The following is a 57,671-nucleotide window of genomic DNA, read 5'->3' on the forward strand; positions in this document are numbered from 1 at the left end:
CGGTCCGATGACACATCCGGTATTAGCCCCGATTTCTCGTGGTTATCCCAGACCTATGGGCAGGTTCTTTACGTGTTACTCACCCGTCCGCCGCTCATTCCGCCGTCGTCCCCCCGAAGGGTTCAGACGGTTTCCTGCGCTCGACTTGCATGTATTAGGCACGCCGCCAGCGTTCGTCCTGAGCCAGGATCAAACTCTCCAAAGAATTTGATATAGCTCTTAAATTGACGAAGCTTGCGCTTCATTCAAAAATTGTAAAACTTATTTTTGCCTCATCGTTCAGTTTTCAAAGTTCGTCTGCCGCTCTTAGCGACTTCATTAATCTATCACGTTTCAATTGTTTTCGTCAACAACTTTTTTCACAAATTGTTTTTCTGAAATAATCTTTTGCCGTGACAACGTTTATAACTATAATCTCTATTTACCACTTCGTCAATACAAAAAACAATAAAATTAAAAAAAAGATTTACTCTTCGCTGATAAGACGAAAAGTAAACCTTAATTGCCTGTTTCATTTAAGACGAACGTAACCCGTCTTTTCGACCAACGCCTGGCCATCCTCGCTACCTAACCACGCTAGAAAAGCATCATATTGTTCTGCTTTTTCTTCCGTAGTGACTGCGTAAAATTCAGAGGTCAGCGGATAAGATCCGTCTTGAATCGTTTTAACGGTCGGTTCGATTCCTTCTATACGAAGTAACTTAATTTTATGATCATTCACCATTTCTGTCGCATAGTATCGGAATGAGAACCCAATCGCATTTTTATGATTTCGATACGATGAGGCTTGTTGAATGATTCCACCCATTCCTTCAGGGACATCTTCGACGGGTGCCTCCATCAACTTTCGTTCGCCCATCATCTTTTGCAACGCTGTTTGACTACCGCTATCCTCTGGTCGTTGGAAAGCACGAATGGTTTCGGAGCTGCCACCGACCTCTTTCCAATTGCGAATGTCACCCGCATAAATTTCACGGACTTGTTCCATCGTCAAAGATTCGACCGGATTATCTTCATGAACGAAGAAAACAAATGCTTCTCTACCAACAGGTGTCATATGTAGAGATACGTCCTTTTGCTTCGCAACTTGCAACTGACGATCGGACGGACCCGCAACAAAAATCAAGTCCGTTTGATCGTTCATTAATCGACTGTACGCTTCTGGCGTTGTCGTCGAAACGACTTTACTCACTTGATCATTATACGGGTCATACGTTCCGGAGTTTGGATACACAGCTTCTACGAATGAAGCATACATCGGGTAAAGGGCTGTCGCACCATCCAACCGTGGTACACCATTCACGAATGAAACGGATGTCGGATGCTTCAATTTCGCCAATCGATCTGAGTTCGTAAACGGCTGATAGTCAATCAACTCTACACCACGCTCTTCAATTTTTAAATGATCTTGATACATGTAGTACCCTTTGACAGAAGCGAATACAATCACCCCTGACAAAGCTCCCCAACCGAGGACCCGTTTCACTTTATGGTTCGTTAAAGGAGAAAAATCGTAAAGCCCCATACATACAATCAACAAAGCCGCCATATACCAAATCGTCCAAAGAATGGGGCGTCCTTGCGTGATTGGCTCTCCCATCGTAAAGAGAGCGACAACGACGGAAATCACAAACGTGATAAATAGAATGAAAATCGTTCCGATGCTAAACTTCAAAAATTTCATGCGACGTATCGTCTCCTCATCATGCTTACATACTGGGAATTAGGCAATCTCATAAAGTACCGCCTCTACTCCAACTCCCTTTGTCGGTCTCGTGACCGTACGAACATATCCTTTTTTCACTAAAAATCCGATGATACTTCCGAGGTCGACACGAAGCTCATTTAAGTTTGGATGATCCATCAATTCAGAGAACGTCCAAGCCCCATCTTTCTCTTGCATCGTCTGAAGTAACAATAGTGTGCCGGGCAACACTTTTGATTGAATCAAATGTTCCATCCCAATCACGACGAGATGGATTCGTTGTTCAAGTGTCTCTTGTCCCCCGACAAGTTCTTCGTGCAGCTTATAAATTTCAAAATCGATTGCTCGGACTTGTTCCCACAAAACAATTTCAGGATGAATTCCAGCCTCTAGAATCGAAAGTCTCGCCAAGTGTGTGAGCGCATGGTGAATCTGGGTAAAGGCATCTTGGAATTCGCCTTCTAAAAATAAGTAGCGACCATCTTCAAAACGACGCAATAGTTTCGCAAACGAAAGCGACAGTTGAAGACGTTGTTCTCTATTCGTCAAATTACGATTTCGTTGTCGCAATTCTAAGATGTATTCATTCCGTTCAAATAGAACAATTCCGTCTTCAATCCAATGAATCGCGCGTCGGTTTTCATTTAAGACGATCCATCTGTCCATCATCGAGTCGCTAACGACGTGCAAAACGATTCTTTCTTGACCGACCTGATAATGTTTTACCGTCCAAAATGGATCCGGTCTCGCTTCAATGACAATGAGCAGACGATCCGATTGATCCGTCAACGGATCACGTGCTCGTTTTTTCTTCACTTCAATAATTCCGAGCGTTGTTTTTAATGCAGCATATTCTGAATAAATGGTGCGAGTCGCATATTCCATCGTCATCTGGACCCCTTCTCTCCCAATCGTAAGTTGACTATATATGACGATTGTCATTTTCGATACGAACAAGATTCGCCCTCTTTTCAAAAAACTCCTGCCGAAAAAGTGCAGGAACTTCTCACCCGTTTGAAGATGAGCTATGATAGAGACAGACTATTGGAGGGATTCACTTATGAAAAAACGGGGGAACAAAATCAACCGTGCACGTAATATAGCATTACTCCTGATTTTTGGCGGAATCGGTGTCATGTATCTCGGACTTCTCGCCAAATCCATTACTTGGCTCATGATTATTTTTATGCTCCTTGGATTTATCATGGTGCTCGCAAGCTCTGCCCTTTACTTCATCGTCGGGATGGCCTCGACAAAAGCAATCATCGTCACGTGTCCGAACTGTGAGAAAGAGACGAAAATGCTCGGGCGCGTCGACTTATGTATGCATTGTGATGAACCGCTCACAATTGACCGCTCACTTGAAGGTAAAGAGTTTGATGAAAAATATAACAAGCGTCAGTCGCAACAAACGGACTGATACAAAAAACCACATCCGAATATTCGGATGTGGTTTTTAATGTGTTTGTGATTGCTCAGATTGGCAAGACGGGCACGTTCCATACACTTCAAGGCGGTGACGATCGACTTTGAACCCAGTCAATTGAGATGCGACCGATTCGATTTCATCTAACACTGGATAGTTGAAGTCGACGACTTTTCCACATGTGTCACAAATGATGTGATAGTGTTTCGACGTCACAAAATCAAAGCGACTTGAGGCGTCCCCATAGTTCATCTCTTGAACGAGACCCACTTCTTTAAAGACGCGCAAGTTGTTATATACAGTGGCCACACTCATGTTTGGAAAACGTGCGGCAAGTGCCTTATAAATGTCATCCGCTGTCGGGTGACTGTGCTCCGTGACGAGGTACTCCAAAATGGCCTGGCGCTGAGGCGTCATTCTGACTCCATGTTCCCGGAGCGACTGAACAGCATGGTCAAGCATTTCGCTTCCCACGTCAATCCCTCATTTCTTCTATAAAATTCATGCGAAATAGTTTTGAACATTAACTTATTTCTTACATAGTAATCTTTATAAATAGTGTACTGATTTCTCAACTACTCGTCAAACACTGAGCTTATGCGGTTGACGGCTATGATACAATAAGTGCGAATTTGAATAAGGAGGCAATACATATGACTACTTCATCAAATCGTCAGTCATCCGATGCATTATACCAAGATGCACTCACTCACATCGTCGGAGGTGTCAACAGTCCATCCCGCTCATTTAAAGCGGTCGGTGGCGGCGCCCCTGTTTATATGGAACGCGGGGAAGGTGCCTATTTTTATGATGTAGACGGCAATCGTTACATCGATTATTTGGCAGCATACGGTCCGATCATTACCGGCCATGCCCACCCACACATTCACGAAGCGCTAATGAACGCTTCTTCAAAAGGTTTATTATACGGCACACCTCACCGTCTTGAGGTTGAGTTTGCGAAGAAACTAAAACAAGCCATCCCTTCTATGGATAAAGTACGATTCACCAACTCCGGAACAGAAGCCGTGATGACGACAGTTCGAGTCGCCCGTGCTTATACCGGTCGTGAACTCGTCGTAAAATTCAGCGGTTGTTACCACGGACATTCGGATCTCATGCTGATTGCAGCAGGTAGTGGTCCGGCAACACTCGGTTCTCCAGACTCAGCAGGTGTGACAAAAGCCACAGCTAAAGAAGTCATCACCGTCCCATTCAACGACATCGAAGCGTATCGCGAGATGATGAAGGAATGGGGAGACCAGGTCGCATGTGTTCTCGTCGAACCGATTGTCGGGAACTTCGGAATCGTAGAACCGAAGCCAGGTTTCCTCCAGGCTGTTAATGATATCACGCACGAACATGGCGCTCTCGTCATCTATGATGAAGTCATCACAGCATTCCGCTTCACATATGGAAGTGCCCAACAAGTATACGGAATCGAACCGGATATGACGGCACTTGGGAAGATTATTGGTGGTGGTCTACCAATTGGCGCTTATGGCGGAAAAGCCGAAATCATGGAGACGGTCGCACCACTCGGACCTGCGTATCAAGCCGGCACAATGGCAGGAAACCCGGCCTCGATGGCGACAGGAATCGCGTGTCTCGAAGTACTTGAACAACCTGGCGTTTATGAAAAGTTAGACACACTCGGTGCACGACTTGAGGCAGGGATCCGTGAAGCGGCAGAGAAACATGGCGTGACCATCACTCTCAACCGTTTGAAGGGAGCGCTCACGGTATACTTCACGGATGAAATCGTTACTGATTACGAAGGTGCAGAGAAATCAGACGGTGAGAAGTTCGGACGTTTCTTCAAGTTGATGCTTGAAAACGGTGTGAACTTGGCTCCATCGAAATATGAGGCTTGGTTCCTCACAACAGAACATACGAAGCAAGATATCGACGAGACAATCGAAGCGGTCAACCGCTCGTTTGCACAGTTGTGAGAAAGAGATGCGCGAGCATCTCTTTTTTATTGCCTAAAAGGGGACACCTTCACCAAAAGTGTCTCTTTTTATTGAGTACCGTCCCCCATTACAGTAGAACCAAGGAGGTGCTCATAATATGAAATTTAAGGATTTTCCATTAAATGTCCGCTTGCGACTCGTTTGCGGATTTTGCATTCGAATCGTCGGCTCTGCCATTTTCCCATTCATGGCGCTCTACTTTTCAGAAGAACTTGGCAAAGTGCCCGCTGGAATCATCATGACGTCATTCGTGATCGTCGGCTACTTGACCGGCCTATTTGGTGGGTACTTCTCCGATCGTTTCAATCGAAAGGTGATCTTACAAATTGGTCAAGTGATTCAAATCATCTGTTTTCTTGGTATGACCGTCGCCATTCACCCATCGAACAACTGGGCACTCGTCGTCGCCATCCTTTACTTCGGGCATGCCGTGTCGAACGGATTAAACTATCCGGCACTCGAGGCGATCGTCATCGATTCGATGGAAGAATCGAATCGAAAAGCCATCTATGTATATGACTATTGGCTCGTCAATTTGGCCATCGCAGGAGGTGTCATGCTTGGAGGTGCTTTTTATCGAGACCATCGCTTCGCTCTCTTCATCGGCATGACAATCGTTCTTACCATCACGACGATGGTGCTTCAACGTTATTTGGTCGATACGTATACTGGGAACCGTTCAACTCCATCAAATCCGATTCATGGAGTTATTGAGAACTATAAAATTGCGTTGCGCGATCGTCGTTGGATCACCTTCGTCCTTGGAAGCATGCTCGTCTTTTCGACCGAGTTTCATATGGCGAATTACATCGGTGTTCATTTAGCAGAGTCCTTCGAAAGTCGACAAATTCTCGGAATACCGTTTGACGGGGTACGCATGATGGCTTTTATGCAACTTGAAAACACGTTACTTGTCGTCGCCATCACGTTCGCCGTCACCGCATTCGTCAAGCGGTTTAAAGAGAAAGCCGTCTTCTTCGTCGGATTATCGTTGTACGTGACGGCCTATGCTGCCATCACATCGATGAATTCCTTCATCGTTCTCGCTGCACTTGCAATCATCTTTACGATTGGTGAACTTCTCTACTCTCCGATTCGACAAGTGAAACAAGTCGATTTGCTCGACCCCAAGCGACGCGCTTCTTATCTTGCATTCGGTGGCCTGACGTTCCATGGTGCCAAACTCGTCGCGGCAGCAGGTATCGTCGTCGGTGCATTCATCGGTCCTATCTTCATGAGCGGGTATATCTTTATCTTCGGTGCGCTCGGCGCTTACTTGTATTATGTTTCGCTCTACAAGATGCAAGCAGCTCGCCAACTCGCGGCTTGACGTTTAACATGAAGACAAAACGGTAAAACAGTACGATGAAGGAGGCGAAGCACTTGCCTGCGATTGTGTTATTCGATGGAGACTGCAACTTTTGCGATGCCAGTGTCCAGTTCATTATTCGTCACGACCGACATGCCTCGATTCACTTTGCATCGCTCCAAAGCGAGGTCGGTCATTCGTATCGAGCACGACACCGAATCCCAGAATCAGTCGACAGTATCGTCTACATTGAAGAAGGTGTTCCTTACTTGAAATCAGACGCAGCGATTCGGATTGCCGAGCACCTTGATGGCCGTTGGCGCCTGCTCCGGTTCATCCGATTCGTACCTAAATGGATTCGTGATCGCGGATATGATCTCTTCGCCAAACATCGGACACGTTTATTCGGGAAGAAGGAAGTGTGCACGCTCCCTTCCCCCGATGTGCGTAAACGATTTTTAGACCACTAAAAAAGTCGAGCCCTATAAGGACTCGACTTTTTCGTTATTCAACTACGGCTAAATCTTGAATCATATATAGGTCATAATAGGCACCACGACGACGCATCAGTTCTTCGTGCGTCCCCGTCTCCATGATTCGACCGTTCTCAACAACGACGATTTGATCGGCGTCGGTGATCGTCGACAAGCGATGGGCAACGATTAACGTCGTACGCCCTTTCGTCAGACGAGCAAGCGAGTCTTGAATCATCGCTTCACTCTCTAAGTCGAGTGCGCTCGTCGCCTCATCTAGAATCAAAATCGGAGGGTTCTTCAAGAACACACGCGCGATTGCGAGTCGTTGCTTTTGTCCTCCGGAAAGCTTGACACCTTTCTCCCCGACCGGTGTTGCATATCCATCTTGCAGTTTCGAAATGAATTCATGAGCGTTAGCCGCCTTCGCCGCTGCGATGACTTCTTCATCCGTCGCATCCGGATTCCCCATGCGGATGTTCATCGAGACCGATTCACTGAAGAGGACCGAGTCTTGCATGACCATTCCAATCTGGTCACGGAGCGCACGCAATTTGAAATCACGTACATCGACCCCGTCGATTTTGATACTTCCATCCGTCACGTCATAGAAGCGTGGAATCAGACTGACCAGTGTGGACTTTCCGCCACCGGACATCCCGACGAATGCTACGCGTTCCCCAGAACGAATTTGAAGGTTCACATCGTTCAATGCTCGTGTTCCGTCTTGCTCATATGAAAAGCTCACATGCTCAAGATCGATTTTACCCGCTGTCGACAGTGGGACGAATCCGTTCGGTTTCTCCTCGATATCATATGTCTCATCCAAGAATTCAAAGACACGGTCCATCGAAGCGACCGACTGCGTGAGTGTCGTCGCCGAGTTGACGAGACGCCCGAGCGGCGCATACAGACGGTCAATATAAGCAATGAATGCAACGAGCGTACCGAGCGTTACCTGTTCTTGAATAACGAGCCACGACGCCGTTGTGAAGATGAGGATTGGCGCGATATCAGTGATGGTGGACACGACGACATACGTTTTGGCGTTCCAACTCGTATGTTTAAGCGCCGCATTCAAGAACCCGCCGTTCTGTTGTTCGAACGCCTTGTTTTCATATGGCTCTAGCGCAAAACTCCGAATAACCGCCATCCCATTCACACGTTCTGTCAAATGTCCCTGAAGATCAGCGAGCGCTGCCGAGCGTTCACGCGTCAAACGACGCAACCGTCCATAGAAATAACGGACCGCAAATGCATAGAACGGAAGTGGTAAGATGGCGATCAGTGTGAGTTGTGGATCAATCGTGTACATGATTCCAATAGCGATGAAAATCGTAATCATATCGAGCCAAATATTCATCAAGCCGGTGATGACGAAGTCTTTCGTCTGTTCGACGTCGTTGATGATCCGCGAAATGATTTGCCCCGTCTTATTGTTTGAATAAAAGCGAAGCGACAACTTCTGGACGTGATCGAACAGTCTGTTCCGTACATCGAACAAGACACGGGTCGCGGCCCACTGCGCCAAATATTGACGCAAGTATTCAATCGGCGGCTTGAGAACGAGAAAGACGAAGAAGACGATACTGAATAACCAGACAAGCGTCGTATAGTCCTGTCTCGGCGCATCATCACCTAAATAATTATCAATGACATATTTATAAAGTAACGGTAATCCGAGCGGGATGGAAAACTTTAAAATCCCGACGAAAATCGTTAGGGCAATTTGTTTTTTATAAGGCTTAACAAATTGCAGATAACGTTTAATACTACCCATAGTTCCTCCTTCATTAAGAAAAAAAGCGGAGATGAGGAATCATCTCCGGTAACGTGCTTCGTATTCGCGATACCATTCATCGACGAATGTTGGGTTGAACGGCCCTTTCCGTCCTCGAATCCAGTTGATCAGTTCTTGCACGTTCTGCTTCAAGATTCGATCAATCGCTTTCGGATAATTCATCTCGCGACGATGCCGCTCATATTCATCTTCATCTAAAATCGTATACGACATATCTGGGAACACCTTGATGTCCAAATCGTAATCGATATATTTGATGGCACGTTCATCCCCATCAAATGTAGTCGGCGAACCTAGATTACAGTAGTAGTAAATCCCGTCTTCGCGAATCATACAGATGACATTGAACCAATACTCAGATGAAAAGTAGCAAATTGCCGGCTCACGCGTTCTCCATTGCCGACCGTCTGACTCACTGACCATGATGCGGTCGTTGAATCCGATCATATCCGTTTTTGACGACTGAAGGACGAGCGTTTCTTCCCAAACGCGATGCAAAGTTCCGTTGTGCTTGTAGCTCTGTATCTCGATTTTGCTACCTGCTTTGGGAAATAAGCTCATAAGCTCCTCCTTTCCGCTGTGATGCTATACAATTCTCATATTTAATTATAGCGACTTTCAGAACCAATGAAAAAGGAAATCTCTTATTTTCATGAATTTAGTGTTTTTTGGAAGGCCCGTGCCCGTTCCTGAAACATCGGACGAAGCACGAAATATTCGACGAGTATGTTCGGAACATAGCTATCGAACGTCACTTCGTCAATCATGACCGCCTTTCCGTCACGCGACTCGACTCGATGCACATGTGTGAACCGCTTGAACGGAAACGGCAGTGCCTTCCCTTGATCACAGAACGCCCGGTTTCCTGAAATCGTGATGGCACTATTCCAAGGCAATTCTATTGGACCGACCCCTATTAACAACTTCACTTCATTGCCTTCGACCGAGGCACCATCCCCCACCAGACGTACTTTAGGAAACTTTGTCAGCTTCGTCAAAAGCGAAGCATCCTGTAATAGATCCCATAGCGTATCAATCGTCGTATCGTATGTCGACTCTACATCAAACCGTCTCACTTTCACCACCTGCCAATCGTTCTAGTTTTTGTTGAGCCACAGAAACTGTCTTCACCTCGCGCTCTGAGGCGTCTAACCAGACGACATCATCGGTCGGGAGCGTATCGACTCGATATAAATCGATATACCAGACGATATGGGAGAAGACGTGTTTCACTTGCCCGAGATAAGTTCCGTTTACCTGTTCCCCCGTTCCTCGTTCTGTAAGCGGATATTGCCACATCCCAGCGAGTAGTCCTTTGTCCGGTCGTTGTTCATAGGCGACTTTCCCGTCTTTTTCGATGCATAGCGCGTCATACATTTCGACACGTGCCGCTCCTTTTTTCGTTTTGACCGGCAGCTCATCTTGTACGTGATGGGCATACGCATAACAGGTATCTTGGACCGGACAGAGCGAGCACATTGGATTTTTCGGTGTACAGACCGTTGCCCCTAACTCCATGACGCCTTCATTAAATTCGGACGCATGAGTCGGGTCCATCAAACGACGAACGACTTGTTCAAAGAGTTTACGCGTCTTCGGTACGGCGATATCGTCATAGATCCCGAATTGTCGGGACATGACGCGCATGACGTTTCCATCGACTGCTGGTTCCGGTTGGTTGTAAGCAATCGACAACACCGCTCCTGTTGTATAGGGTCCGACTCCCTTCAACTTTTCAAAACGTTCCTTCTCTTCGGGTACGATGCCATCATAAACAGAAGCGACTTCTTTGACCGCCTCGTGTAAGTTTCGGATGCGGGAGTAATAACCGAGCCCTTCCCAATATTTGACGACCTCCTCTGTCTTGGCGGAAGCGAGCGCCTCAAGTGTCGGGAATCGTTCCATGAAACGGTTGTAATATGGGATGACCGTGTCGACCCGAGTCTGTTGCAACATCACTTCGCTCACCCAGACACGATATGGATTTTTCGCATGACGCCAAGGTAAATCACGCTTTTCACGATTGAACCACGTGACCAACTCCTCATTGAATTGATGAATATTATAATTTGTGAACAATTTATCAAGATTAAGCATTGTGTTTCCCCTCGTTTTAAAAATATTGTATGATTATTAAGAATAGATGACGTGATTTTGTATTTATTGATGGAGGTGCTGAAGCACATTGGATACTGCGACACACATTGGTATGGGACTTGGTTTAAGTGCCATCGCGACGCTCAGCCCGGAAGTGTCAGGTGATGCACAGATGTTTCTGGCCATGACAGCGACGGCTCTCGTCGGCTCGCATGCCCCAGACTTCGACACCGTCTTTAAGTTAAAAGGAAATAGTACGTATTTACGCCAACATCGCGGTCGTTCACACGGAATCACCGCACTGCTTGCTTGGCCGATCATCGTCAGTGCCGTCATCGGTACGGTGCTTGGCGTTAATCCCGCATCCCTATGGGTGATGGCACAAATCGCCGTGTTGTTACATGTTACGGTCGATTTGTTCAACGCTTACGGGACGCAAGCGCTACAGCCATTTTCGAAAAAGTGGATTGGCTGGGGTGTCATCGGAACGTTTGATCCGTACTTGTTCTCTGCCTATTACGGTGCATATGCATTATGGATGATTACCGGTGCGACTGTCCCTATTTTTGCATTGCTCATTGCGCTTGTCATTAGTTACTATGCAATTCAGTTTAAATTACGTAACCGCGCGCTCGCTACCGTGGCACGACACTTTGCAGGTGCGCATGAACTATTTATCTCACCAGGAATCGGTTGGGATGACTGGCACGTTGCCGTCCGTTTCCGTAATGGTCTCGGAGCCGTGAAAGTGAAGAAAGGGAAAGTCATCGAGTGTGGTCGCTTCCGCGACAAACCGATGCCTGGAGAAGAAGATTTACATTTCGTTGAAGCTCGAAAAAATGCAGATTTACAAGCGTTCCTCGAGTTTTCAAAAATTCATACGTATACCGTGACACGCCATAACGGAATGATTGAATATCGTTTCACGAACTTACGTTATTTCTCAAAAAATATGTATCCGTTCGTCGCTGTCGTCATCGTAGACGAACAGTCAAACGAAGTATTATCTTCCTTTACTGGTTGGGTATTCAGCGAAGACAGCCTTCAGAAAAAACTAGTATACGAACAATAAAAAGTCGCTCAGATGAGCGACTTTTCTTATACCTCGGCTTCAGTGAACTGCAGCTCGAACTCAAATTTGACTTTTTTATCGACGAGGACACCTCCCGCTTCGAGCGCTTGGTTCCATGTCAATCCATAATCTTCTCGGTTGAGAGAACCTTCCCCTGAGAAAGCGTGTTTCATGTTACCCCATGGATCTTTTGCACTTCCCTCATACTCGACTTCGAACGTTTCTTCCCGTGTCGTTCCTCGAATCGTCAAATCTCCTGTCAATTCAAACTCACCGCCGCCTTTCGAGCGGAATGATGTCGATTGAAACACGATATGTGGATATTCTTCTGCATTGAAAAAGTCTCCTGAACGGAGGTGATTGTCTCGATCCGAATTGTTCGTATCCACGGATGCTGCCTGAATCGTCACTTTCACGCTTGCATTTGCCAAGTCGTTCGGGTCTCCGTTCGCTTCGATATCAAACTCTTTAAATTCGCCTTTTACCTTTGAAATCATCATATGTTTAACAGTGAAGGTGATGGAACTGTGCGCCGGATCAACTTGATATGTCTTCGCCATGTTAGTTCACTCCTTATAGGTAATTGAATGATGTACACAATGTACTGATTACCAAAAACCTTGACTTCAAAACGTTTTTACAAAAGATTGACAAATTATTGTCGAAAAATTTTGACTTTTATCACAACATACCGTTACGATGAAAAAAGGGAGTCGTTCGCTTACCTAAAAATGTAAGCGCATACATAACTCCTCTATCTCGTATGAAAAGGGAGGAATGAACATGATTTATGAAGTACCGAACTCAGCAGGAACGAAAGTACAGTTTAAGGACCGTTACGAGAACTTTATTAACGGAAAGTGGACCGCACCGGCTGGTGGAGAATACTTTGAAAACACATCTCCTGTAAATGGGAAAGTATTATGTGAAGTCGCCCGCTCAACGAAAGAGGATATTGAACTCGCATTGGACGCTGCACATGCAGCAAAAGATGATTGGGGCAAAACATCCGTCGCGGAACGTTCTGTCATCTTGAATAAAATTGCTGATCTCATGGAAGAGAATCTCGAGATGCTCGCATATGCAGAAACATGGGAGAATGGTAAAGCAGTTCGGGAAACGCTCAATGCCGACCTTCCGCTCGCGATTGATCACTTCCGTTACTTCGCCGGTGTGATTCGTTCACAGGAAGGCGGAATCAGTGAACTCGACAACGATACAGTCGCCTATCACTTCCATGAGCCGCTCGGCGTCGTCGCTCAAATCATTCCGTGGAACTTCCCAATCTTGATGGCGGTATGGAAACTCGCTCCGGCACTCGCAGCTGGAAACTGTGTCGTCTTAAAACCAGCCGAACAAACACCTTCTTCGATCATGGTCCTTATGGAACTGATTGAAGATTTATTGCCACCAGGTGTCGTGAACATCGTAAACGGTTTCGGTCTTGAGGCAGGTAAACCGCTCGCATCGAGTGATCGTGTCGATAAAGTCGCCTTCACAGGCGAGACAACAACGGGTCGCTTGATCATGCAGTACGCTTCACAAAACATCATCCCGGTCACACTCGAGCTTGGTGGGAAATCTCCAAACATCTTCTTCGCAGATATCATGGAAGCCGATGATGATTTCTTCGATAAAGCGATTGAAGGCCTCGTCATGTTCGCCTTAAACCAAGGTGAAGTGTGTACGTGTCCGTCTCGTGCATTGATCCAAGAATCCATCTATGACAAATTCATGGAGCGTGTGCTCGAGCGCGTCAAAGCGATTAAACTCGGCAATCCGCTCGATTCGGACGTCATGATGGGTGCACAAGCATCGAACGAACAAATGGAGAAAATCCTCTCTTACCTTGAAATCGGGAAAGAAGAAGGCGCGGAGTGTCTCATCGGTGGAGAACGTAACATGATGGATGGAGACCTTGCGGATGGGTATTACATTCAACCGACCATCTTTAAAGGTCATAACAAGATGCGCATCTTCCAAGAAGAGATTTTCGGACCGGTCTTATCGGTGACGACGTTCAAAGATGATGCGGAAGCACTCGCCATCGCGAACGATACGCTCTATGGACTTGGAGCAGGTGTTTGGACACGTGACATGAACCGTGCCTATCGGTTCGGTCGTGAAATCCAAGCAGGCCGCGTCTGGATCAACTGCTACCATTCATACCCGGCACACGCTGCGTTCGGCGGCTATAAAATGTCTGGGATTGGACGCGAGAACCATAAGATGATGCTTGGTCATTATCAACGGACGAAAAACATGCTCGTCAGCTACAGCGAACAGAAGCTCGGGTTCTTCTAAGATGGTGAAACGAGTCGAGGCCACCCCCGCCGCGCTCGAACTGATTGAACGTCTAAAATCGAAACACGGTCCACTTCTGTTTCATCAATCGGGAGGATGCTGTGATGGAAGTTCACCCATGTGCTTTCCACGCGACGAGTTCATGGTGGGCGATCATGATGTGCTCCTTGGTGAAATCGGCGACACCCCATTCTATATCCACGAGAAACAATATGATTATTGGAAACATACACAACTCATTATCGATGTGGTCGATGGTCGAGGCGGTATGTTTTCCCTCGAAGGTGTCGAAGGAAAACGATTTTTAGGACGTTCTCGAGTCTTTACAGAAGAAGAGCGTGACACGTTAAAACATGAAGCATGACAGAAAGGACCCATTTCGATGGGTCCTTTCTGATTAAAAAACGATTATCCTAAATCACGAAAAATAAATAAATGACTTGTCACGTTACTTCGTAATTGAAAACATTGAATCAACCTATATTTTTTAGAAGGATCAACCCTTATCTCGAAAGAAGAGAATATTTAAAATTTATTTCTTTAATCAAATAATCGATGAGATACTAATAGTTGAAGTCATTCATATCAAACATCAAAAAGCTTTTTTAAACGAACAGATCATAGATGATTTTGCATACAAGAAAATAGGAGGAATAAACGATGACAGAAAAAAATATTGAGTTCGTGAAAGCGATTTATGAGACGGTTATTAAAGAAAGTTTGGCTGAATCCAAAGAAATATACACAACATCAGAAATCACTTCGGACATGGATGGATATTGGAAACAAGCACTCGGTCTATATCAGGGATCCGATAGCGAAGGTCAAGAGACTTTGTTAAAAATAATAGAACAGACTATGATTGAAACGGTTTCTCATATGCTAGGTATTATCGATGGCAGCTCTACTTTAAACGATAGTGAACTCGAACTGAGTCTGTCGCTAGACTCTCAGGACACAGAAAATGAGTTGCAAGATACGTTTTTAGATTTTATAGAAGAGAATGAACTTTATCCATGATGTGAACACCTATTTCGTTCTAGTTGAAAAAAGCGATTGATTTGGAACGAGCACCGAATCAATCGCTTTTATATTTCTAACTCTCAAACAATAATAATATGTTTTATTATTTGCTCTGCATTTTAAAGCGTAAATACAATTCGTTATAGTAAGCGTTCATCCGCTTCCCTAAGTTTTCATACACTTCAAGTTCTTGCGTCACTTCGCGAGATGGGTAGAACCGCTCATCTGACGTTACTTCTTCATCTAAAAACTCGAGTGCTGCTTCGTTCGGAGTCGAATAGCCGACATAGTCCGTATTTCGCGCTGCAATCTCTGCATCTAGCATGAAGTCGATGAATTGATGCGCACCGTCCACATTTTGTGCCGTACTTGGAATGACGAGGTTATCGAACCAAAGATTCGTTCCTTCTTCCGGAATGACATACGTTAGTTCTTCATTTTCGTACATGATTTCCGACGCATCTCCAGACCAAACGACAGCCGCTGCCGCTTCACGGTTTGCCATCAACATTTTGATTTCATCCCCGACGATTGCTTTGATGTTTGGCCAAAGCGTCTCTAGCTTTTGTTCCGCTTCAATCAACTCATCTTTGTTCGTTGTATTGAGCGAATAGCCGAGCGAGTTCAAGCCGAAGCCCATCACTTCTCGTGTTCCGTCTGCAAGAAGGATGTCATTTTCAAGCGGCATCTCCCACAAGTCGTTCCACGATGTGATTTCACCATCGACCATTTCGGGATTATAGACAATCCCGACCGTTCCCCAGAAGTAAGGGACCGAGTACTTGTTACCTGGGTCGAACGATTTATCGAGAAAGCGTGGATCGATGTTATCGAAATTCTCAAGCTTCTCGTAGTCGATTGGAAGCAACAAATCCTCTTCAATCATCTTACTAATCGCATAGTCTGAAGGAACGGCTACATCGAACGCCGTACCCCCTTGCTCAATTTTCGTGAGCATCGCCTCGTTCGAATCGAACGTCTGATAGACAACTTTTAGTCCACTCTGTTCTTCGAACTCACCAATCAAATCCTCATCGATATAGTCTCCCCAGTTATAGACGACAAGCGTATTGTCGCCACCAAATCCTTGCGCAGCGTTCAATTGCTGAATCCAAAGAAGGAGACCGAAGCTGACAATCAACGGAACAGCCAGCATGATGATTAATTTTTTCATCGTCTAACCTCCTTTGCTCCTCGTTGCGCCAACACATAATATCCAATGACAAGGATGAGGGTGAAGACGAACAAAATCGCAGATAACGCATTGATTTCAAGCGAGATTCCTTGACGAGCCCGCGAGTAGACTTCTACTGCAAGTGTCGTGAACCCGTTCCCTGTCACGAAGAACGTGACTGCAAAGTCATCTAATGAATACGTGAGTGCTGTGAAGAATCCGGCGAACACACCTGGTGTGATATAAGGGAGAATGACTTTCGTCAACACATCCCATGTACTTGCCCCTAAATCACGCGACGCATCGATCAGCGTCGGGCTCATCTCTTGAAGTTTCGGCAACACCAAGATGACGACAATCGGAACCGAGAACGCGATGTGCGACAAGAGAACCGAATAGAAGCCTAACTGAATCCCGAGCATCGTGAAGAGAATCAAGAACGATGCCCCGATGATAACGTCCGGACTGACAATCAAGACGTTGTTCAAAGACAACAGGGATGTCTTCGTATACTTTTGTTTCGCCGTATAGATGGCGAGCGCCCCGATGACACCGAGCACGGTCGAAATTGTCGCCGATAATAGGGCGATGACGATCGTGTTCAAGACGATGACAAGAAGTCGCGTGTCCGTGAAGAGTGACTTATACCACTCAAGGGTGAATCCTTCGAAGTTACTCATTGTCCCGCCACTGTTGAACGAGTAGAAGACGAGATATAAGATTGGCGCGTATAAAATGAAGAACACGGCCGCCAAGTATAGGTTTGATAGTTTGAATCGTTTACGTTTCATCGACGGACCGCTCCTTTCGCACCCCAGTCACGCGTGATGACCATGACGAGAACCATCGCCAAAATCAAGAAGACGGCAATCGTAGATCCCATCCCCCAGTTTTGCGTAACGAGGAATTGTTGTTCAATCGCTGTACCGAGCGTGATGACACGGTTTCCTGCGATCAGGCGTGTGATCATGAAGAGTGACAACGCCGGAATAAAGACAATTTGAATCCCTGACTTGACGCCGTCAAGCGTCAACGGGAAGATGACACGTCGGAACGTCGTCCAGTTCGATGCACCTAAGTCGCGTGATGCATAGACGAGAGATGGTGGTAATTTTTCAATCGCGTTGTAAATCGGCAAAATCATGAACGGAATGAAAATGTATACCGAGACGAAGACGAAACTGAAGTCCGTGAAGAGAATCTGTTTCGTTCCAATCCCGATCGCCTCTAAAAACTGATTCGTGATGCCGTACGTTCCAAAAATCCCAAGGAATGCGTACGCTTTTAATAACAAGTTAATCCATGACGGAAGCAAGATGAGCAAAAGCCAAAGTTGCTTATGCCTCGTCTTCGTCAACAAATACGCCGTCGGGTACCCGACGAGTAGTGAGAAAAACGTAATCAGGAACGCGTACCAAAATGATGATAACGTCATCGACAAGTACGTCGAAGAGAAGAACGTCTGATAGTTTTCTAAACTCAAGTTCCCGTCGATATCAAAAAACGAATAATAGACGACGAGGACGAGTGGCGCGACGACGAATAAGGCAATCCAAATCCAATATGTCGTCAAATATACCGTCTTTGCGGTCTGGTTAGTTTGATTCATGAGGGACCTCCTCATAGGATTCGAGACGACGGTCGAACTCTTCTTCTGTCTCTCCTAATCGCATGACGTGAATCGCTTCCTCGTCAAACGTCAATCCGATTTTTGATCCGACGGTCGACTTCTTCGTCGAGTGAACGAGCCACTCGTTCCCTTCTTGGTCGTAACAGCAAATCTCATAGTGAACGCCGCGGAACAGTTGTGAATCAACATCGACAATCAGTTTCGCAGAATCGATGGATGTCATCTCCAAGTCTTCCGGACGAATGATAACCTCGACTTTTTCGTTACGGTCAAACCCTTGGTCGACGCAATCGAACGTTTTGCCAGCGAACGTGACGACATTGTCTTCTGGCATGACACCCGGTACGATATTCGATTCTCCGATGAAGTCTGCGACGAATCGGTTAATCGGTTCGTCGTAAATATCAGTCGGTGTCCCGCTCTGAACAATTTTCCCGTTGTTCATGACGAAAATCTCATCGGACATCGCGAGCGCCTCTTCTTGGTCGTGTGTGACGAAGATGAAGGTGATGCCGAGACGTTGTTGCAACTCACGTAATTCATATTGCATTTCTGTACGAAGTTTCAAATCTAAGGCAGACAACGGTTCATCGAGGAGGATGACCTCTGGCTCGTTCACGATTGCACGGGCGATGGCGACACGTTGACGTTGCCCACCTGACATCTCATCGATTTCGCGCGAGCCGTATCCTTCTAAGTTAACAAACTTGAGAGCTTGCTCCACTTTCGCTTTAATGTCTGCTTCTTTCAACTTTTTAATGCGGAGACCGAACGCGACGTTTTCAAATACGTTCAAATGAGGAAACAGCGCATAATCTTGAAATACGGTGTTCACTTGTCGTTTGTTGGCGGGTACATCGTTGATTCGCTTCCCACTGAAGTGAATATCACCTTCAGTCGCGTCGGTAAATCCGGCGATGAGACGTAGGATTGTCGTCTTCCCACATCCCGATGGACCGAGAAGCGTATAAAACTTCCCACGCTCAATCTCAAAACTGATATCTTCTAGGACGACAGTGTCGTCGTAACGCTTTGACACGTGGTCAAAACGAATAATTGTCTCTGCATTCATGCTGTTTCCTCCTCTATTGACTTATAAATAAGAATGGGTCGCTACGATGAGACATTCACTTTCGCCATCGTGATCGTTGACGAGTTGGTGTGAATCCGAGGCGACATAATACATTGTTTCCCCTGCTTTAGCGAAATAAGTGTGATGACCTAACTTCAGCGCCACTTTGCCGGACAAGACGTATACCAATGTCTCTGAACGGGAAGGTTCATATTGCTTAAATTCTCCGTTTTTGAAAAAGGTGACGAGAATCGGCTCCATCTCTTTTTCATTTGATTCTGGAATGAGCCACTCCGTCCGATATTTTCGTTCCTCATCCGTATATGTGGTGCGGTCATCGACGGTGTATACGACTTTTTGATTCAAGTCTTCATCGAAGAACTCTTTTGGTGAACTTCCAAGGACGCTCAACAAATCAAATAACGTCTCTAATGAAGGAGAGCTTAAATCACGTTCGATTTGAGAGATGTATCCTTTACTCAAATCCGTACGCTCCGCTAACTCCTCTTGGGTCAATCCTTTTTTTATCCGGAGTCGCTTAATGTTTTGACCTACTTCCAACGACTGAACGCCTCCTTCTAGTTTAGTGAAACATGAGTTCAACTAAAGAAAGTTTATCTATACTATACTTACAAGCAAACTATTAGCGACCTTCATTATAACGAACTGAATGAGAATTGCAAATAAAAAATCACGCCGCAACGGACGTGATTCAATGTAAATTTCGTTTTGACATCAAGTGCTTAAACTTCTCGTTCTTCGTTTGGAACAAATGGAGCTGTGCGCCGTATGCATCAATCTGTTGAATGACGTATTGAAACGCTTTCGCTTCTCCTGGATACGGTTCGCCTGCCTTGGCGAGCGACGTCTCAAAGTCTTCCCATAGCACTTCGACCCATGTGATGGCTTCCGAATCGTTTAGCACGTCGTTCTTCTCTTTTAGAATGGCCGCGAGCCGCTCGTATTGTTCGTTTCGGTTCATCGTTTCACCTCCGACAGTTCAGAGAGTGGGATGGCGCGTTCTGTCATGTCCCCTTCAAACGTACCCCAACCCATGACACCGTTGACGAATTTTAAGCGGAACGGTTGGTCGTTGTAGTTGACGACATATGTTTCACCGGGACGAAACGATGTCGGGTCGACCAAATAGCTTTCGGCAATCGCAATCCGTCGAAGGACAACTTCGATTTCGCTGACCATGCCCATTTGTTCAGCCTTCCGCTTTCTCTCATGCAAGGCTTGAATCTCTTGCTCTAACTCATATTTCGATAAATCACTTAACCGCTTTTCCATTTCGTTCACCTCGATGTAAGCGTATCAGATTTTGCGAAAAAAAGAAAAAGGCGAGACTGAGTGAAATTCACTCAGTTCGCCTTGAAGTTGTACAACGGTTTGATGACTTGATCGATGCTGACCGCCGGTTCGATGTAACGGATAATCTCTTTCATCGATTTGTAGACGAATGGTGACTCATCCACGGTCGACGGTCGAACCGATGTCGACCATACGCCTTCCATCGTACGTTTGAATTCTTTGAAGTCGACTCGTTTGCGCGCGGCTGAACGGGACATGATCCGACCTGCTCCGTGAGGACCAGAGAAGTTCCAGTCCGGGTTCCCTTTCCCCGTACAGATGAGCGAACCGTCTCGCATGTTCATCGGAATGATGACACGCTCTCCTTCTTGCGCGGAGATGGCTCCTTTACGCAGAATCATTGCGTCATGGTCGATATAGTTGTGAACGGTGTCGAATTGATTGACGACGTTCCACTTCATCGCTTCCACAATCACATCCGTCATCGCTCGACGGTTCGCTGCTGCGTATTGTTGGGCGATTCGCACGTCATGCATGTAATCGTCCATATCCTCCCCTTCGACATAAGCCAGGTCACGGAATGGTTTCCGCGCTTCACGTTCCGCTTCCAGATACGTCGAGATGTCTTGTTGCCGTCCAGTATCCTTCAATCGTTCGATTGCTTCTTTTACATCGTTCGTTTCCATCATGTGTTGAATCGCGCGCTCTTGATAATGGTCGGCAATCTGTACCCCGAGATGGCGCGAACCCGAATGAATGACGAGAAACGTACGTCCCTGGTCATCCCGGTTCACTTCAATGAAATGGTTCCCCGAGCCGAGTGACCCGACCGAGCGCAAGGCACGGTCGAGTTTATACGGCGCTCGAACCGCTTCAAGCGGAAGTTCAGACGCGTACGGATGAACCGTCTCGCGAATGTTCATCCCGCTCGGTACGAGTTCGCGGATCACGTCATCGAGTCGCTGAAAGTCGATTCGTTTGACTTTGATTTCAGTACAAAGCATCCCACATCCTAAATCGACACCGACCAAGTTCGGTACGACTTTATCGTGAATCGTCATCGTCGTGCCAACGACTGACCCTTTCCCGGCGTGCATATCTGGCATGATACGAATCGATGCTCCTTCTGTGAACGGTTGGTCGAGAAGGGTTTGAATCTGATTCCGCGTCATGTCATCGATACGTTCATTGAATACTTTGGCGCGGTTATATTTCCCCGTGATTTCCATGTGACCTCCTTAACTGATCGCTTGTTGCTTACTTTGTAATTCGTGCATTCGGGCATAGACGCCACCGAATTCGATGAGCGACTGATGATTCCCACGTTCGATGATTCGACCATGGTCGAGAACGAGAATTTGATCCGCTTCCCGAATCGTCGAGAGTCGGTGGGCGATGACAAACGTCGTTCGACCGAACGTGAGTGTTTTGAGTGCTTCTTGAATCAGTGCCTCGGTCTCCGAGTCGACACTCGCTGTCGCCTCATCGAGGACGAGGATGGCCGGGTCAAAGACGAGAGCGCGAGCGAAGCTGATCAATTGTCGTTCCCCACTCGAAAGGGAAGCACCGCGTTCAATTACTGGTTCATCGATTCCTTTTGGCAACTGCTTCACGAAACGGTCCGCCCCTACGGCTGTCAGTGCTTTCCATACTTGGTCATCTGTAATGGATTCATCTCCAAGTGTGATGTTTGTTCGAATCGTTCCAGTGAACAGGAACGGGTCTTGTAAGACGATTCCGAGGTGGTCTCGTACTGCCTGAGTCGGCAGTTTCGTCACGTCCATTCCATCGATGCGGAGAACGCCTTTCGATGGGTCATAAAAACGCATGAGCAAGTTCATGATCGAACTCTTCCCACTGCCCGTATGTCCAACAAGGGCAATCGTCTCGCCTGGAGCCGCGTGTAGTTCAATCTGTTGCAATACCGGTTTCCCTGCTTCATAACTGAATGTCACATCATCAAAGACAACTTCCCCTTTAAATCGTGGAATACGCTCCGATGAGACCGGCTCTCCTTTTTCATCGAGCAACTGGAACATCCGGTCGGCCGATACGAGCGCTTGTTGAAGCGGTGATAACTGGTTCATGATTTGTGTCACTGGCTCAAAAATACGCGAGACGTAATCGATATAGGCATACAAGATCCCGAGTGTCAGGATGCTTCCCCCACCGAGTGTTTGTGCCCCGACAAACCAGATGAGTAAGGCGAGCGCCATGTTTCGGAAGAAGTTGACCAAGTTATGACTCATCAATGCATCCAATTTCAATAGTTTTCGTCTCGTTTGGAAGTTGTCACTGTTCTTCTCATTAAACTCGTCGTAAACGAGATCTTCGCGAACATACGATTGAATGATCGGCATCGTCTGAATGCTTTCATTCAACTGTGCATTCATATCCGCGACGAGCGCACGGACGCGGAAGTTATTTTTCGTCGAGAAGCGCTGGAACAATTTGATCCAGACGATGACGACCGGGATGATGATGAGTGAGACGAAGCCTAGACGTACGTCTAGGAAGAACATCGCAATCAGTACCCCAATCATCATGACGACGCTTTGGAAGACGCGGGCAAGCACCCCTAAATACAGGTCTCGAATCGTCTCCGTGTCGTTCGTGACACGACTGACAATTTTCCCGATTGGCGTCTGGTCAAAATAGCGTACCGGGATCGTTTGTAGATGCTTCATCACGTCAAGGCGCATCGTTTTCACGATACTGTGCGCCGAGCGTTGCAAGAGCATTTGTTGTCCCCAGTTCAATCCGGCTGCGAGTAGCAATAGGACGACATAGAGACCAGACAGCATGAGCACTGCTCGTAAATCTGTTTGATAAAACTGGAACACGTCGGTCGACGAGAGCGAGACGATATTTTCATATGTCGCCGTCTCATCACCTCTTGTGATCGTCAACACGTCTCCTTCGACGTCTCGGATTCCACCGCTCATCACAGCATCAGGGACGAGATAGTATCCGTCCGTCGTCTGCACGATGGAGACAGGCTGAACCACGTCTTGCCCATCAAACCTCGTTTCTTTCTCGTACGAGTTTCCATTAAAGGAAACGCTACCGCCAGACTCGACTTGAACCCAATCACGTTCGATGGCGACGATATGCTCATCGATAATGATTTTGGCGATATACGGTCCGGCAAGTTCTGCACCGACCGCTAAAAAGAGTAATGTCAATCCGAGGAAGATCGAGCGTTTCACTTGTTTGGCGTACCCAACGAGTGAACGGATCGTTTTCTTCCGACGGACTGGATCTAATTCATATTGATCGATCATGAGAGATTCCCCCTTTCCCGGATTACTCCGACTCTCCTTGTCGAATAAATTGTTCATAGTACCAACCGTGGCGTTCCATCAGTTGGTCATGTGTGCCACGTTCTGTGACACGCCCGTCTTGAAGGACGAGGATTTGATCAGCGTGCGCCACCGCAGAAAGACGGTGTGCGACGATGAATGTCGTTTTCGCTTCGCGGCTCGTACGAACGGAATCGATGATGCGTGATTCTGTCTTCGCATCGACCGCTGAGAGCGAATCGTCAAGGAGTAGAATCTCAGGATTCTTCAACAACGCTCGTGCAATCGACAGACGTTGTTTCTGTCCGCCTGACAGCATGACACCCTGTTCTCCGACTACCGTATCTAAACCATTCTCTAAATGTTCAATATCTGTATCAAACGCCGCGAGACGAATCGCCGTCTCTAGCGCCTCATTCGAGACATCATCCACTCCGAAACGAATGTTATCGCGAACCGTTTTCGAGAAGAGAAGATGTTCTTGTGACACATAACCACTCCAGCCACGAACCGTTTCGAGTTTGATGTCCGAAATCGGCACGCCGTTCACGAGAAGTGAATCATCAATCGGATACTCCCGAAGTAACTGACGCAATAACGTCGTCTTCCCGGCCCCGGTCGGTCCGACGACCCCAATCGTCTCGCCACGCGAAACGTGCAGGACGATGTCCTCTAACGAATCACGATTCGCATTCGGATAACGGAATGAGAGCGATTTAAATGTGATTTTCTCCGGAACGTCGATCTGGACCGTCCCCGTAGAGGCAACGTCCGGAGCTTCGTTCATCGTCGATTCAATTCGTTCGAGACTCGCCGTTCCCCGTTGTACGACGTTGATCAGTTCACCGAATGCATACATCGGCCAAATGAGCATTCCTAAATAGATGTTGAACGAGACGAGCTGACCGAGCGTGATGTCGTTCGTAAAGACGAGATACGTCCCGAACGATAGCCCAATCAAATAACTGAGTCCGACAAGGAGTTTGATGACCGGTTCAAACAATACATCGATTTTTGCGACGTGCATGTTTTTCGCCATGACATCGTCTGTGATGTCATCAAACTTTTTCGTGTCCGCCTCTTCTTGAACGAATGATCGGACGACCCGGAGACCTGAAATTGACTCGACAACTTGGTCGTTCATCACTCCAAATGAATCCTGGGCTGCCGTGAAACGTGTATGAATTTGGCTTCCGAGTTTATTCATCGACCAAGCGAGAATCGGCATCGGCAAAAGTGCAGCAAGTGTCAACTTCCAATCGATGAATACACCCATGATCGTCAACGCGATGAGCGTCATGTTGAACGAATCGACTAATGTCATGACCCCAAATCCCGCTGTTCGCTCAACCGCTTTCAAGTCATTTGTCGCGAGTGCCATCAAGTCCCCCGTACGATGTTGTTGATAAAAGCGTGGCGTTTGTTTGAGGAGGTGACCGAAAAAACGACCTCTCAATTTCTTCTCAAGTAAAAAGGCTGTCCCGAATAGTCGGGCGATCCACAAGTACGACATCACATAAGACAACACCATGATGCCTAAAAGTGATGACACAATGAGGATCAATCGTTCTGTCGTCAAACTTCCTTCACGAATCGCATCGATTGCCTGTCCAATAATCCACGGTGGCAGCATATCTACAACTCCCGTGATGATGAGTAAGATGATGGCAATCAAATACGTCCGTTTCTGTCTTTTAATAAACCAATCTAATTGTTTAATCAGCTTCATGACTGATTTCCCCCTTCCGTCCAATCCACCTAAGCACGCAAAAAAGCGCACTCCACCTGATTGTGCAACCAATCAAATGAAGCGCGCTTGAAGTAGTCTTCAATCTTTTGCATGGTCAGGGAAAGGACACTACCCCTATCCAGCTGCCAAAGTCACGCAGTTAAATACGAGTAGCCATATGATGTTTTGAGTGTGTTTGTGAGTGCAATGTTGTTCATCATTCTGGCTCCTCTCGTTTCATAGTTTTAAAATCTACTCAAACCTTAGCAGACTGTTCTGAAAATTGTCAATATTATTTTGTAAAAAAATTGTAACTTGATTTAGTTTAAGAAAAACATGCCCAAAATGAGACCAATGACCCCTGTTGCCGTGACGTAATAAATCATCGGCATGAGCGTGTATCGAATGATAGTCCCTTCTTTACCGAGCAGTCCCGCAACAGAAGCAACCGCTACGACGTTCAACACACAGATCATGTTCCCCGCGTTCGCCCCTGCCATCTGCATCGATAAGGCGAGCGTATTATCGAGTCCGACCGATTCGGCTACGTTCGTTGTCAAACTTGAAAACATCATATTCGAGAAGGTCGCCGACCCCGAGACAAAGGCGCCGAGGGCCCCAATCCACGGTGCGACGAGCGGCCATACCCCACCGAACGTGTCAGCAGCTGCCGTCGCAAGTTCGACCGGCATCGATGCAAGTCCAGCTCCCCCATTTTCAGAGTGGATGAAAATACGAACCATCGGAACAGAGGCTGCTAACGTGATGACTGTCCCGACGATTCCAAACGTCGTCGCTTTAAAGACCGACGTCACTTGCGACCAACTCATGTTGTGCAGGAAGAATGTTGCGATGATCGTCAAGATGAACATGAAGCCCGGTGAGTAGAACGGCTCCCAAGACGTCGAGATTCCTTCTACGCCCAAAATGTTCGGCAGGTTGATCCGAACGCTCCGAGACAGTTCATTCAAAAACGGAACCGTACGGGTGAGGACTAAGAAAATTGTCAAGATGAGATAAGGCGCCCACGCTTTCCACTGCGGTAGTTCACGCTTGTTCGATGTTAACGTTACTTTTTCAGTGGATGGTTCCAGTTCGTCCATATATCCATCGAATGTCCATACGCGTTTCGGCATGAGAATCCCTTTACGCGCCATGGCTACGAGAATGACGAGACCCGTTAGTCCACCGAGCATTCCTCCAAATTCAAATCCAAGGACGAGTGTCCAAATGTAAGCTGGTACGCTATATAATAGCGCTGCCACGATTGCAATCGGAAATACTTCGAGCGCCGGTTTGATTGACTTCTCCTTGCTGAAGAAGCGCGTCAGCATCAAAATCAAAATGAACGGGATGAATAGACCGACAACCATATCGATCAATACGGTTTGCAAGACGACTTCCGTCAAAAAGGCAATTGACTCAGGTTGGTTCACGTCTAGCGAAAGACCATTCCCAATCCCGATGAGCGCCGGTGTCCCGACCGCTCCAAACGTGACAGCTGATACGTCCGCAGACAGTGCGATCACGACAGCAGCAATCGGCGGAAATCCGAGGGCGATTAAAAGCGGTGCCGCAACTGTCGCCGGTGTACCAAACCCTGAAGCCCCTTCAATGAATGAAACGAACAACCAACCGACAATCAGGACTTGAATACGCGGATCGGGTGTGATGTTGACGAATCCAGAGCGAATCGCATTCATTCCGCCCCCTTCTTTCATCGTATTCATCATCCCGATCGCACCATAGACAATCCATACAGTCGTCACGGCGATGACGAGCCCTTGCAGTGTCGCCGCCATGATCCGAGTCGCATCCAATTGCCAAACGAAGAACGCTAAAATCGCCGTCGTCACGAGTGACAAGGGCATGGCTACTGATGCAGGTAAACGCATAATTACCAATAAGATGAGCACGGCCACAATCGGCGTCAGTGCTGTAATCCATTCTAAAATCGTCAATGTAGACCCACCTTTTCGTGTTTTCCCCTACCGTAAACAGATGTCCCATCACGATTCTTCTTCAACGAGTCTCTCTAACGTACGTTCAATCACATCATACGGAAATCCTTTGCGACGAAGCTGCATCTTCATGCGCTGCTTGCGTTCGAACGCATCATACCCGCTGAACTTCCGATTCAACTTTTCAGCTTGCTTCAGACATGCCACAATCTCGACATCTTCGTCCTCTTCTTCCCAAAAAATTTGAATCGCCTCTGAAATAATATCAAAGGTAAACCCCCTTTGCATCAGGGTTTGTTGAATTCTTTGTTGCACTTCTGTGGCAGAACGACGATTTGTTTCCAATTGTTTCCGTTTTACGAACTTTCCAGCCTTTTCGACGAGTTCTTCGTGTGTGATTGATGCTAATACGGATTCAACAACGTCCGGTGGAATGCGGAGCTGTTCGAGCTCACGTTTGATTTTGATCGGTCCACTTGGACTCGTATTGAATTTGGTTTGGACATAAGCTTTCGCAAATTCCGCATCATTCAAGTAACGCTGCTCTTTCAGTCGCGTGATGGCATGTTTGATGGCAGTTTCGCTTAACTCCTTCTTCATGAGATAGTCCTGCACCTCTGAAATCGCACGCATTCGGTACGATAAATAATTGACGGCTAGTTTATAGGCCTTCTGTGCCTCTTCCGCCTCGAGCACATCCTGCACAAAGTCGTCTTCGAGCTCCATCCCTTTTGTAAGCCCGTACTTGATAAACACGTCAACATCGATGGCGAATGCGAACTCTTCTTTCCCTTCGCGTTCGATGAAGACGTTCAATCGGTCTTTATTCTTTTGTTGGGTCGTGAACTTCGCAATTTTCACAACGACTCCCCTCCATTTCATGTTTCTAACATATCACGTTCAGGAATCGGAAAGGATTTTTGATAAGTTAGAAGAAAGGGTATTCATCTGGATATACTGACTTATACCCATTTTAGAAACAACACATGATATCGGAGGGAATTTCATGAAAATCGCAATCACCGGTGGAACCGGGTTGATCGGTCAACCGCTCGTCCGCGCACTGGCTGACGCCGGTCACCAAGTCGTCGTCTTGACAAGACATCCACGTCCCCGCCATCGCGGGGTGTCGTTCATCGAATGGCTAACGCCAAATAGCAAGCCAGAAGAAGAGCTCGAAGGAACAGACGCATTCATCCATTTGGCAGGTGCGTCCATCAACGACGGACGCTGGACCCATAAACAGAAGCAAGCCATCCTCCAAAGTCGAATCGAAGGGACAAAGGAAGTCGTCCGAATCATTCAACAGTTAAAACATAAACCTCAAGTCGTCATCAGCGGCTCGGCAATCGGCATATACGGGGAAGACCGTTCCATCACGTATTCAGAAGAAACCCCATTACCGACACGAACCAATTTCCTCGGGAATGTTTGTGTACTCTGGGAACAAGAAGCTGAACCGATTCGCGATTTGGGCGTTCGTCTCGTGACGATGCGTACAGGCGTCGTCTTATCCAATGATGGCGGTGCGTTCCCATTAATGAAACTCCCCTATCAATTCGGAGTCGGTGGTAAAATTGGATCCGGAAAGCAGTGGGTTCCATGGATTCATTTAGATGATCTCGTGCGGTTGTTCGTGCATATCATCGAAACGGATACAATCGAAGGTCCTGTAAACGGAACCGCCCCTACACCGGTGACGATGAATGAGTTCGGGAAGACGATCGCGAAGGTGATGCATCGTCCTCACTGGATCCCGGCACCCGCCCCAATGATGAAACTCGCACTCGGTGAAAAGAGTGTCATCGTTTTAGAAGGAGCAAAAGTCGTACCGACCAAAGCGCTCCAACATGGCTTTGATTTCCGATATGACACATTAGAACCCGCATTAAAAAACCTATTACAAGATGCTTAAGGAGAATGAATCGTGAGTCACTTACTTATTCGAAACGCCCATATTTATCCGATTACCGCCCCCCATTTTTACGGAGACGTCCGTGTCCGTGATGGAAAGATTGTCGAAATGGCCGAATTACTCGACCCCATAGACAACGAGAATGTTATCGAAGCGGAAGGAAACTTTTTATTCCCTGGTTTCATCGACGCGCATACCCATCTCGGTTTATACGACGAGGGGACAGGCTCTGTCGGGAACGACGCCAACGAAACGGTCGAAGCGATGACACCTCATGCTCGTGCCATCGACGGCGTCTACCCACTCGATGAAGGGTTCCAGGAAGCATTGATGGCTGGCGTGACCGCTGTCCAAGTCATGCCCGGGAGTATGAACGTCATCGGCGGTGTGACAAGTGTCATCAAAACGCACGGCCGCTATATTGATGATATGATTGTCCGCCGTCATGCGGGACTGAAGATGGCACTCGGCGAAAACCCGAAACGAATTCATAGTATGGGGAAAACGGGCGACCTGACGCGGATGGGAATCATGGGCTTGCTCCGTGAAGCATTTCGTACGGTCGGTTCAACGAAGACGATCGGCACGTTCGGGAGTCAGATGATCCAACTCGCCCTAGACCGCGACATGCCGATTCGTGTGCATGCGCACCGTGCAGACGATATTCTTTCGGTCGTCCGTTTTGCAAAAGAGTTCGACCTCGACTACCGCATCGAACATTGTACGGAAGGTCACCTCGTCGCAGAAAAGTTACAAGAGCTCGGTGTGAAACATGTCACCGTCGGACCGACCTTTACGCGAAAGTCGAAAATCGAACTTCAAAATAAGACGTGGGAAACGTACCGCATCCTCCATGAGCACGACATGATTGTTTCCATTACAACCGATCATCCGTACACGCCGGTGCAGTATTTAAATTTATGTGCTGGTCTTGCTGCACGCGAAGGGTTACCTGTCGATATTGCGCTACGAGGGATCACCATCAACCCTGCTGAATCACTCGGTGTTGACGACCGCATCGGCTCACTAGAAGTCGGAAAAGACGCCGATCTCGTGCTCTGGAATCACTTCCCGCTCGACTATTTAGCGAAGCCGATTATGACGATTGTTAATGGTGAAGTTGTCTATAAAACAGACCGTGCGGAAACGCATCATGAGGTCGAATAATTTTCATTATTTTTCATAAGCATTTTACGCATAATTTACTTGCTTTTTTAAAAATACTATATAAAATTATCTTGTAACTTCATAAAGCAGCCAAGGCGGTTCGAACAGCGAAGCCAGAAGTATGCTTTCGTTACGACTATTCTTCAGCGGTCTGAAATAGGAGGAGGAATGTAAAGGTGCTCAAATTTCGTGAGCTCACCGACTGCGCGGAGTTGTTCGAACTGATGCAACACCCAGATGTCTTTCCGTATGTCCGTCAAAAGACGGTCCACTTTGACGAGTTTTTATTTAGCACGAAGCAAATCATCGAGCTAGAAGAGCAAGGAAATATCATCTCACGTACCATCACGAACGAGTATGGCACCCCGATTGGGACGATCAGCTTGTTCGATGTCGAATCCGGCTATGGATTCCTCGGCACGTGGCTTGGCAAGCCGTATCACGGCAAAGGTTATAATCAAGTTGCGAAAGAGGCGTTCTTCTCAGAACTGTTCTTCGAGCTTGATATTGAAAGTGTGTTCTTAAAGATTCGTAAGTCGAATGAACGATCGATTGCTGCAGCAGAGAAGCTCCCGTACGCGTTTTGCGCGAATGAGCTTCGTTCTGAACTGCTCGCTGAAATCAACCAAGGTGATGTGGAATATGTATTATACGAAGTATCCAAATCGAGCTTCCAACTTTACTTGCACGCCCTTCACATCCCGGAATACGAAGTCCCTTACGAGGCACAACTCGAAGCATGAGCCAATTCTGTCAAAGAATTGGCTTTTTTGTGGCGTTTTTGTGTGGATTTGATGGAGGTAACTTGTCGGAGCCGAATAAATCTGTTCTAATTCGAAGAGATAGGTATGATAAAGGTATGAGGGATTCATCACAACTCTCGTTAACCGTTTCGTAAAGGAGAATGACATATGTCAGAATCAATGTTTCGTATCCTCGTAACTGATGACGAAGAACAAATGCGAGATTTACTTGTATCAAATTTAGAAAAAGAAGGGTATGAGACGGTCACCGCCTCAAACGGCCTTGAAGCCATCGCACGTTTAAAAGAAGAGACATTCCACCTTGTCTTACTCGACGTCATGATGCCGGAGCTCGATGGACTGACTGCCTGCATGCGCATCCGTGAGTTTTCGAACGTTCCGATCATTCTGTTGACGGCACGCTCTGAAGAACTTGACCGCATTCACGGTCTAAAAATCGGAGCAGACGACTACATCACGAAGCCGTTTAGCCCACGCGAGTTACTTGCCCGTATCGAAGCGACACTCCGTCGCACACATAGTTTTTCAAAAGAACAAGAAGCTACGTTTGATGTCGGCATTCTTTCCATCGATATCGAAGGTCGCGCCGTCAGCGTGAAAGGAAAAACCGTCAACCTGACACGAAAAGAGTTCGACTTACTCTACCTCTTCATCACGAACGACGAAAAAGTGTTCTCTCGTGAACAGTTGCTCGATCAAATTTGGGGAACCGAATACCACGGTAACCTCCGCACGGTCGACACGCACATTAAGACGCTACGTCTGAAACTCGGGGAGGCTGGAGGTTACATTCAAACTGTTTGGGGCATCGGATATAAATTCGAGGCAAACGGATGAAGCGATACACGATCCGGAAGCGGATTTGGATTACCATCTGGACAGCCAGCCTCTTCTCAGCGTTCGTGTTTCTGATCATGACGTTCTATTTGTACGACAAATTCTATATCCAAACGCAAGAAGAACTGCTCATCAACCGCGGAGAGAAACTCGTCACAATCTATAAGGCCGACGGTTTCTCTGACGCGTTTGCTGACAGTATGACGTATACGAACGAACTGACCGAAACGAAAGTATTCCTTTCCTCCGTTCGAGAAGATACACTCGGCTCCGGTAAGACGTTCCTACGGCAACAAGATCTCGAGCGTCTCCAAGACGGGTATGCCATTTCTGTCACACGGAAGCATCCGACCGAGGACGTCGATATATTAATGACCGCTTTTCCGCTCATACGTGACGGGGAACTCGATAATGCGCTCATCCTCTATATGGAACTCAGTAAAATCAGCGAACCGTTCCAACCGATTCGGCTCATGATCACGTTCTTACTCGTCCTCATGATCGTGAACTTGCTCCTTTTCGGTAAACAGATTATCGATACGATCATCCAGCCGCTCATCCAGATGAAACGCGCCTCACAAGTGTATGCGCAAGGTGATTTCTCACACCGCATCCCGATTGTGTATGATGATGAGATCGGCGAGTTGGCGGACACGCTCAACTCGATGGCAGAGTCGCTCGGACTCGTCGAAGAACAGCGAAAAGAGTTTCTCGCGAACGTCAGTCACGAACTCCGTACCCCACTTTCATACATTCGCGGGTACACGGAGATGCTTCAAGATGACACGTTGGATGAAAAAACTCGAGCACAGTATTATGACATCATCGAAAACGAGACGAATCGACTTCAACGTCTTGTCACGGACTTACTCGATCTCGCACAGCTAGAGCGCGATTCGTATCCGATGACGAAAGAACCCGTCGTGTATTCGCAAGTGCTTGAAGATGTCCTTTATCGACTCGAACCGATTGCCCGGGCAAAAGGAGTGACAATCGAATCCGATTTAGACTTCGACTTGATCATTCTTGGCGACCATGACCGACTCGAACAAGTCATCGGTAACCTTCTCGATAATGCACTCCGCTACACCGAGGCGGGCAAAACGATTTATGTGAAGACATTCGCCGAGACAAACTATGCGATCACAGAAATACGCGATGAAGGTCGAGGCATTCCGAAAGAAGATCTGGATAAATTGACGGAGCGTTTCTATCGTGTCAATAAATCACGGACACGAAAAGATGGCGGTACCGGTCTCGGGCTCGCCATCGCGAAACATATTATCGAACGACATGAAGGATCGCTTCACTTCAGCTCAGAAGTTGGGCAAGGGACGACGGTTACGGTCGGCTTACCTCTCTTACCAGAAGAAGCGTTCGATATGTAAAAAGGCAGCTGCGAGGCTGCCTTTTAAATGTCTTTTCCTTTATATTGATCGACCGACTCTTGCTCGAGTCGCTCTCGTTCTGCATGCGTCTGCGGGTATCCGTTCGCTTGCCATTCGGCACGGTGACTCGAATCGAGTTGCGTGAGACCTTGCTCCGCTTCATCCTGATTCGCATCTACACTTTCCCGCTCGTCCATCTTCTGCCACGTGTCTTCTTCCTCACGTTGCGAAAGCAGTGCCGCCACTTTCGGTGCGATAAGTGCTGCGCCTGCGACACCGAGTACAATCCCCATCAATACTTTACGATCCATTCTGTCCCCTCCTTCACTATGAAGTCTTCATTCCACTATTTCATCATCTTAAAACCCAAACCGAAAACGTTTACAACTTTTCAAGGAGTGGAATCTGTAGTGAGAAGGAGGCGATTGGATGGAAAAGAAACGACCTACGTCGAAACGTCCGTTTGATAACCCGGACGCTGTCGATACGGACAAAGAGAGTATTTTTGACGAGGACGGCATGCAAACCGTCGACCCGATTCCCGTCGAGGAATTGAATGAGCGGGTGAAGGATGAGAAGAACAAACGTCACTCCAAAGATGATTCGGTGAGTGAAAAGAAATATAAAGACGAATAAACAAGCTGCGGACAATCGTCCGCAGCTTTTACGTTAAGTCCTTTGGTGAAAATCCGTAAGGCAACATTTCTTCTTTTGTCATCACTTTTGTATCACCGTTCAAGTTCGCAAGGATTAAGGTAAAGTCCTCTCCTGCGAATTCGGCGATGACTTGACGGCACGCTCCACACGGTGAAATCGGACCTTCTGTGTCGCCGACGACAACGACCGTTTCAATCGAGTCACTACCTTCCGAGACAGCTTTGAAGATGGCTGTCCGTTCGGCACACATCGAAAGTCCGTACGAAGCGTTCTCTACGTTACATCCTGTAATCTCTTTACCAGATGCATCGATGACGACGGCTCCGACGTTAAATTTTGAATACGGTGTATAGGCGCGTTTGCGCGCTTCAATGGCTTTATGCACGAGTTCTTGTACGCGTTCTTGTGAAATCATTGGATGTTCCTCCACTTCTAAATTTGAGAAGAAGTCTGACATCTGAACTATAACGTGAAAACGCTTACTCGACAAGTCTTTTCACGGACTCGTCAATATTTTTTCTTTTTCTTTTTCTCGAACACGACGACCGATTCAACGTGAGACGTCTGCGGGAACATATCATACGGTTGCACGTAATTGACCTTGTATCCCGCTTTCATCAACTGATCGGCATCTCGCGCGAGCGTTTGCGGGTTACATGATACGTAAACGATTCGTTTCGTCTTCGATGAAATAATCGAGTTGATCAATTGATGATCCATCCCTGTTCGTGGCGGATCGACGACCACGACATCTGGAATCCAGCCATCTTTCACCCAACGTGGGATCCAGTGCTCGGCACGTCCTTCGACATACGTGACATGGTTATAGCCATTTTCACGCATATGATCATTCGCATCTTCGACCGCTTCCGGTACGACTTCCATCCCGCGAATTTCTTTTGCATAAGGTGCCAACCAAAGACCGATTGAACCAACACCTGCATAAGCATCGATAACACGTTCTTCACCCGTGAGCCCTGCCGCTTCAACGACTTCGCGATACATTTTTTCAGTTTGCGCCGGGTTCAATTGGAAGAATGCACGTGGTGATAGATGATAATGCACATCATCAAGTTGTTCATCCATCTTCTCTTGTCCTGCGATATGGACTGTCCGATAACCAAAAATCACACCTGAACGATTCGCGTTGATGTTGATATGGAATGAGACGACGTTTGGCAATTCCATGATTCGGTCACTTAATTCATCCAAGTCCGGAACATCTTCATGTCCGACGACCAAAACGACTTGTACATCATTCGTTTTGTAACCTGAGCGAACGACGACCGTCCGAGCATAACCTGTGTCACGACGTGCATCGTAGACGGGAATGTCGAGTTCGTTTAAAATACGGACAATCGCATTGTTGATGTTTGTCGTGTCACGTTGTTGAACCATACAGTGCTCGATTGGTACGAGATGGTTCGAATTCGGCTTGTAAAGACCGGACACGATTTTCCCACGGCGTGTACCGAGCGGGAACTGTGATTTATTGCGGTAATACCACGGATCATCCATACCGATTGTCGGACGGATATCCGATTTGTCCACGTTGAGTTTTGTCTTTTGACGGAAAGCGTTTCGAACGATTTCTTCCTTATACTCCATCTGCAGACGTGAACTCATATGTTGGATTTGACATCCACCACACTCATCGTAAATCGGACAAGGTGCTTTAACGCGATCTTTTGAGTCATTATCGCGTTTGACGACACGTGCCTCCGCGTAGTTTTTTTCGACACGCGTGATTTCAACTTTTGCTCGTTCTCCCGGCAATAAGTTCGGAATGAAGATAACCATGCGATTGATTGTCGCAATGCCTTCTCCATTGATGCCAAGTCGTTCGACTGTGACATCTTTAAAATCTCCTGTAATTAATTTCAATCTGATTCATCCTTTCGAGACGATTGTTCTAGGTCTTTGGCGTAACGCACAACTTTGGCGCGCAACGAATCAATGTCGGCTAACAGGCGATGTAAATCTTCAGGTGTCGTATGCTCATCTAGCGTATTGACCGATAGACATAGCAATTCCGTTCTCGATTTTAGGACGTTCATCTTTCCGGCGGTATCTGTACGTGATTTACCCATCTTGTAATCGCTCCTTTGGTTCGTGACAAAGAGTTGCTATTATAGCATACTATTTCGTGTAACTTGATGAAAAGGTGGAATCCACATGCAAAACATCTCCCCAACCTTCGACCCTTGGGAAGCCTATCTCGACCAAGTTGAACATGGTCGACTCGTCTTATCCAACGTCGAAGTAACCACAACAAAATTGTGTAACATGCGCTGCGAGCACTGTGCAGTCGGTTATATGCTCGACCAAACGGAAGAGCCGGAAGTACCGCTCGAACTGTTGATTCAACGGTTAGATGAAATTGAACATTTACGCGCTTTCTCGATTACAGGTGGCGAGCCGATGTTATCGATGAAGTCGGTTCGCAACTATGTCGTCCCGTTGTTGCGTTATGCGAAAGAACGTGGGGCACGTACGCAAATCAACTCGAACTTGACGCTACCGTTATCTCGCTATCATCTTATTACCCCTTACTTGGACGTTTTGCACATTTCGCATAACTGGGGCACCGATGCCGATTTCCTTGAAGGTGGATTTGCAATGATGGACCGGAAACCGAGTGAACAGGCCCGGTTAAAAATGCTCCAAACGATGAAAGATAACGCCCGCGCCCTTACCGCTGAAGGGATCATCGTGTCAGCAGAAACAATGATTAACAAACGGACAATTCCGCATTTAAAAGAAATTCATGAAGAAATCGTCTCACTCGGTTGCCAACGTCACGAGGTGCACCCTATGTACCCTGCAGATTTCGCTAGCGCACTCGAGTCGGCGTCACTCGCGGATACGCGACAAGCGATTCACGACTTGCTCGATGTCCGAGACGAGAACGTCTGGATGTTGTTCGGAACGTTACCATTCTATGCATGTTCTGATTTGCCGGAAGATCGCGCTTTATTGAAACGACTTCATGAATCGAAAAACGTGACGGTCCGAAACGATCCGGACGGCCGTTCACGCCTTAACACGAACATCTTTGATGGTCAGATTATTGTGACGGATTTTGGTGACGAGCTCGGTACACTCGGCACCGTATACGACACCTCATTCCAGGAAGCTTACGATACATGGACGAACAGTCAGTTAAATGCTACGCTTTCTTGTCATTGTCCCGCTGTGAAATGCCTTGGACCAAACGCACTCGTCAAGCAAGCCTATTATCCGAAGGTCGATTTCCAATCTCGTAAAGCTACTTCGTTTTAATTATTTCGATTCGGGAAATGTTCTGTATATTAACTGAATCGAGGTGTATATAGATGACAGCGATTTATGTATTCATGATCACTGTAATGGCCATTATTATTTTTGGTGGTGTGCTTAGCATCTTATTGACAGCCGCATTCGTTTCAGACAAAGTAGAGCATGATGAAATGTTTAGTCAAGGCAGTTGGGATGATGAATTGCTTCACTTGAATCACTCTCCACAACCGATTGACGACACAAAAAGCTGAGAACCTTCTCGGCTTTTTACTTTGACTTCATGAGGTGAATCCATGCTCCGCTTTCGTTTTATGATTTTACTATTGATCGTCTTTATATCCGGCTTGATTCAAGGTGCACTCATTCCCCTCCTCTCCACGTTGATTGAACGTGACGGAGCACCTGCTTGGGTGAACGGATTGAATGCGACGATGCTCTATGTCGGGGTAATCGTCTCTGCGCCGCTCCTTGAGCGCTTCGTCCGAAAGTACGGATTTCGTCCGACCATCGTCCTCGGAATTGCGTTAACCGCATTCGCGACTTTCGCTTTGCCCATCTGGCCGTCTTTACTCGTGTGGGCGATGATGCGTTTCTTTATCGGGTTTGGTGACTCTGCCCTCCACTACGGTTCACAAGTGTGGGTGACATCTTCTACGGATAAGCGAAGTCTCGGTCGCGCGATGGCATATTATGGGATGTCGTTCAGTCTAGGTTTCGCCGTCGGACCTTTACTTGCACCACTTGTCGATCTATGGTTTTGGTTACCGTTTTTGATCATCGTCTTTTTCTGTCTTGCCTCATTGATGCTCGTCTTTAAAGTCGAGAATGAGTTCCCTGAAATCGAGAAAGTGAAGACGGATTCGAAGGGACGCATCCGGTTGATTCTAGTCGGTGCAGGATACACGCTTCTCCCTGCGTTTACATACGGATTCCTGGAAGCGAGCTTGAATGCCAACTTCCCAATCTTTACGTCGCGTAACGGGATGAGCCTGACAGAGACGAGTACACTGATTACGACGTTCATCGTCATGTCGATCGTCGTCCAACTCCCTCTCGGTCGACTCGCTGACTTGTATGGGAAGAAACGAATTTTGCAAATCGTTCTGGCGTTCGGTACACTCGTCTTCGCTTTAGCGAATCTTGTTGTCGATCACTATGTCGGTCTACTCGTGCTGTTCGCTCTTGCCGGCGCAGGGTTAGGGTCGACGTATTCACTTGGTCTAGCACACATGACAGAGGTGCTCCCTCGCTCCCTCCTCCCGACTGGCAACATGCTGTATAGCATCTCATTCAGTATCGGCTCGATTTCAGGACCGATGATTGGCGCCTATTGGTTATCGCTTCCGAAAGAGGTTTACTTCTTCATGTATACGCTGATTTTAGGCATTCTCGCATTGCGACTCTTCACCTCTAAGTCAAAACCGATCAATATATAAAGAGGCAGATGGTTCCCATGAACCATCTGCCTCTTTCATTCTACAACTCGATCTTTTTCCTCGTCGTTCAATTGCAACGCCTGGATGAACACTTCATCTAGTGCGAACGGCTCCGTATCCAGTGAGGCGAGGACTTCCGATTTCAACGTCACCTCTACGACACGGTCTTCGAACTGCCATCTCGTCTGAATGTCATCCCCTTGTCTCGTCGCGCGGGTCGCCACGGGACCGTGACGCTCTTTTAAACTTTGACTCACGCACTTCATCACGTACTTGACGTACTCATCTTTCGGTTGACGCGAGATGAGGATATTACGGACGATTCGATTTCTAGTCATTGTTTTTCCTCCTTCCTTTGAATGATTGCGTACGCAAGTCTTTACAAACGAAGACCGATTTCCGAGCTTAAAATTCAGAATTTTTAATTTATTTTGTCATGGGATATTCATTCCGTCAACTCCGTCTCTTTTTTCAACGACTTACGCTTCGTTTTTTCACGCGCTTCCCTTGAAAATAAGTAGACAAATAAATCCCTACGATAACGAAAATGAGTCCGACAATCGCGTTCCACGGAATGGTCTCCCCGAGTAAAATACCTGACAACATGACACCAAATAAGGGAACTAGGAAGATATAAAGTGAAATCCGACTGACTGGATTATGTTTCATCAACGTATTCCAGAGTGTAAATCCAATCGCTGACAACATCGCTAAATAGAACAGGAACGCAATCGTCTGTCCTGTGTATGGCATCGAGATCCCACTTGGGTCTAACAAGTAGCCGATGACGAGCAATCCGATTGAACCTGTCACCATCGCCCAAGCCGTCATCGGGGCAACATCATATTCTTTCGAATAGTCCTTCGCAATCAAATTCCCGAACGCACCACTTACCATCGCTAAAATCAGTAAGATCTCACCCAATCCAAAACCGACTTCCGTACCAGTCGCTGGCCAGTTCGCGATCACGATTCCAGAAAAGCCAAACGTCAAGGCAAGTCCTTTCAAACGATTCAATTTGTCATCGTCATAACGGATATGAGCGAGTGCCATTTGGAAGAACGATGTCGACCCGGCAATGATTGACCCTTGTACGCCAGTCGAAATGGAGAGTCCGATATAAAAGAACAAATATTGAAGAAACGTTAAAAAAGAACCGAGATGCGCATACGCTCTAAACTTCTTAGGCGTCAATCGAATCGAACGTTTCAATACCGTCTGACTGATGATGAGCAGAAGGATCCCAGCAAGTAAGAAGCGCTCGCCTGCGAACAACAACTGTTGACCATATTCATTCGACTGAATATCCAACTTCTCATAACTCAGTTTGATGAACGGGAAGGCACTGCCCCATAACAACGTATTAAAAATCGCCAAAAACGCCACTGTCCATGGGCGTTGAAATATATTCTGCATGACACAAAAACTCCTTAATCTTTTTATTTGTGAGCCACTGATGAGCGTGTTAAAATAAACCTAGATAATAATTATTACAAATAAAGATATTGAATCAAACGTAGATTAAAACCTTATTTTAAGCCAATTGAAGATGATAATCATCATCAATCATTATCATTTAATCGAGATTTATTCTCAATTAGAAAGAAGGGATTCTATGAACGTCCAATCGGTTACACACGAAAAAAGCCACGTTTTCAAACGGGCTAACTGGTACGAACATATCGAATTGATTATGGCGCTCATTAGCGGTGTATTGATTGTACTCGCTTATATCGCCGAAACACAAGAAGGAGCTCCTTGGATTCATGTCACGCTTTACTTATCTGCCTTTTTCATTGGAGGATACGCAAAAGCGAAAGAAGGGATCACAGATACGATCGAGACAAAATCCCTGAACGTAGAGCTACTCATGATTATCGCCGCCATCGGTGCCGCATCCATCGGCTATTGGATGGAAGGTGCGATTTTAATCTTTATTTTTGCTCTATCAGGTGCCCTCGAAACGTACACGATGAATAAAAATGAACGTGCGCTTGAATCGTTGATGGAACTACAACCTGAACAAGCAACTCGTTTAACCTCTTCTGATGAACTTGAAGTTGTGCACATTGACGACTTGAAAGTCGGTGATCGGATTTACGTCCGCCCAGGCGAACGCATCCCTGTCGACGGACGAATCATGAAAGGAAGCGCATCTGTCGAAGAAGCCGCTATCACAGGAGAGTCTGTCCCGGTTGACCGACAAATCGGAGATGACGTGTTCGGCTCAAGCGTCAACTTAAACGGTGTCTTGACGATTGAAGTGACTAAGCTTGCGACCGAGACGTTGTTCCAAAAAATCATTCAAATGGTACAGCAAGCGCAGGAAGAAAAGTCGCCTTCTGCGCAGTTTATCGACCGCTACGAAGGGCGATATGTACAAGTTGTCCTCCTATCCGTCGCAGCCATCATCCTGCTCGGCCCCTTCTTCACGTCATGGTCTCTCGAAACGAGCATTTATCGCGGAATGATTTTACTTGTCGTCGCTTCTCCTTGTGCCCTTGTTGCCGCCATCACGCCTGCTGCCCTAGCAGCCATCGCCTCATCCGCGAAACACGGGATCCTGTTCAAAGGTGGTGCTCATATCGAGAACATGGGACGGTTGAAAGCAATCGCATTTGATAAAACCGGAACGCTCACGATCGGGAAACCAATCGTCCAAGAAGCGCTTATCTCACCTGATTTACAGGAAATCGAGGTCAACCGAATCGTCAGTTTGATTGAAGAGCATTCGATGCATCCGCTCGCAGAGGCACTTGTCTCTTATACCGGAAAACATACCGGGGAGATGACGCACTTTAAAGACATCACCGGTTCTGGAATCGAGGCGACAATTGACGGGACGACGTATCGCGTCGGTAAACAGAAGTTCGCTGACCGAAGTGGTGACTTCTTCAAAAAAGATGTGGAACGGCTGAAAGAAGCCGGTCACACACTCGTGTTTATTAGTGATGACTCTCGTACAATTGGCGCCTATGCCCTCCGAGACACATTGCGGTCCGAGGCTAAAGTAGCAATCAAGCGTCTGAATGATCTCGGGATCGCGACGATCATGATTACGGGAGATAATGAAGCGACTGCTCGTGCCATCGCAAATGAAGCTGGATTGACACGTTATATTGCCGAATGTTTACCAGAAGAAAAAGTTTCACAAATCAAAACGTTACGTGAAGAGTACGGTTCAATTGGAATGATAGGCGACGGCATCAATGACGCACCTGCTCTTGCGACCGCTGATGTCGGAATCGCGATGGGTGAAGGAACCGATGCTGCTCTTGAAACAGCCGATGTCGTCTTGATGAAAAACGACCTCATGCGTTTGAGCGACGCCATTCGCCAATCACGCAAGCTGAACCGAATCGTCCTACAAAACGTCGTCTTTGCGCTCGGTGTCATTCTCGTTCTTATTGCCACAAACATTTTCGAACTGCTCATCATGCCATTCGCGGTCGTCGGACACGAGGGTTCTACTATTCTGGTCATCTTGAATGGACTTCGTCTTCTCACCTCTTCATGGGAGTAACCGATTCGACAAAATCGAATCGATGATTGAAACGATATGTCGATTTCGTTATAATTGAAACAATGTGTCTAAATAGACTGAAACAGATCGAAAGACTGGCTAAAGGTGGTACATGATATGAATACGATTGCAGTCATCGGCAAAGTGTTTGTCGATATTAAAGGAACATCTTTCGCACCGCTTCATAAAGATGCGAAAAATGTCGGCGACATCACTTTCTCTAATGGCGGAACAGGTCGGAACGTTGCTCAAAACTTAGGTGTACTCGGTAATGACGTTCGCTTCGTCTCAACTGTCACGAACGACCAAATCGGGGTCGGCGTCCTCGAGGAGTTACGTGGTTTACAGGTCAATGTCGATGGTGTCGATATGCTCGACGATAACGGAATGGGAATGTGGCTCGCCGTCATGGATAACAATGGCGACCTCCAAACATCGATTTCGAAACAACCTGACGAAGCTCGGATGGAAGAAGCGATTTTACGCCGAATCGATACGGTCTTTAAAGAGAGCGACGCGGTCGCAATCGACTTAGACTTGTCCGTCAACGTCTTAAACGAAACGATTGAACTTTGCCGTGAGATGGACTTGCCACTATACGGTGTGTGTGGCCACCTTTCTGTCATCGAACGGAACCGCCATTTACTCCAAGGCTTCACTGGATTCATCTGTAGCCGCGAAGAAGCGGAAATCTTGTCCGATATGTCAATCGTCACGGTGGACGACGCACTACGCGTCGCCGAAGTACTCGCCATGAAAGGTGCACCCCTCACAATCGTTACGATGAGCGAGCTCGGTGCGGTTTATGTCGACCTTCGTACGAATGAACAAGGTCACGTCCCAACAACGAAAGTGAAAGTGGCCGACTCTACTGGGGCCGGTGACTCATTCTTCTCCGCTGTCATCTCAGAACTGATGAAACAGCATCCAATTGAAGATGCGCTTCGTCTCGGGATGCGTGTCGCAGGAAAAGTCATCGCGTCACACGAGAACGGATTGACGCAAGATATGTATGATTCATTAGAACAACCTACGCAAAAATGAGTTGAACGCATCGACGAATCGTCGATGCGTTTTGTGCAAAATTACAGGAATGAAAGGAACGATCTCAGTGGTTCGAACGAAATTAAGAAGTGCGATCATTCTCATGAATGACCAAGATGAAGTGGCTTTGATTCGCCGCGAAAAAGAGAACGTCTTGTATTACGTATTCCCTGGAGGCGGAGTGGAATACGGGCATACGACTGAAGAAACAGCCGTTCGTGAAGCGTTCGAAGAACTCGGCGTTCATGTCGAATTAGAAGGTGTTGCTGCCTATGTCGCCTTTAATAACGAGTTAAACCCTTACTATTGGGCGAAGATGACAGGTGGCGAATTCGGTACCGGAACGGGTGAAGAGTTCCAGGAAGAGCAGACAAACGGCTCCTATACCCCGATGTGGATCAAACGATCGGCGCTACCCCATCTTCCGGTCCGTCCTCCATCACTCGCTGAAAAGCTCGCCTCGCATGAGTCACGTTTTTACGATTTGACGTTATCTGAGGATTAATCATGTGTATCCTCGACTGAATTCGGGAAACATTTTTTTAATGACCGAGTCAGGAGGGTTTTATGATGGCAATGACAGAAGTAAAGGAAAAAAAGAATTGGTTCGGGTTTGGCAAAGAGTTATTCCGTCGTTTTAAAGAGCATGATGTACAAGATTACGGGGCCACGCTCGCATTCTTTTGGTTTTTATCGATTTTCCCCGGAATCATCTTCATTTTGGCACTCTTATCATTTTTTGATGTCTCACAAGATTCATTCCAAAATCAATTGAACGATTTGGCGCCGGGTTCCGCTGCTTCCGGATTCTTGACGGGTATTTTTGACGCAATCGGGGAGCCGCGGGGCGGTCTCTTATCGCTCGGTGCGATTTTGGCCATATGGTCTGCCGCAAAAGGGGTCGATCGCCTCATCACGACTTCCCTACACGCGTATGGCGAGGACAATGAACGGAATTTCTTTGTCAAAAAAGGATTAGCGCTTGGTTTGACGATTTTACTCGGGATTGGGATGTTACTCCTCATTCTCTCGAACGTGTTCGGGGCGCAAATCATTTCGTTCGTCACCGAATATTTACCCGTCAACATTACCGGGGCAGAAGAGATGATGATCAACGTGTTCCGCTACGTCTTGACGACGGTTGTCTTGATTTTGACGCTTTCGATTTTTTATAAAGTTTCACCGCAACAACACGTATTCTGGAAAAGTACGATTCCAGGAGCCATCTTCGGTGTCATCGGTTGGCAGCTTGTATCTTTCGGATTCAGTTTGTACGTCTCAAACTTCGGAAGTTACGACTCCACCTATGGATCGCTCGGTGGAATCATCGTCACGTTGCTTTGGTTACAATTGACGGGAATGATCATCCTCATCGGGTCTGAAATTAACGCGACGTGGATGCGTTTCTTTAAAACGCCAAGTGAACAAGAATATGAACGTGACTTCAAGAAGAACAAAAAGAAAGCGAAACAAAAACAAGAAGAGGATGACTACGAAGACATCCCAACGAATACGTATGGCTAATACAAAAAGGAGCACGTTCAAGCTGAACGCGCTCCTTTCTTATGCCTCTACCGGATCAAGGCGTCCCGTCGCCGGATCAATCACGAATCCATGGACGTTCGTGCCTGGTGGCAACAGTGGATGATTGTTGATCAGGTTGATTGAATGAACGACATTCTCCTCGACCGAATCAAATCCATGTAGCCATTGTTCCAAATCCATCCCTGACGATTTCAACGTCTTCAACGTCTGAGGATCGATTCCTCGTCGTTCCATCTCTTCAATCACAACAGACGGCTCGATTGCCGCCATCCCACAATCGTAATGACCGACCACGACAACTTCCTCCGCGCCTAGCGCATAAAGCGCGACTAAAATCGAACGCATGGCTGAACCAAATGGATGCGACAAGACAGCTCCCGCATTTTTGATGATTTTAGCGTCTCCGTTCTTAAGTCCTAGCGCTTGAGGTAACAGTTCCGTCAAACGTGTATCCATACACGTCAAAATCACAATTTTTTTATCCGGAAATTTATCAGATACGAACGGCTCGTACTGTTTTTCCTCTACGAAACGTTTGTTAAATTCAAGCATTTCTTTTACGACTGACACGTTAACGCCTCCCCTTTTCTCACATCACAAATCTTGAAACAATGAGTCCGACGACCATCCATGCCCCGAACAACGTATTCACCTTCGCCGTCATCGCCATTGCAGGCATCAATGCGGCCGGTTCAGCCTTTTGCCAAAAGCGTTGAATCGCTCGAACCATGACCGGCACGGTGAATAGTGATAGCAAGACCCATGGCGTGACTCCATAATACACGACAGCAACGATGATGCCGACTAATGCGGCGATAAAGAATGCCGCGAGCACATATACAGCACGTCGATGACCAACTAGACACGCGATAGTTTTTCGCCCGTTCTCTTTATCGTTATCTAAGTCGCGAATATTGTTCGCAAGTAAGATCGCCCCAATCAACAAGGCCATCGGGAACGACACGAGCAACAACTCCGTCGTCACCGTATTGATTTGAATGTAGCCAGCGATTCCAATGATGACATATCCCATGAAGAGACCGGCAACAATCTCACCAAACGGCGTGTACGCAATTGGTAACGGGCCTCCCGTGTACAAGTATCCAACGAGCATGGATAACGCACCGACCCAAAGCAGGTGCCAACTCGTTGACGCTGCGATATAAAGTCCGAGTATCGCCGAGACAGCATACATGCCAAGGGCGATTGATAGGATTTGATTTGGCGTAAACCCGTCGCGCACGATGGACCCACCAATCCCGATCGATCCTTCATGGTCTAACCCTCGCTTATAGTCATAATACTCGTTAAATAAGTTCGTTGCGATTTGAATGAGGACTGACGCGACTAACATCGCAAGAAAGAGTCCCCACTTCAGTTCAGTTTGATCGAGGACGATGAACGTCCCGAGCAAGACCGGAATAAAGCTTGCTGTCAGGGTATGTGGGCGAATCATTCGCCAATATGCCCCTTTTGATTTCTGTTTCATTTCGTTCCCTCCCTTCGTTAGTTTACGTCTCGATGAAAAAATCTGTCAACGCTAGCCATCTCTCTCACGTTCCTTACAATTTCTCAAGCATTTCATAGGCAAGTGGATTGCGAACTCATGATACACTAAAGAGTGAGAATTCTATCGGATTGAGGAGGCTTTTCTTTCATGCCAGATACTCAAACACATATAAAACAACGAATCGAGCAAGCCCACAAACGGGCACGAGCTTGGCAACGACCTGTGCTCGCATCCTACACATGGGAAATTTCGGCGTTCGATGCGTTTCAAATCATCCAGAACACGGATACGTCCCACTATTACTTCATGACACCGGACCGCACACTTGAAATGCTCGGTTGCGGAGACGCGCTCGTCTTGAGTGCCTCTGGACCCGAACGATTTCAGCGACTCCAGTACGATTGGAGTCTTCATCGGCGAGATGTCGATGCGACCGTTCATGCGTTTGCTGGCTTTTCGTTCGATACGTTCATGCGTCCACAAAAGAGTATGTGGGATGCCTTCGGGGAGGCATCGCTCGTCGTTCCAAAATTTTTATACCGCCGTTATAAAGACCGACACACATTGACAGTCGCGACCCTTGTCTCTTCGAAACAATCGGTCGAACAGTATTTAATTCAATTAGCCGATCAATTGGCGCAATTCAGCTCACTACGCCCGGCCGAAGAATCAACACCGTCCTATTCGAAAGTAAAAGACGGTGTGGAACATTACAAATCAAGTTTTCAGCAAGCCAAGCAGTTGATCGAGGAAGAGCGAGTCGAAAAAATCGTCATCGCGCGAGAAGAAATTTATCAACGTTCCGATGACGCTTTCCCTTTCGCTAAGAGTTTGAAGCATTTGGCGGACCATCAAGAGTCGAGTTACATCTACTTATACCAACCTAAACGTGACATCGGCTTCTTCGGAGCGACACCTGAACGCTTGATTCAAAAAGAAGGGATGCGACTGAATACAGCTGCTATCGCCGGAACAATCAAGCGCCCTCAGACTGAAATTGAAAGCGACCTCGCGAAGGAACAATTGTTACACGATGCGAAAAATCGTGAAGAACATCAAATCGTCGTGAAAGATATTAAGCAAGCTTTGGCACCTTACACCGCACCGATTCACACGAGTGAGATACCGCAAATTCTTGCGAATCGATCGGTGTTCCACCTGCACACTCCGATCCAAGCGACACTCGAAACAAACGCTTCCTTGTTGTCGTTAGCGGAAGCACTCCATCCAACCCCAGCCCTCGGAGGCTCACCGAAGCGGACATCGGTCCGATTGCTTCGTGAAATCGAGCGGTTCGACCGCGGATGGTACGGTTCACCATTTGGCTGGGTCGACAACGAAGGGGATGGTGAGTTTGTCGTTGCCATCCGCTCAGCACTCGTCCAGCAACAGTTCGTCGCACTTTACGCAGGAGGCGGGATTGTCAAAGACTCGGTTCTCGAGCAAGAGCTTGAAGAAACCGAAATGAAAATGAGTCCAATCAAACAAGCTTTACAGTTTGATTCGCACGATTAAGGAGGCACCCTACATGAATAAGATGTTGACCGACTGGGTAGCATCCATGGTGAATCGACTTGTTGAATCCGGCGTGACCGACGTGGTCATTAGTCCAGGTTCTCGTTCGACCCCACTCGCGATGGCGGCTTATTTGCATCCGCAAATCCGCCATCACATCATCGTCGACGAGCGCTCCGCCGCATTTTATGCCCTCGGACTGACTCGCTCGACGGACACCATTCGTCCTGTCGCACTCATCTGTACGAGCGGGACGGCTGCGACAAATTACTACTCGGCAGTGACAGAGGCGTTTATTTCGCAATTGCCGCTCATCGTCTTGACTACCGATCGACCACATGAACTACGGAACGTCGGGGCACCACAAGCAATCAATCAAGTTCGATTATACGGTGAACAAGTAAAGACGAGTCTCGACTTACCCGTACCTGAAGAAGCAACGCTGTCGTTCATGCAGCAGACAGTCACCCGGTTCACGAACCTCGCCATGCAGTCACCCATGGGACCCGTTCACTTGAATGTCCCATTCCGGGAACCGTTGCTACCAGACCTTGAAGAGTTGAAGCTGATGCTGAGAGGTGAACCTGCTATACCGGAAAGACAGAGCGTTCGCCCGACAAATACCGACCGGGAAATCTTTTTGGAACGTACGAGTCAAAAGCAACTCGCATTCGTTGTCGGCCCTTACACACCGATGTCATGGCAAAAAGCCATTTACAAATCGGCGATCGAGCATAACATCCCGATTTTTGCCGATCCACTAAGCGGCATGCGTCGTTTCGACGGTGTCTTGACGAACTACGACACGTGGCTCGCAAGTGAACATAAAGCCGACTGGTTACCGGATGTGTTCATTCGATTCGGTGCCGCGCCCGTTTCAAAACGGCTCAATCAGTGGATGACTGCGACGGAACTAGTTGTGATTGAAGAGCCGGGCTCTTATCGTGACCCAAGTAGCCGCGCGACCATCTGTTACGGAGACGCACGCGACTTTTTACTACTCATTGAATCAACGAATGACCCACGTTACATCGAGCGACTACGTTTCTTCGAGGATGTCACGGAAACGGCGAAGCCTTCACTCCAGGGAGAAGCCGAATTGACGAAACGGTTACTCGATACGTCAATCGAACGTCTTTTCGTCAGTAACAGTATGCCGATCCGTGATGTCGATACGACATTATCCGCTGGAAAGAGCGTGCAAGTTCTTGCAAACCGAGGCGCCAACGGGATTGACGGTGTTCTTTCGAGCGCACTCGGTAACTGTTATGACACGTCTCATGCTGCTTTGTTAATCGGTGATTTGGCATTCTATCATGACAGTAACGCTTTACAACTGTTGAAGCGACATCCCGGGAAGTTTTCAGTGGTGATTTCGAATAATAATGGTGGAGGGATTTTCTCCTTTTTACCGCAAGCGTCTGTCGATGCCCAGCTTTTTGAAGATTTGTTTGGGACACCGCTTGATTTGAATATTCGTGGATTTGCCGAGACTTACGGATTATCCTATCGTCTGATTGAGCAGCCACAGGAGATTCAAGAAGCGATTGAAGACGGCATCCATTTGATTGAGTTCCCATCAAATCGAGAGCAGAATGTAACAACTCACCGAGGATGGAGACAATCTGTCTGCGCTCGTCTCATCACGGAGAACGAGGCATGACCATCAACTTGAGAGGTACCCACTACGAAGTAAGCATTCGAGGGGAAGGAAAACCGGTATTGTTCTTACACGGGTTCACGGGAAATGCTCATTGGGTTGATTCGTTCCCCACCTTACCCGTTCGACTCGTGTCGCCTTCATTGTTGCAACACGGCACAACGGAACACCCTCCCGTCAATCGTTCGACGATGAGTCAACAAGTGAAGGACCTATCACGCCTACTCGATCTAGACGACCGTCCTTGGACAGTCGTCGGTTATTCACTAGGTGGTCGAATCGGGCTGACACTCGCCGCGTGCGATCAGCGCGTCGAACATGTCATCGGAATCAGCACAACACCCGGGCTCCGCTCTTCTAGAGAGCGGACAGCTCGTCGACGTCAAGACGAAGAGCTTGCCCGATTCATCGAAACCGAAGGACTCGCCGCTTTCGTCAAGCGATGGGAGAACCTTCCGCTTTGGCGACAAACTGAAGAGATGAAACAATCACTCAGGAAGGACCGACTCGCACAACATCCCATCGCTCTTGCGAACAGTTTGCGGGCCATCGGTACAGGTCACATGCCGTCGCTCTGGGGCACATTGCACCACCTTCCCCACATCGACTTGATTGTCGGGGCAGAAGATTCTAAGTTCAAAGCGATTGCACGAAACATGCAGAAAGAACGGTCTGATATTAAAATCTACGAAATTTCAGATGCGGGGCATGCTCCTCATATCGAGAATGCACCAGAGTTTGGTACAATAATAAAGAAATTGATTTTAGGGGGTATTTAATATGGAATCAGTAGCGAACTGGACATCGGTCCGTACGTATGAAGACATTAAATATGAAACATGGAATGGGATTGCTAAAATCACCATCAACCGTCCAGAGGTACGCAACGCGTTCCGTCCATTGACGGTCAATGAATTGATTGATGCATTCGCACGCGCACGCGACGATAAAGAAGTCGGCGTCATCATCTTGACGGGTGAAGGCGAAAAGGCATTCTGTTCAGGTGGAGACCAAAAAGTTCGTGGGCATGGCGGATACGTCGGGGAAGATGAAATCCCGCGCTTGAACGTCCTCGACCTTCAACGCCTCATTCGCGTCATTCCAAAACCAGTCATTGCCATGGTCGCAGGTTTCGCAATCGGTGGAGGACATGTCCTTCACGTCGTATGTGACTTAACGATTGCAGCGGACAACGCTCGCTTCGGACAAACAGGTCCTAAAGTTGGTTCGTTCGATGCAGGATATGGTTCTGGTTACTTAGCACGCATCATCGGTCATAAGAAAGCTCGTGAAATCTGGTACCTTTGCCGCCAGTACGATGCACAAGAAGCACTCGAAATGGGACTCGTCAACACAGTCGTCCCTCTCGATCAACTCGAAGAAGAAACAGTCAAGTGGTGCCAAGAAATCTTACAACACTCACCAACTGCACTTCGCTTCTTGAAAGCAGCAATGAACGCGGACACAGACGGTCTTGCTGGACTTCAGCAACTCGCTGGAGATGCAACGCTTCTCTACTACACAACCGATGAAGCGAAAGAAGGACGAGATGCGTTCAAAGAAAAACGTGACCCTGACTTCGGTCAATTCCCACGTTTCCCTTAATTTTGTTGAGAGAGTAGCGATTCCGCTACTCTTTTTTTGGAGGTTACAGACATGTATGAATGGATTGATCAACATCCGGCATCACAGATTGCACTCGTGACACGTGACGAAAGACTGACGTGGGAAGCGTTACGTACCGAGAGCCTGCAACTTGCCCAATACATCCATGAACAGGCAGCAACTGCCGAAAAGATTGGCATATTCGCTAAAAACAGCAAAGACTATATCATCGCCATCCATGCGGTGCACCTGCTCGGCAAAGTACTCGTTCCAATCAACACACGATTGACCGAAGAGGAAGTGCGCACTCAGTTAAACACAGCAAGAGTCGATTTGCTTCTCGTCGATGACGAGGGCGATTTGCCGGTCACACAACTTTTAGTGACACGTCGGGCGCTTTCATGTTTCACTGCGACACATGAGTGGAAAGAAAATGACACCATGTCTCTCATGTTTACGTCCGGTACGACGGGGCGGGCCAAGGCTGTACAACAGACGTACGGGAATCATCTCGCAAGCGCACGTGCTGCCGAAGCGCATCTAGACTATCACCCATCCGACCGCATGCTTACGGTGACGCCACTCTTTCACATGAGCGGACTTTCTCAAGTGTATCGGAGTGCAATCATCGGTTCGACACTTTATGTCGAGCCACGCTTTGATGTCGACCGAACTCTTCATTTAATTGAAACTGAAGGTATTACCCAGTTGTCACTCGTCTCCATCATGCTACAGCGACTGCTTGATGCCGGGCTAGAAAAACACTGTCTTCGCACGTTGCTCGTCGGAGGTGGACCGGTGCCTCGCCCGTTACTAGAAGAAGCAGAGCGACGACAGTTACCGGTCGCTCAAACATACGGTATGACCGAAACGTGTTCTCAAGTCGCCACGCTACTTCCAAGCGAAGCGCTCTCACATATCGGTTCGAGTGGTCGAGCCATCGCACCGACCGTGATCCGGATCAGTCAGGACGGGGAGATTGAGGTAAAAGGACCGACCGTGACAAGTGGGTACTTCGAGCAACCTGAATCAGATGCTTGGACACAAGACGGTTACTGGAAAACAGGTGATCTCGGAACGATGAAAGACGGGTATTTATATGTACACGATCGCCGAAGCGACCTCATTATTTCTGGTGGCGAAAACGTGTATCCTGCTGAAATCGAGGCTGCGATGTTACGATGTGCCGGTGTCCGAGACGTTGGGGTTACGAAACAAGCACACCCGACCTGGGGAGAAGTCCCGCTCGCCTTCGTCGTCGGATCATATGACCCGACGGAGATGCAGGAAATCCTCGATTCCCAGTTAGCCAAGTATAAACATCCGCTTGCGATTCATTACGTAGAGGACCTACCCCGAAACGCGAACGGAAAATTAATGCGTCATCGCTTAAAGGAGCTATTGCCATGATCAAACGTGCTGACCTTTCAATCGTCCCTTTGACATTTAAACACCCCATCGTAACGGCGCACGCCGTTTTATCGGTGAGACGAACACTCATCCTTCGACTTGAAACCGTAGATGGTGTCGTCGGATATGGCGAAGGTGTCGCCTTTGAGACACCTTGGTACACGGAAGAAACGACCCAGTCCATGATTGATACATCAAAATTGATTCTTCATCTATTAAAGGGCATGACAGTCACGACGGACGTGTTTCCGACCCTCGTCTCATCGGTTATCGGTCAACGAATGGCGAAAGCGATGTGGGAAAGTGCATTATGGGAGATTGAAGCAGCACGCGCGAACATGTCACTTAAGTCGTATATGAAGGCCGGAGATACCGTCTCCTGCGGTAGAACGATTGGGATTGGGCTACTCCATCAGACGATGAACTCGATTGAAGCAGCGCTAGCTGATGGTTTCGAGCGAATCAAATTAAAAGCCTCCCCTAATGAATTACTCCCGGCACTACGCGAAATCCGAACCGTCTTCCCAGATGCCCCACTCATGATTGACTTAAACGGAAGCGCGTCCGATCAACCGATAGAATGGTTCGAACAAATCGACGCCCATCGGTTATTGATGATTGAACAACCGTATCCGAGCCGACAGTTCGTTAAATCGGCGACTCTTCAACAAAAACTCAAGACACCAATCTGCCTCGATGAGTCGATTACGTCTTACGACGATGTGGAGACGATGACGAAACTCGGCGCGGGTAAAATCGTCAATATTAAGCCTGCACGTGTCGGTGGTTTCAGTGAGGCGTTGCACATTCGGAAACACGGAACACCGTACTGGGTCGGTGGGATGTATGAATCCGGAATTGGAAGGTATCACACGCTTTTATTCGCTTCGCTCAGCGGCGCGAGCTTTCCGGCGGATATGTCGGGGACGAGCGCTTACTTCGAACAAGATTTGCTCGATACACCGCTCGAGGTCGAGAATGGGAAGTTGACGCTTCCGGATTCGGTACAACCCGACTGGGATGTGATTGAACAGCTACGCGAAGAAGTGATTTTCTTGCAAACATAAAGAAGGTGCGGTTCACGAGAACCACACCTTTTTTTAACGGAATGACCCCGTTAACACTTCATATCCATCTTCGGTGACGATGACCGTATGCTCGAACTGTGAGACGAGGCTCTTGTTCGGTGTGAAGAGTGTCCATCCGTCTTCTTCCGACTGATAGACGATTTCGTCTTTCGTCGAGATGAATGTTTCGACCGCAATCACTTGCCCAGCTTTTAAGAGCTGATTCTCTTCGCGGCTGTAGTAGTTCGAAATCGTCTCCGGCTCTCCGTGTAACGTCCGACCGAGTCCGTGTCCGGCCAAGTTACGGATGACCGTGAATCCATTCTTTCTCGCGTCGGCATAAATCGCTTTCCCGATCTGATTGACTTTCACGCCCGCTTTGACTTTGCTAAGACCCGCTTCGAGCGACGTCAACGACACTTCGACCAATCGTTCATGTTGAGGTGATTTTGCTGCGCCCGCAATGACCGTACGACCTGTATCCGCATAATAGCCATCCTTCACAGCCGAGACGTCAACGTTGACGATATCGCCTTCTTGAATGACTTCCTCTCCAGGAATCCCGTGGGCGGCGACGTCATTGAGTGAGATACACGTGTACCCTGGGAACTCATACATCGTAATCGGTGCAGAAGCCGCACCCTCTTCTTCTAAAATACGTTGCCCAATCGAATCCAATTCTTTTGTCGTCATGCCCGGTTTGACGGCTTTCGCCATCTCATCTCGTGCAAGTGCGACGATTCGACCGATCTCGCGTAACGCATCGTAATCATAATCTAACATCATAACTCTTCCTTTCAGTCTAATAATCGATTCTGGTACAAATATTCTTCGGATATGTCGGCGAATAAGAACATGCCGTCGGGTAACGGATAACTGAACGTACGCGTCACTTCGTTTGAACTAAAATCACGATAGTCTCCTGATAAATAACCACGTCCTCGAACGTCCATGGCCGCCATCGTTTGAATGAAATATGGACGGAAACTCCAGTTGTAACCCCGATACGTATTATCGACACGCCATTCTCCGTTCACACAGTAGACGTTTGCACTCGTCTGAAAACCTGTCTTATCCGTCAAATAGTAACGGACAAACACTTCCTCGAGCTTCGGTGCGATGTATTGAATCCACTCGTCTTTCTTATCTCTCGACCATTTCCCGGATTGAACGAGTTCTCCGATTCGACGATGTAACTCAAACTCAAGTTCGTATAAACGATTCAATCGCTTCTGGTCATGTAAAAAGAAAGAAGGCACTTCTTGCGCCAAGACACCCATTCCTTTGATTTCTCGTTGTGGAAGCTCGTCTTCTAGACCAAGCAAACCACCCATATAATAGCGACCGCCGTGTTGCCAAGCATAACGAAGCTGTCCGATATGGTTGATGGATTTGTACAGTAGCGGTGCACCGAGCTTCGAAGCGATATATTCCATCGTTTGAAGCATATTCGGATAGGTGACCGACAACGTCTTTTTCTCTACCATCGTACCGAGATCGACAAGCAACAATTCTGGCGCGAGTGTCATAATGTCCTCGATACTCGTCGACTCTGCGAAGTCTAGGGCAATTTTTAGTCCATATGAACGGTAGTATTGAATGACACGCGATAGGCGAGGAACATCAACCAGATCCGTCCCCTGAAGCGTCACATAAATACGATGTAACGGGAAATTCAATTCGCGAAGCGGAGCTAAAAAAGCTTCTCCTCCTTCTTCAAGAATCCATTCCGACCGACATCTGAACGTGACAAATGGCTTGGCGTCTCGAAGTTGTGCTGCTGCCAATTGCTCCATCCGTTGGGCGATGTCTAACTGATACTCGAGCGGAACGTCATCATCATAAAAAAATGGTGTCAACGATTCGCCTCGGAATCGCCCATGTACCATATAGCCTTCCACTTGAAACGTCGCCGCTCCAAGGATTGGTTCATACGTCACCATCACTTCTTCAGGATGGACCATCACTTCTACCGCATCCATAACTCATCACCTCTTCTTTAAATGCGAAAACGAGCTACAATCAGCTCGTTCGCGTGTGTACATACATATAGGCACCGAAACAAGCAATAAAATAGGCGATACTCATTACGCCATATGCAATGCCCATCTTCCCGCCTACTCCAATGGCTAACACTAAAAAAATCATCGCTCCAAACAACAATGTCGCCACGGGGGTATAACGAAAGTTAGGACGGTCTGTCTTTGACACGATTGGTTTGAGTGCGAGCACACAACCAAATAGCACAAGGAGACCGAAACTTAATTCCACCATCCGTTGACACCTCATCCTTCTATCTCTACTCAACTAGTGTAGCACGACACAATAAAAAAAGCCGCAAATCCACTTAAGGAAATGCGGCATTTCACGATGATTAGTCACGCGGACGGCGTGGGCCACGGTCATCCGAGCGACGACGATCGTCACCACGGTATGATCCTTTACGGTCTCCACTGCGTCCATCACGACGTTCGCCACCGCGTCCACCACGACGATCGCCACCACGGCCACCGCCACGACGGTCGTTACGACCACGGTATCCACCGCGATCGCCACCACGGCCACCTTGACGTTTGACACGAACTGGTTCAGCGTACGAGATTTCAACAGGTGTTGAATCTGGCTCTTTCGTCAATCCACGAAGGGCTGCAGCGAGAATTTCAACTGCTTCATACTCCTCAAGAAGTTCAGTCGCAAGTTGCGTGTACGCTTTGAAGTCGCCCGCTTGAACGCGTTCGATCAACTCTTCAGCTGCTTGCTTTTGGTTTCCTTCAAGTACTTCCGCGATTGTCGGTACGTGACGACGGTTCATGCGTTTGTTCGTTACACGTTCGATTGCTTTTACTTGTCCAAACTCACGTGGTGTGATGAATGTGAGGGCAGTACCTGTTTTACCAGCGCGACCTGTACGACCGATACGGTGTACGTAGCTCTCTGGGTCTTGTGGTACATCGAAGTTGTAAACGTGCGTGACACCTGAAATATCAAGTCCACGTGCAGCAACGTCAGTCGCTACTAAGATATCAATCGTTCCGTTTTTGAAACGACGAATCACTTGGTCACGTTTTGATTGCGTCAAGTCTCCGTGAAGACCATCTGCTGTATATCCGCGCTTGATAAGTGCTTCTGTCACTTCATCAACACGTTTCTTCGTACGAGCGAAGATGATGCTGAGTTCTGGTGAGTCGATGTCGATCAAACGGCAAAGCGTATCGAATTTTTGACCTTCGCGCAATTCGATGAACTGTTGGTTGATGTTCTCAACTGTCATTTCTTTCGCTTTGACTTTGATGATTGTCGGCGACTTCATGAAACGCTCTGCAATCTTTTTGATTTGTGGTGGCATCGTCGCTGAGAAAAGAAGCGTTTGGCGCTCTTCAGGAAGACCTGCCAAAATCGTTTCGATATCTTCAACGAAGCCCATGTTGAGCATTTCGTCTGCTTCATCCAAGATGACCGTTTGAATGTCATCAAGTTTGATTGTTTTACGTTTCATGTGGTCCATGAGACGTCCTGGTGTTGCAACGACGATTTGTGGGTTCTTTTTCAAACCACGGATTTGACGGTCGATTTGCTGACCACCGTAAACAGGAAGTGCGTATACGCGCTTTGTTTCTCCGATTTTGTTTAATTCTTCTGCAACTTGAATCGCAAGTTCACGTGTCGGTGCAAGAACGAGTGCTTGGACTTGACGTGCCTTTGAATCGATTCGCTCAATTGTCGGAATACCGAAAGCTGCTGTTTTCCCTGTACCTGTTTGTGCTTGTCCTAATACGTCCACTCCTGTGAGTGCGACAGGAATTGTCTCAGCTTGGATCGGTGTAGCTTCCTCGAAGCCCATTTTGTGTACACCTTTTACTAACGCTTCACTTAATTGTAAATCTTGGAATTTTGTCAAATTATATTCTCCTTTGTTCATACAAAAAACGTCTGAGTTCAGTTTGACAGATCTACAGACGTTTTCTCAATGTTTCCTCATAGTCA

59 protein-coding genes and 1 rRNA gene are annotated in these 57,671 nt (G+C 47.4%); 27 read left to right on the forward strand and 33 right to left on the reverse strand.

Going from position 1 to position 57,671, the window contains the following annotated elements; all coding sequences use genetic code 11:
- The 3 genes from KNP04_RS12205 to KNP04_RS12215 form a co-directional block, all read right to left on the reverse strand.
- Positions 1 to 205: ribosomal RNA gene (locus KNP04_RS12205) — 16S ribosomal RNA — on the reverse strand; the annotation flags it as partial.
- Between the two features lie 306 nt (positions 206 to 511).
- On the reverse strand, positions 512 to 1,684 hold the full coding sequence (locus tag KNP04_RS12210) for a PstS family phosphate ABC transporter substrate-binding protein (protein WP_214876445.1): 1,173 nt from the start codon (positions 1,682 to 1,684) through the stop codon (positions 512 to 514).
- Between the two features lie 39 nt (positions 1,685 to 1,723).
- Positions 1,724 to 2,662 carry a nucleotidyltransferase-like protein gene (locus KNP04_RS12215; RefSeq protein ID WP_251129944.1) on the reverse strand — a complete coding sequence of 313 codons (939 nt, stop codon included), beginning with the start codon at positions 2,660 to 2,662 and terminating at the stop codon, positions 1,724 to 1,726.
- Between the two features lie 103 nt (positions 2,663 to 2,765).
- Here KNP04_RS12215 and KNP04_RS12220 point away from each other — a divergent pair, with 103 nt between their 5' ends.
- Positions 2,766 to 3,125 (forward strand): YgzB family protein, encoded by a 360-nt coding sequence (locus KNP04_RS12220; RefSeq protein WP_015880902.1) that lies wholly within the window; start codon positions 2,766 to 2,768, stop codon positions 3,123 to 3,125.
- 36 nt (positions 3,126 to 3,161) lie between these two features.
- Here the strand turns inward: KNP04_RS12220 and perR are convergent, their stop codons facing one another.
- The gene (gene perR / locus KNP04_RS12225) at positions 3,162 to 3,593 is read right to left on the reverse strand and encodes a peroxide-responsive transcriptional repressor PerR (RefSeq protein ID WP_031421138.1); all 432 of its coding nucleotides are present in this window, start codon (positions 3,591 to 3,593) and stop codon (positions 3,162 to 3,164) included.
- Positions 3,594 to 3,784: 191 nt separating this feature from the next.
- On the opposite strand from perR, the gene KNP04_RS12230 reads away from it, so the two are divergent.
- The 3 genes from KNP04_RS12230 (at position 3,785) to KNP04_RS12240 (ending at position 6,883) form a co-directional block, all read left to right on the forward strand.
- Positions 3,785 to 5,083: a glutamate-1-semialdehyde 2,1-aminomutase gene (locus tag KNP04_RS12230; protein ID WP_214876447.1), complete on the forward strand. Its 1,299-nt coding sequence runs from the start codon at positions 3,785 to 3,787 to the stop codon at positions 5,081 to 5,083.
- Between the two features lie 118 nt (positions 5,084 to 5,201).
- Positions 5,202 to 6,434 (forward strand): MFS transporter, encoded by a 1,233-nt coding sequence (locus KNP04_RS12235; RefSeq protein WP_214876449.1) that lies wholly within the window; start codon positions 5,202 to 5,204, stop codon positions 6,432 to 6,434.
- A gap of 53 nt (positions 6,435 to 6,487) precedes the next feature.
- Positions 6,488 to 6,883 (forward strand): thiol-disulfide oxidoreductase DCC family protein, encoded by a 396-nt coding sequence (locus KNP04_RS12240; protein ID WP_214750060.1) that lies wholly within the window; start codon positions 6,488 to 6,490, stop codon positions 6,881 to 6,883.
- Between the two features lie 34 nt (positions 6,884 to 6,917).
- Here the strand turns inward: KNP04_RS12240 and KNP04_RS12245 are convergent, their stop codons facing one another.
- From KNP04_RS12245 to mutY, 4 genes are all read right to left on the reverse strand, one after another.
- The gene (locus KNP04_RS12245; protein WP_214876451.1) at positions 6,918 to 8,666 is read right to left on the reverse strand and encodes an ABC transporter ATP-binding protein; all 1,749 of its coding nucleotides are present in this window, start codon (positions 8,664 to 8,666) and stop codon (positions 6,918 to 6,920) included.
- A 39-nt stretch (positions 8,667 to 8,705) separates the two neighbouring features.
- Positions 8,706 to 9,248, reverse strand: coding sequence for a nucleoside tri-diphosphate phosphatase (gene ntdP, locus KNP04_RS12250; protein ID WP_015880896.1), 543 nt, complete (start codon positions 9,246 to 9,248; stop codon positions 8,706 to 8,708).
- Positions 9,249 to 9,337: 89 nt separating this feature from the next.
- Positions 9,338 to 9,763: a hypothetical protein gene (locus tag KNP04_RS12255; protein ID WP_214876453.1), complete on the reverse strand. Its 426-nt coding sequence runs from the start codon at positions 9,761 to 9,763 to the stop codon at positions 9,338 to 9,340.
- Entirely contained in the window at positions 9,750 to 10,784 is a 1,035-nt protein-coding gene (gene mutY / locus KNP04_RS12260; protein WP_214876455.1) for an A/G-specific adenine glycosylase, read from the reverse strand. The genes KNP04_RS12255 and mutY overlap by 14 nt, the downstream gene beginning before the upstream one ends.
- Positions 10,785 to 10,872: 88 nt before the next feature.
- Between mutY and KNP04_RS12265 the strand changes: the two genes are divergently transcribed.
- Positions 10,873 to 11,856, forward strand: coding sequence for a metal-dependent hydrolase (locus KNP04_RS12265; protein WP_214703981.1), 984 nt, complete (start codon positions 10,873 to 10,875; stop codon positions 11,854 to 11,856).
- A 26-nt stretch (positions 11,857 to 11,882) separates the two neighbouring features.
- Here KNP04_RS12265 and KNP04_RS12270 read toward each other — a convergent pair whose 3' ends face one another.
- On the reverse strand, positions 11,883 to 12,416 hold the full coding sequence (locus KNP04_RS12270; protein ID WP_214876457.1) for a YceI family protein: 534 nt from the start codon (positions 12,414 to 12,416) through the stop codon (positions 11,883 to 11,885).
- A gap of 223 nt (positions 12,417 to 12,639) precedes the next feature.
- On the opposite strand from KNP04_RS12270, the gene adh reads away from it, so the two are divergent.
- The 3 genes from adh (at position 12,640) to KNP04_RS12285 (ending at position 15,180) form a co-directional block, all read left to right on the forward strand.
- Complete coding sequence (gene adh / locus KNP04_RS12275) at positions 12,640 to 14,160, forward strand: aldehyde dehydrogenase (RefSeq protein WP_214876459.1); 1,521 nt, start codon at positions 12,640 to 12,642, stop codon at positions 14,158 to 14,160.
- 1 nt (position 14,161) lies between these two features.
- Entirely contained in the window at positions 14,162 to 14,524 is a 363-nt protein-coding gene (locus KNP04_RS12280; RefSeq protein ID WP_214822248.1) for a DUF779 domain-containing protein, read from the forward strand.
- Between the two features lie 296 nt (positions 14,525 to 14,820).
- Positions 14,821 to 15,180 carry a transposase gene (locus KNP04_RS12285; protein ID WP_214822246.1) on the forward strand — a complete coding sequence of 120 codons (360 nt, stop codon included), beginning with the start codon at positions 14,821 to 14,823 and terminating at the stop codon, positions 15,178 to 15,180.
- 106 nt (positions 15,181 to 15,286) lie between these two features.
- On the opposite strand, the gene KNP04_RS12290 is transcribed toward KNP04_RS12285, so the two are convergent.
- The 12 genes from KNP04_RS12290 to recX all read right to left on the reverse strand — a co-directional run bounded on the left by KNP04_RS12290 (position 15,287) and on the right by recX (position 28,226).
- Positions 15,287 to 16,357: an ABC transporter substrate-binding protein gene (locus KNP04_RS12290; protein ID WP_214822244.1), complete on the reverse strand. Its 1,071-nt coding sequence runs from the start codon at positions 16,355 to 16,357 to the stop codon at positions 15,287 to 15,289.
- Positions 16,354 to 17,148, reverse strand: a complete 795-nt coding sequence (locus KNP04_RS12295; protein WP_074033109.1) for an ABC transporter permease — start codon at positions 17,146 to 17,148, stop codon at positions 16,354 to 16,356. Before KNP04_RS12295 ends, KNP04_RS12290 begins: the two co-directional genes overlap by 4 nt.
- Positions 17,145 to 17,966 carry an ABC transporter permease gene (locus KNP04_RS12300; RefSeq protein WP_214822242.1) on the reverse strand — a complete coding sequence of 274 codons (822 nt, stop codon included), beginning with the start codon at positions 17,964 to 17,966 and terminating at the stop codon, positions 17,145 to 17,147. Before KNP04_RS12300 ends, KNP04_RS12295 begins: the two co-directional genes overlap by 4 nt.
- A complete protein-coding gene (locus KNP04_RS12305; RefSeq protein ID WP_214785666.1) occupies positions 17,953 to 19,059 on the reverse strand; it encodes an ABC transporter ATP-binding protein in 1,107 nt (368 codons plus the stop codon). The genes KNP04_RS12300 and KNP04_RS12305 overlap by 14 nt, the downstream gene beginning before the upstream one ends.
- Before the next feature lie 21 nt (positions 19,060 to 19,080).
- Positions 19,081 to 19,620 (reverse strand): helix-turn-helix domain-containing protein, encoded by a 540-nt coding sequence (locus KNP04_RS12310; protein ID WP_214747136.1) that lies wholly within the window; start codon positions 19,618 to 19,620, stop codon positions 19,081 to 19,083.
- A 151-nt stretch (positions 19,621 to 19,771) separates the two neighbouring features.
- A complete protein-coding gene (locus tag KNP04_RS12315) occupies positions 19,772 to 20,041 on the reverse strand; it encodes a YfhJ family protein (protein WP_074033105.1) in 270 nt (89 codons plus the stop codon).
- The gene (locus tag KNP04_RS12320) at positions 20,038 to 20,352 is read right to left on the reverse strand and encodes a YfhH family protein (RefSeq protein WP_074033104.1); all 315 of its coding nucleotides are present in this window, start codon (positions 20,350 to 20,352) and stop codon (positions 20,038 to 20,040) included. The genes KNP04_RS12315 and KNP04_RS12320 overlap by 4 nt, the downstream gene beginning before the upstream one ends.
- A gap of 71 nt (positions 20,353 to 20,423) precedes the next feature.
- The gene (locus KNP04_RS12325) at positions 20,424 to 21,602 is read right to left on the reverse strand and encodes an RtcB family protein (protein ID WP_214876461.1); all 1,179 of its coding nucleotides are present in this window, start codon (positions 21,600 to 21,602) and stop codon (positions 20,424 to 20,426) included.
- Between the two features lie 9 nt (positions 21,603 to 21,611).
- Entirely contained in the window at positions 21,612 to 23,657 is a 2,046-nt protein-coding gene (locus tag KNP04_RS12330; RefSeq protein WP_214876463.1) for an ABC transporter ATP-binding protein, read from the reverse strand.
- 22 nt (positions 23,658 to 23,679) lie between these two features.
- A complete protein-coding gene (locus KNP04_RS12335) occupies positions 23,680 to 25,404 on the reverse strand; it encodes an ABC transporter ATP-binding protein (protein ID WP_214876465.1) in 1,725 nt (574 codons plus the stop codon).
- A gap of 320 nt (positions 25,405 to 25,724) precedes the next feature.
- Positions 25,725 to 27,365, reverse strand: coding sequence for an L-lactate permease (locus tag KNP04_RS12340; RefSeq protein ID WP_214876467.1), 1,641 nt, complete (start codon positions 27,363 to 27,365; stop codon positions 25,725 to 25,727).
- Positions 27,366 to 27,413: 48 nt separating this feature from the next.
- Complete coding sequence (gene recX, locus KNP04_RS12345; RefSeq protein WP_214876468.1) at positions 27,414 to 28,226, reverse strand: recombination regulator RecX; 813 nt, start codon at positions 28,224 to 28,226, stop codon at positions 27,414 to 27,416.
- A 145-nt stretch (positions 28,227 to 28,371) separates the two neighbouring features.
- Between recX and KNP04_RS12350 the strand changes: the two genes are divergently transcribed.
- From KNP04_RS12350 to KNP04_RS12370, 5 genes are all read left to right on the forward strand, one after another.
- A complete protein-coding gene (locus tag KNP04_RS12350) occupies positions 28,372 to 29,280 on the forward strand; it encodes a TIGR01777 family oxidoreductase (RefSeq protein WP_214822231.1) in 909 nt (302 codons plus the stop codon).
- Between the two features lie 12 nt (positions 29,281 to 29,292).
- A complete protein-coding gene (locus tag KNP04_RS12355) occupies positions 29,293 to 30,447 on the forward strand; it encodes an amidohydrolase (RefSeq protein ID WP_214822229.1) in 1,155 nt (384 codons plus the stop codon).
- Between the two features lie 176 nt (positions 30,448 to 30,623).
- Positions 30,624 to 31,190, forward strand: a complete 567-nt coding sequence (locus KNP04_RS12360) for a GNAT family N-acetyltransferase (RefSeq protein WP_074033096.1) — start codon at positions 30,624 to 30,626, stop codon at positions 31,188 to 31,190.
- 168 nt (positions 31,191 to 31,358) lie between these two features.
- Complete coding sequence (locus KNP04_RS12365) at positions 31,359 to 32,048, forward strand: response regulator transcription factor (protein WP_074033095.1); 690 nt, start codon at positions 31,359 to 31,361, stop codon at positions 32,046 to 32,048.
- Positions 32,045 to 33,436 (forward strand): sensor histidine kinase, encoded by a 1,392-nt coding sequence (locus tag KNP04_RS12370; RefSeq protein WP_214747166.1) that lies wholly within the window; start codon positions 32,045 to 32,047, stop codon positions 33,434 to 33,436. The genes KNP04_RS12365 and KNP04_RS12370 overlap by 4 nt, the downstream gene beginning before the upstream one ends.
- A gap of 23 nt (positions 33,437 to 33,459) precedes the next feature.
- Here the strand turns inward: KNP04_RS12370 and KNP04_RS12375 are convergent, their stop codons facing one another.
- Positions 33,460 to 33,747, reverse strand: a complete 288-nt coding sequence (locus tag KNP04_RS12375) for a hypothetical protein (RefSeq protein ID WP_214822225.1) — start codon at positions 33,745 to 33,747, stop codon at positions 33,460 to 33,462.
- 118 nt (positions 33,748 to 33,865) lie between these two features.
- Between KNP04_RS12375 and KNP04_RS12380 the strand changes: the two genes are divergently transcribed.
- On the forward strand, positions 33,866 to 34,072 hold the full coding sequence (locus KNP04_RS12380; protein ID WP_074033092.1) for a hypothetical protein: 207 nt from the start codon (positions 33,866 to 33,868) through the stop codon (positions 34,070 to 34,072).
- 28 nt (positions 34,073 to 34,100) lie between these two features.
- On the opposite strand, the gene KNP04_RS12385 is transcribed toward KNP04_RS12380, so the two are convergent.
- From KNP04_RS12385 to KNP04_RS12395, 3 genes are read right to left on the reverse strand one after another with little or no spacing between them, the layout of a single operon-like run.
- A complete protein-coding gene (locus KNP04_RS12385; RefSeq protein ID WP_214747524.1) occupies positions 34,101 to 34,550 on the reverse strand; it encodes a cytidine deaminase in 450 nt (149 codons plus the stop codon).
- A gap of 50 nt (positions 34,551 to 34,600) precedes the next feature.
- Positions 34,601 to 35,977, reverse strand: coding sequence for a 23S rRNA (uracil(1939)-C(5))-methyltransferase RlmD (gene rlmD, locus KNP04_RS12390; protein ID WP_214822212.1), 1,377 nt, complete (start codon positions 35,975 to 35,977; stop codon positions 34,601 to 34,603).
- Positions 35,974 to 36,183, reverse strand: a complete 210-nt coding sequence (locus KNP04_RS12395; protein WP_015880867.1) for a hypothetical protein — start codon at positions 36,181 to 36,183, stop codon at positions 35,974 to 35,976. Before KNP04_RS12395 ends, rlmD begins: the two co-directional genes overlap by 4 nt.
- An 85-nt stretch (positions 36,184 to 36,268) precedes the next feature.
- Here KNP04_RS12395 and yfkAB point away from each other — a divergent pair, with 85 nt between their 5' ends.
- From yfkAB to KNP04_RS12410, 3 genes are all read left to right on the forward strand, one after another.
- The gene (yfkAB, locus tag KNP04_RS12400; protein WP_214876470.1) at positions 36,269 to 37,375 is read left to right on the forward strand and encodes a radical SAM/CxCxxxxC motif protein YfkAB; all 1,107 of its coding nucleotides are present in this window, start codon (positions 36,269 to 36,271) and stop codon (positions 37,373 to 37,375) included.
- Between the two features lie 74 nt (positions 37,376 to 37,449).
- Positions 37,450 to 37,623, forward strand: a complete 174-nt coding sequence (locus KNP04_RS12405) for a hypothetical protein (RefSeq protein WP_251129947.1) — start codon at positions 37,450 to 37,452, stop codon at positions 37,621 to 37,623.
- 60 nt (positions 37,624 to 37,683) lie between these two features.
- Positions 37,684 to 38,808 carry an MFS transporter gene (locus KNP04_RS12410; protein ID WP_251129949.1) on the forward strand — a complete coding sequence of 375 codons (1,125 nt, stop codon included), beginning with the start codon at positions 37,684 to 37,686 and terminating at the stop codon, positions 38,806 to 38,808.
- Between the two features lie 35 nt (positions 38,809 to 38,843).
- On the opposite strand, the gene KNP04_RS12415 is transcribed toward KNP04_RS12410, so the two are convergent.
- Together KNP04_RS12415 and KNP04_RS12420 are read right to left on the reverse strand one after the other, a co-directional pair.
- Entirely contained in the window at positions 38,844 to 39,146 is a 303-nt protein-coding gene (locus KNP04_RS12415) for a hypothetical protein (protein ID WP_214822201.1), read from the reverse strand.
- A gap of 133 nt (positions 39,147 to 39,279) precedes the next feature.
- Positions 39,280 to 40,224, reverse strand: a complete 945-nt coding sequence (locus tag KNP04_RS12420) for a DMT family transporter (protein WP_214876474.1) — start codon at positions 40,222 to 40,224, stop codon at positions 39,280 to 39,282.
- A 199-nt stretch (positions 40,225 to 40,423) separates the two neighbouring features.
- Here KNP04_RS12420 and KNP04_RS12425 point away from each other — a divergent pair, with 199 nt between their 5' ends.
- From KNP04_RS12425 to KNP04_RS12440, 4 genes are all read left to right on the forward strand, one after another.
- A complete protein-coding gene (locus tag KNP04_RS12425; protein ID WP_214876476.1) occupies positions 40,424 to 42,331 on the forward strand; it encodes a heavy metal translocating P-type ATPase in 1,908 nt (635 codons plus the stop codon).
- A 117-nt stretch (positions 42,332 to 42,448) separates the two neighbouring features.
- Positions 42,449 to 43,375 (forward strand): carbohydrate kinase family protein, encoded by a 927-nt coding sequence (locus tag KNP04_RS12430; protein WP_074033083.1) that lies wholly within the window; start codon positions 42,449 to 42,451, stop codon positions 43,373 to 43,375.
- 31 nt (positions 43,376 to 43,406) lie between these two features.
- Positions 43,407 to 43,880: an NUDIX domain-containing protein gene (locus tag KNP04_RS12435; RefSeq protein ID WP_251129950.1), complete on the forward strand. Its 474-nt coding sequence runs from the start codon at positions 43,407 to 43,409 to the stop codon at positions 43,878 to 43,880.
- Between the two features lie 65 nt (positions 43,881 to 43,945).
- Positions 43,946 to 44,899, forward strand: a complete 954-nt coding sequence (locus tag KNP04_RS12440) for a YihY/virulence factor BrkB family protein (protein ID WP_214822190.1) — start codon at positions 43,946 to 43,948, stop codon at positions 44,897 to 44,899.
- A gap of 39 nt (positions 44,900 to 44,938) precedes the next feature.
- Here the strand turns inward: KNP04_RS12440 and KNP04_RS12445 are convergent, their stop codons facing one another.
- Entirely contained in the window at positions 44,939 to 45,472 is a 534-nt protein-coding gene (locus KNP04_RS12445; RefSeq protein ID WP_074033130.1) for a beta-class carbonic anhydrase, read from the reverse strand.
- 37 nt (positions 45,473 to 45,509) lie between these two features.
- Complete coding sequence (locus KNP04_RS12450) at positions 45,510 to 46,409, reverse strand: 1,4-dihydroxy-2-naphthoate polyprenyltransferase (RefSeq protein ID WP_214822189.1); 900 nt, start codon at positions 46,407 to 46,409, stop codon at positions 45,510 to 45,512.
- A gap of 168 nt (positions 46,410 to 46,577) precedes the next feature.
- Between KNP04_RS12450 and KNP04_RS12455 the strand changes: the two genes are divergently transcribed.
- From KNP04_RS12455 to menC, 6 genes are read left to right on the forward strand one after another with little or no spacing between them, the layout of a single operon-like run.
- The gene (locus tag KNP04_RS12455; protein WP_214822188.1) at positions 46,578 to 47,945 is read left to right on the forward strand and encodes an isochorismate synthase; all 1,368 of its coding nucleotides are present in this window, start codon (positions 46,578 to 46,580) and stop codon (positions 47,943 to 47,945) included.
- Positions 47,946 to 47,958: 13 nt separating this feature from the next.
- Positions 47,959 to 49,608 (forward strand): 2-succinyl-5-enolpyruvyl-6-hydroxy-3-cyclohexene-1-carboxylic-acid synthase, encoded by a 1,650-nt coding sequence (gene menD / locus KNP04_RS12460; RefSeq protein ID WP_214876478.1) that lies wholly within the window; start codon positions 47,959 to 47,961, stop codon positions 49,606 to 49,608.
- Positions 49,605 to 50,384: an alpha/beta fold hydrolase gene (locus KNP04_RS12465; protein WP_214876480.1), complete on the forward strand. Its 780-nt coding sequence runs from the start codon at positions 49,605 to 49,607 to the stop codon at positions 50,382 to 50,384. The genes menD and KNP04_RS12465 overlap by 4 nt, the downstream gene beginning before the upstream one ends.
- Before the next feature lies 1 nt (position 50,385).
- The gene (gene menB, locus KNP04_RS12470) at positions 50,386 to 51,210 is read left to right on the forward strand and encodes a 1,4-dihydroxy-2-naphthoyl-CoA synthase (protein WP_214876482.1); all 825 of its coding nucleotides are present in this window, start codon (positions 50,386 to 50,388) and stop codon (positions 51,208 to 51,210) included.
- Positions 51,211 to 51,261: 51 nt separating this feature from the next.
- A complete protein-coding gene (gene menE, locus KNP04_RS12475; protein WP_214876484.1) occupies positions 51,262 to 52,620 on the forward strand; it encodes an o-succinylbenzoate--CoA ligase in 1,359 nt (452 codons plus the stop codon).
- Entirely contained in the window at positions 52,617 to 53,687 is a 1,071-nt protein-coding gene (gene menC / locus KNP04_RS12480) for an o-succinylbenzoate synthase (RefSeq protein ID WP_214876486.1), read from the forward strand. The genes menE and menC overlap by 4 nt, the downstream gene beginning before the upstream one ends.
- A 33-nt stretch (positions 53,688 to 53,720) precedes the next feature.
- Here menC and map read toward each other — a convergent pair whose 3' ends face one another.
- The 4 genes from map to cshA form a co-directional block, all read right to left on the reverse strand.
- Positions 53,721 to 54,470, reverse strand: coding sequence for a type I methionyl aminopeptidase (gene map / locus KNP04_RS12485; protein WP_214876488.1), 750 nt, complete (start codon positions 54,468 to 54,470; stop codon positions 53,721 to 53,723).
- 14 nt (positions 54,471 to 54,484) lie between these two features.
- Positions 54,485 to 55,669: an EAL-associated domain-containing protein gene (locus KNP04_RS12490; protein WP_214747210.1), complete on the reverse strand. Its 1,185-nt coding sequence runs from the start codon at positions 55,667 to 55,669 to the stop codon at positions 54,485 to 54,487.
- A gap of 40 nt (positions 55,670 to 55,709) precedes the next feature.
- Entirely contained in the window at positions 55,710 to 55,961 is a 252-nt protein-coding gene (locus KNP04_RS12495) for a hypothetical protein (RefSeq protein WP_214876490.1), read from the reverse strand.
- 100 nt (positions 55,962 to 56,061) lie between these two features.
- Entirely contained in the window at positions 56,062 to 57,585 is a 1,524-nt protein-coding gene (gene cshA, locus KNP04_RS12500) for a degradosome RNA helicase CshA (RefSeq protein ID WP_214696383.1), read from the reverse strand.
- Positions 57,586 to 57,671: the final 86 nt, after the last annotated feature.

This window comes from Exiguobacterium sp. CH10 (assembly GCF_018617635.1).
GTDB lineage: Bacteria > Bacillota > Bacilli > Exiguobacteriales > Exiguobacteriaceae > Exiguobacterium > Exiguobacterium aestuarii_A.

What these genes read in the sequence shown, in the direction of transcription:
- KNP04_RS12300 (WP_214822242.1), bottom strand. Translation starts at nt 17,966, where the DNA reads ATGAATCAAACTAACCAGACCGCAAAGACGGTATATTTGACGACATAT.
- KNP04_RS12235 (WP_214876449.1), top strand. Translation starts at nt 5,202, where the DNA reads ATGAAATTTAAGGATTTTCCATTAAATGTCCGCTTGCGACTCGTTTGC.
- KNP04_RS12305 (WP_214785666.1), bottom strand. Translation starts at nt 19,059, where the DNA reads ATGAATGCAGAGACAATTATTCGTTTTGACCACGTGTCAAAGCGTTAC.
- KNP04_RS12330 (WP_214876463.1), bottom strand. Translation starts at nt 23,657, where the DNA reads ATGATCGATCAATATGAATTAGATCCAGTCCGTCGGAAGAAAACGATC.
- KNP04_RS12365 (WP_074033095.1), top strand. Translation starts at nt 31,359, where the DNA reads ATGTCAGAATCAATGTTTCGTATCCTCGTAACTGATGACGAAGAACAA.
- KNP04_RS12380 (WP_074033092.1), top strand. Translation starts at nt 33,866, where the DNA reads ATGGAAAAGAAACGACCTACGTCGAAACGTCCGTTTGATAACCCGGAC.
- KNP04_RS12325 (WP_214876461.1), bottom strand. Translation starts at nt 21,602, where the DNA reads ATGGAAATCACGGGGAAATATAACCGCGCCAAAGTATTCAATGAACGT.
- KNP04_RS12370 (WP_214747166.1), top strand. Translation starts at nt 32,045, where the DNA reads ATGAAGCGATACACGATCCGGAAGCGGATTTGGATTACCATCTGGACA.
- menE (WP_214876484.1), top strand. Translation starts at nt 51,262, where the DNA reads ATGTATGAATGGATTGATCAACATCCGGCATCACAGATTGCACTCGTG.
- KNP04_RS12495 (WP_214876490.1), bottom strand. Translation starts at nt 55,961, where the DNA reads ATGGTGGAATTAAGTTTCGGTCTCCTTGTGCTATTTGGTTGTGTGCTC.
- KNP04_RS12315 (WP_074033105.1), bottom strand. Translation starts at nt 20,041, where the DNA reads ATGAACCGAAACGAACAATACGAGCGGCTCGCGGCCATTCTAAAAGAG.
- KNP04_RS12385 (WP_214747524.1), bottom strand. Translation starts at nt 34,550, where the DNA reads ATGTCAGACTTCTTCTCAAATTTAGAAGTGGAGGAACATCCAATGATT.
- KNP04_RS12220 (WP_015880902.1), top strand. Translation starts at nt 2,766, where the DNA reads ATGAAAAAACGGGGGAACAAAATCAACCGTGCACGTAATATAGCATTA.
- KNP04_RS12210 (WP_214876445.1), bottom strand. Translation starts at nt 1,684, where the DNA reads ATGAAATTTTTGAAGTTTAGCATCGGAACGATTTTCATTCTATTTATC.
- KNP04_RS12395 (WP_015880867.1), bottom strand. Translation starts at nt 36,183, where the DNA reads ATGGGTAAATCACGTACAGATACCGCCGGAAAGATGAACGTCCTAAAA.
- perR (WP_031421138.1), bottom strand. Translation starts at nt 3,593, where the DNA reads ATGCTTGACCATGCTGTTCAGTCGCTCCGGGAACATGGAGTCAGAATG.
- KNP04_RS12245 (WP_214876451.1), bottom strand. Translation starts at nt 8,666, where the DNA reads ATGGGTAGTATTAAACGTTATCTGCAATTTGTTAAGCCTTATAAAAAA.
- KNP04_RS12335 (WP_214876465.1), bottom strand. Translation starts at nt 25,404, where the DNA reads ATGAAGCTGATTAAACAATTAGATTGGTTTATTAAAAGACAGAAACGG.
- KNP04_RS12230 (WP_214876447.1), top strand. Translation starts at nt 3,785, where the DNA reads ATGACTACTTCATCAAATCGTCAGTCATCCGATGCATTATACCAAGAT.
- KNP04_RS12420 (WP_214876474.1), bottom strand. Translation starts at nt 40,224, where the DNA reads ATGCAGAATATATTTCAACGCCCATGGACAGTGGCGTTTTTGGCGATT.
- yfkAB (WP_214876470.1), top strand. Translation starts at nt 36,269, where the DNA reads ATGCAAAACATCTCCCCAACCTTCGACCCTTGGGAAGCCTATCTCGAC.
- KNP04_RS12490 (WP_214747210.1), bottom strand. Translation starts at nt 55,669, where the DNA reads ATGGATGCGGTAGAAGTGATGGTCCATCCTGAAGAAGTGATGGTGACG.
- ntdP (WP_015880896.1), bottom strand. Translation starts at nt 9,248, where the DNA reads ATGAGCTTATTTCCCAAAGCAGGTAGCAAAATCGAGATACAGAGCTAC.
- KNP04_RS12280 (WP_214822248.1), top strand. Translation starts at nt 14,162, where the DNA reads ATGGTGAAACGAGTCGAGGCCACCCCCGCCGCGCTCGAACTGATTGAA.
- menB (WP_214876482.1), top strand. Translation starts at nt 50,386, where the DNA reads ATGGAATCAGTAGCGAACTGGACATCGGTCCGTACGTATGAAGACATT.
- KNP04_RS12320 (WP_074033104.1), bottom strand. Translation starts at nt 20,352, where the DNA reads ATGGAAAAGCGGTTAAGTGATTTATCGAAATATGAGTTAGAGCAAGAG.
- KNP04_RS12430 (WP_074033083.1), top strand. Translation starts at nt 42,449, where the DNA reads ATGAATACGATTGCAGTCATCGGCAAAGTGTTTGTCGATATTAAAGGA.
- map (WP_214876488.1), bottom strand. Translation starts at nt 54,470, where the DNA reads ATGTTAGATTATGATTACGATGCGTTACGCGAGATCGGTCGAATCGTC.
- menD (WP_214876478.1), top strand. Translation starts at nt 47,959, where the DNA reads ATGAATAAGATGTTGACCGACTGGGTAGCATCCATGGTGAATCGACTT.
- KNP04_RS12455 (WP_214822188.1), top strand. Translation starts at nt 46,578, where the DNA reads ATGCCAGATACTCAAACACATATAAAACAACGAATCGAGCAAGCCCAC.
- KNP04_RS12295 (WP_074033109.1), bottom strand. Translation starts at nt 17,148, where the DNA reads ATGAAACGTAAACGATTCAAACTATCAAACCTATACTTGGCGGCCGTG.
- KNP04_RS12350 (WP_214822231.1), top strand. Translation starts at nt 28,372, where the DNA reads ATGAAAATCGCAATCACCGGTGGAACCGGGTTGATCGGTCAACCGCTC.
- KNP04_RS12415 (WP_214822201.1), bottom strand. Translation starts at nt 39,146, where the DNA reads ATGACTAGAAATCGAATCGTCCGTAATATCCTCATCTCGCGTCAACCG.
- KNP04_RS12445 (WP_074033130.1), bottom strand. Translation starts at nt 45,472, where the DNA reads ATGCTTGAATTTAACAAACGTTTCGTAGAGGAAAAACAGTACGAGCCG.
- KNP04_RS12270 (WP_214876457.1), bottom strand. Translation starts at nt 12,416, where the DNA reads ATGGCGAAGACATATCAAGTTGATCCGGCGCACAGTTCCATCACCTTC.
- menC (WP_214876486.1), top strand. Translation starts at nt 52,617, where the DNA reads ATGATCAAACGTGCTGACCTTTCAATCGTCCCTTTGACATTTAAACAC.
- KNP04_RS12375 (WP_214822225.1), bottom strand. Translation starts at nt 33,747, where the DNA reads ATGGATCGTAAAGTATTGATGGGGATTGTACTCGGTGTCGCAGGCGCA.
- KNP04_RS12405 (WP_251129947.1), top strand. Translation starts at nt 37,450, where the DNA reads ATGATCACTGTAATGGCCATTATTATTTTTGGTGGTGTGCTTAGCATC.
- KNP04_RS12440 (WP_214822190.1), top strand. Translation starts at nt 43,946, where the DNA reads ATGGCAATGACAGAAGTAAAGGAAAAAAAGAATTGGTTCGGGTTTGGC.
- KNP04_RS12465 (WP_214876480.1), top strand. Translation starts at nt 49,605, where the DNA reads ATGACCATCAACTTGAGAGGTACCCACTACGAAGTAAGCATTCGAGGG.
- KNP04_RS12290 (WP_214822244.1), bottom strand. Translation starts at nt 16,357, where the DNA reads ATGAAAAAATTAATCATCATGCTGGCTGTTCCGTTGATTGTCAGCTTC.
- KNP04_RS12450 (WP_214822189.1), bottom strand. Translation starts at nt 46,409, where the DNA reads ATGAAACAGAAATCAAAAGGGGCATATTGGCGAATGATTCGCCCACAT.
- KNP04_RS12285 (WP_214822246.1), top strand. Translation starts at nt 14,821, where the DNA reads ATGACAGAAAAAAATATTGAGTTCGTGAAAGCGATTTATGAGACGGTT.
- KNP04_RS12410 (WP_251129949.1), top strand. Translation starts at nt 37,684, where the DNA reads ATGATTTTACTATTGATCGTCTTTATATCCGGCTTGATTCAAGGTGCA.
- KNP04_RS12425 (WP_214876476.1), top strand. Translation starts at nt 40,424, where the DNA reads ATGAACGTCCAATCGGTTACACACGAAAAAAGCCACGTTTTCAAACGG.
- mutY (WP_214876455.1), bottom strand. Translation starts at nt 10,784, where the DNA reads ATGCTTAATCTTGATAAATTGTTCACAAATTATAATATTCATCAATTC.
- adh (WP_214876459.1), top strand. Translation starts at nt 12,640, where the DNA reads ATGATTTATGAAGTACCGAACTCAGCAGGAACGAAAGTACAGTTTAAG.